This window comes from Psychrobacillus vulpis, from assembly GCF_006861825.1.
In the GTDB taxonomy this organism is placed as follows: domain Bacteria; phylum Bacillota; class Bacilli; order Bacillales_A; family Planococcaceae; genus Psychrobacillus; species Psychrobacillus vulpis.
In genome coordinates this window covers 1-57,671 of the sequence record NZ_VDGI01000001.1, presented here as the reverse complement: position 1 = coordinate 57,671, position 57,671 = coordinate 1, and the positions used below count along the sequence as shown (strand labels likewise).

Genomic DNA, 57,671 nt, shown 5'->3' with positions numbered 1-57,671 from the left:
GGTAGTTTTTTTGCATGTAATTTAGTTAGAAGGTATTAAAGAATCTATCGTAAACTCGTTTGTTTCAAGTGTAAATTCCTCTAAAGTATCTAAGTCGACTTCATAACCCATACCAGGAGTAGTAGGGACTTGAATATGTCCTTCCTCATTCATCGTTATCTCTGGTTTAATAATATCTTTTACCCAGTAACGAGTAGAAGGGGCAGTATCTCCAGGAATAGTAAAGTTCGAAAGGGAAGTGATGGCTACATTATGCGCTCTTCCTATTCCGGATTCTAACATGCCTCCACACCACACAGGTATATTATTTTGAAGGCAAAGGTTATGAATTTTAATAGATTCTGAAATACCACCTACACGACCAATTTTAATGTTAATAATTTTACAGCTACCGAGCTCAATTGCTTTTCGTGCATCTTCTACAGAATGAATACTTTCATCCAAACATATAGGAGTTTTGATGGCATTTTGTAAAACAGCATGATCTACAATATCATCATGTGCTAAAGGTTGTTCAATCATGATTAAGTTCAAATCATCCATTTCTTTGAATAATTCTATATCATCTAATGTGTAAGCCGAGTTAGCATCTGCCATTACTGGGATATCACCAAATTTTTCACGCACACTTCGTAAATATTCTATGTCTTTTCCAGGCATAATTTTAATCTTAATTTTTTTAAAGCCTTGTTTTAATGACTCTTCTACTTTATTTAGAAGATCTTCTTTCGTTTCTTGAATTCCAATACTTACGCCAACAGTGATTTCTGATTTTTGACCGCCTATAACTTCTGCTAGTGACTTGTTTTGTGTTTTTGCATAAAGGTCCCAAAGTGCACCCTCAATTGCCGATTTAGCCATATTATTTCTGCGGATACGACTGAATAGCTTATTTACATCATCAGGATGTTGAACATCTTTTCCTAAGATAAGTGGTAACAGGAATTCTTTTATAATAGAAAAAGCAGTTGAAACTGTTTCTTCACTGTAATAAGGATTGGAGCTAACAACACATTCACCGTATCCAACATGATCTCCGCTGTATATTTCAGTGATAAGAAATAACCGTTCTTGCAGTGTTCCGAAACTAGTTTGGAAAGGGAATTTTAGATCCATTTTCATTTTTCGAATAACCACTTTTTCAATTAGCATTTAATTACCTCCAAGTTTTTAATAAAGATGGCAAGCCACTTTGTGTTCTAAGTCTAGCGTTTTCATTATTGGTTCATCTTGTTTACAGACATCCATTGCAAAAGGGCATCTTGTGTGGAATACACAACCACTAGGTGGATTTACTGGAGACGGTATTTCGCCAATTAGTTTAATCTTTTCTCTTTTTACAAATGGATTGGGCACAGGTATTGCAGATAGTAGTGCTTTCGTATAAGGGTGTAAAGGATTAGTATATAACTCATCAGTAGGAGATTCCTCTACCAATTTTCCAAGATACATAACTCCAATTCGATCAGAAATATGACGTACAACACCGAGGTCATGAGAAATAAACAAATAGGTTAAATTAAACTCTTGTTGAATATCTTCTAATAAATTTAGCACTTGTGATTGGATAGATACATCTAGTGCTGATACTGGTTCATCGCATATGATGATGCTCGGATTTATGATTAATGCTCTTGCTAGTCCAATACGTTGTCTTTGACCACCTGAAAACTCATGAGGAAAACGGTAATAATGCTCTCTTTGAAAACCAACTTTATTTAAAATGTTCATTACTTGTTCTGTTCGTTCTTTTTTGTTTCCCATTTTATGAATTTTTAGTGTTTCTTCTAGTATAGTTCCAACGCGTTTTCGGGGGTTTAATGATGAATAAGGGTCTTGGAAAACCATTTGTAATTCTCGTCGAATATTTCTTAAATCGTTTCCTTTTAACTTGTTGATATTTTGTCCATCATAAATTACTTCCCCTTCAGTAGGTTCGAGTAGTCTTAAAATTGTACGTCCAGTTGTACTTTTTCCACAGCCAGACTCACCAACTAGCCCGTAAGTTTCACCTTTAATAAGACTGAAAGAGACATCATTTACTGCTTTCACTTGTGAAACCGTATTATTTAAAGATCCAGTAATAGGAAAATATTTTTTAAGATTTTTCACTTCTAAAATGACATCATTAGATGCTTCTGTTTTAGGAGTTGACTGTTTGAGACTCATTTCTAATACCATTCAACCCACCCCTTTTTTCTTGAATATCTTTGAAATGCCAACAACGTACTTTTAGGTCATTTTCATAAGACTCTAATTGAGGCATCTTGTCTCTACATAATTCGGTTGCAAACTCACAACGAGGTGCAAAACGACAGCCTTTTGGGATTTGTGTTAAAGTTGGCACTTTACCTTCTATAACATATAGCTTTTCATCTCGAGGTCCTTCAATATGTGGGATAGATTTTAAAAGCCCTTGGGTATATGGATGAAGAGGGGAGGAAAAAATAGACTCCACAGAAGCTTCTTCAATTACTTGACCCAAATACATAACTACAACTTTTGTACAAACTTCAGCAACAACACCTAAATCATGTGTAATCATAATGGTACCCATATTAAATTCATCTTTTAGCTCATTAATTAAATCTAATATTTGAGATTGAGTTGTCACGTCTAGTGCAGTTGTAGGTTCGTCTGCGATTAACAATTTTGGTTTACATGAAAGAGCCATTGCAATCATGACACGCTGTCTCATCCCCCCGGAAAGTTCATGTGGATATTCATTCACTCTTTTTTCAGGGAGTGGAATACCCGTTAACTTAAGCATTTCAACAGCTTTTACTTCGGCTTCTTTCTTCGTTAAATTTTGATGAAGTAGTAATGCTTCAACTATTTGATTACCAACTGTATAAACTGGATTTAAGGAACTCATTGGGTCTTGGAAAATCATAGAAATATCATTGCCACGAAGTTTTTGTAATTCGCTATAACTAAACTTTAGAATGTCTTTTTCTTCAAAAAGAATATTACCTTCGTAATGTGTATGTTTTTCATTTAAGAGGCGAAGAATAGACTCTGCAGTTACACTTTTACCACAACCGGATTCTCCTACAACTCCTACAGTTTCCCCTTGCTTGACAGAAAAAGACACATCATCAACAGCTGTGACAGTCCCATTCTCCGTATCAAAATGGACCTTTAAATTTTTTACTTCTAAAAGTAATTCGGACATTGTATCACCACGCAGTTTCTTATTTTTTTGCCTTATTATTATGTGGGTCTAATAAATCCCTAAGTCCGTCACCAAATAGATTGAGCCCAAAAACGGTAAGCATAATTGCGATACCAGGGAAAAGAGTCATCCACCAAGCATTAAATATTACAGTTTTTCCATCATATAATAAGTTCCCCCAGCTTGGATCAGGCGCTGGAATCCCAGCTCCTAAGAAACTTAATGCAGCTTCAATGATAATTGAATCAGCAAAAATAAAAGTTGCTTGGACAATTAGAGGAGATAAAACGTTTGGTGCAATGTTTAACCAAATAATTCGAGAGGAGCTCGCCCCTTGTGCTCGTAAAGCCTCCACATAAGTTTGTTCCTTTACTACTAATACAGCAGAACGAACTGTTCTAGCTACAGAAGGAGTGAAAACAATGGTAAGTGCAATTATTACGTTTTCTAATCTTGGTCCAAGTGAAGCCATAATTGCAATTGCTAATAAAATTGCTGGAAAAGCCATTAGACCATCTGAAATTCGCATCAATACTCCGTCTAATTTTTTAAAATATGCGGAGTAAAGACCAATAATCATTCCTAAGATAGAGGTAATAATAGCAACTGCAAAGCCAATCATAAGTGAAACCCTTGCACCGTGTACTACCCTACTAAATAAATCTCTACCATAGTTGTCTGTTCCAAAGAAATGCTCTCCACCTGGTGCTTTAAGTCTTTTCATTGCATCTAATTCATATGGCGTAAAAGAAGTAAAGAAAGGAGCAATAATCGCTAGTAAAATAATGACGATCATTATGATTGAGCCAGATAGTGCAAGTTTATTCGAAAGAAATCGTTTCACTAAAAGATTTCTATGCTTCTTTTTCATGTCACTCTTCAAAACATTAAGCTGTTCTTCAGTCATTACGTTTTGCACTTTTTGTCAACTCCTTTCTATTTTCTACCCAATCGAACACGTGGATCGATAACGCCGTATAGTAAGTCGATGACCAAATTTATCAGTACATAACTCACAGCTATTAACATAACGGAACCTTGTATGACAGCGAAGTCACGTCGTTCAACGGAGTTAATGATTAGTTGTCCAATACCTGGAATGTTAAAAACTGTTTCAACAACAGCAGCACCTGCAACAAGTGTCCCAAATGTTTGTCCAATAATTGTAAGAATAGGAATAAAAGCATTTCTTAATGTATGTTTAATTACAATAATAGTTTCTTTTACACCTTTTGAACGTGCGGTTTTAATATAGTTTGCATTTAATACATCTAGCATGGAAGAACGTGTCATTCTTGCGATAAGTGCGGCTTGCATGGAGCCAAGTGCAATTGCAGGAAGGATTAAGTATTTGATATGGTTGACTAGTCCAGCATCAATTGGCTTATATCCAGCAACAGGTAGCCATTTTAGTTCAACACCAATCAATAAAATTAAGAATAAACCTAGTAGAAAACTTGGAACTGAAATACCTAGTAAAGAGATTCCCATAAAAGTTTGGTCCAAGATGGACCCTCGAAACTTTGCAGCAAGAACGCCGAGAGGTATAGCAACTACAATTGCGAGAACTTGAGCCATGATCGCTAGGGAAAGAGTAGGTCCCAAATGTTCAAAAAAAGCTTGTGAAACTGGCTGTTTCATAAAAATGGAAGTACCGAAATCTCCTTGAAGTACATTACCAAACCAAGATATAAATTGTTCGATTGGCGGTTTGTTTAAGCCGAGCTCTTCTCTGAGCTCGGCAACCTCCTCAGGGGATGCTTCGGGTCCTAAAATTACAGCAGCAGGATCACCCGGTGTTATATGCATTAATAGAAACACAACCACAGCTACTACTAGTAAAACTGGGATTAAAGATAATAGACGCTTTAAAATATAGCCTTTCAAGTGATCATCTCCCCGATGATTTATTTCTCATTTTACTTCTTATCAACATTCCATAGGATAATTCCTTGTAAGAAATCCATTCCTTCCACATTAGAACGTAGAGTTGTAATCGTTGTTTTGTTACCAAATTTAATCATTGGTAAATATTCATAGAATTCTTCTTGTAAAGCATCAAAATACTGTTTTGCTTCCTCTTGAGAAGCTGCAGTGTTAATTTTGTTTAATAAATCATCGATAATGGGATCGTTAGTCCAACCTGGCCACTCATTAGAAGAGGCTAGGAATACATACTTATTAGGAATTGGCTCTGTAGGGAAACCAGTTACAAAAATATCGTAAGCAGTTTCATCTGCTCGTTTTTGTAATACAGTAGCCCAATCGTAAATATCTAGCTTTACTTTCATGCCAATACTTTCTAGTTGTTGTTGTACTACTACTGCCGCATTATAGTGATCTTCGTAATCTCGAGTTGAAAGAATTACAATTTCTTCCCCGTTATATCCAGCTTCCTTAAGTAACTCTTTTGCTTTCTCAGGGTCATTTTGATTGTATTGATCTTTACCTGCTTCGCTGTACCATTCCGTTTGTTCTTTGATCATTAATCCATGCTCTAATTCATAAAAGTCTGGACTTGTAAAAGCTGCTGTTAAAATTGCTTCTTCATTTAACGCTGCATTTACAGCTTGACGTGCAACGACATTATCGAATAAACCAGCTTTCTTATTAAATACAACTCCATTAAATCCGTTATGGTCTATGGAATTTTTTACATCACTATTGGACGCAAGTTGCTCTGCATTATCAAAAGAGATTGCATTTGCAATGTCATATTCGCCAGATTGAATACCTGCTAATCTTGTAGATGCATCTGTTACAAATTGAAAGTAAATATCATCAATGAACGCTTCTTTTTTGCCTCCGAGACCACTTGCTGGCTCATCGATTGCTTGATAATCATCGAATTTTGCTAAATGTACATATTGATCAGCTTTCCATTCAACAAGTTTATAAGGACCAGTACCAATAAACTCTGTTAATCCTTCTGCAGTCGCTGATTCAATAGTAGATTTCGGTGCAATGACAGCTGCTTGTCCAGGATCGGCAAGCATATGCAACACAGTAAATTGTGGTTCTTTCATTTCTAGTATTACAGTCTCTTCATCTACTTTAGAAAAAGTAGCATCGGCAAAAGATGTTTTACCTAGTGAAGTTGTTTCAGCCCAACGTGTCATAGAAGCTACAACATCGTCAGCCGTCATAACATCCCCATTATGGAATTTAATATCTTTACGTAATTTGAAAGTAATTGTTTTACCATCTTCACTTTGCTCATATGATTCTGCAAGTAGTGGAGTAATTTCGAAGTTCTTATTTAATGTTAATAATGATTCATACACGTTTCTCATTACATCGCGTGTAGCAACTGCAGTTGTGATAAGTGGATCTAGAGTTGGAGGCTGAGCATTATAGGCTATTTGTAATTCTTTCTTTTCATCAGAATTACTTCCTTCAGAATCTCCATCAGAAGAACATGCCGCTAAAGCTAATACAAGTACAAGTATTAAAGCAAAAAAACTAAATTTATTCTTTTTCATAAATTTCCCCCCATTTTTAAATAATAAAAAGCATAAACTTCATAAAAATTATTTTTGAAGGAAATACTTTAATTTAATTTAACACCCAATTCTAATAATTTCAATAGATTTGAAAATTAAAATTATTATTCATTAAGTTCATAGTTTAATCTCGAAATGATTTCCATTTAGTATGTGTAGAGTGATTTATGAGATGAATGAACTAAAGGATTTCCAACTAATTTGTAGAATTAGGAAGTAGGGGGAGATTCATTTGGAAAAAAAGTCACTTATTGAACCAATTTTATATGCCATTTTTGTTTTAGTTGGCCTGTTTTTCTTAACATTAGTTGTTTTAGCAATAGTGTATATAGCGGGAAAGATACATTTTGTAGGCTTAATTATTACATTAGTAGTTGTTTTATATGTATTTTATGTATTGGGCCTCTTCCATTTTTTCAAAACGAAGAGGCGTAAAGTTGTTTTTGGAAGTATTGCAGGAGCAGCTATTATTGTCAGTTCCATCTATCCAATTTATCATGTATATACGAATTGGATTCCGACAGTGGATGCAGAAGTGAATGTATATGAATATATGCCTTTTTCAGACTCTCTCAAAATTGCAACTTTAGACTATGATTCTACTTGGAAGCCGACAGGGGATTTGCCAAGATTGGACGGAGCAACAGCACTTTATCCACTTTATTCTGCATTTGTGCAAGCGACTTATCCTGAAAGAGAATATAATCCTTATCAAAGTGAAGTTATGGTCAATACAACGCCAGATGCGTATAGCAATCTAATTTTTGGAAAAGTTGATATGATTTTTGCTGCAGCTCCCTCCGAATCGCAACTGAAAACAGCAAAGCAATATGGGGTAGAGCTGAAAATGACACCGATTGGCCGAGAAGCATTCGTCTTTTTCGTCAATCAAAAAAATGCCATCGATGGATTGACGATAGAACAAATTAAAGATATTTACTCTGGCAAAGTGAGGAATTGGAAAGAGGTCGGCGGTGCCAATGAAGAAATACGAGCATTTCAGCGACCAGCAGATAGTGGAAGTCAGTCAGCGTTGGAGAGACTAATGGAAGATACTCCAATTATGAAAGCAGAAACAGAGGATATTGCCTCCGGCATGGGGGGCATTATTCAGGAAGTATCCCAGTATAAAAACTATAAAAATGCGATTGGCTATACGTTCCGATTTTACTCGACTGAAATGGTACAAAACGACAAAATCAAGTTGCTTGAAATAGATGGAGTAGAACCGACGAAGGGTACGATTCGATCTGGATCCTATCCTATTTCATCCGAGTTTTACATCGTAACAGCTGAAACAGACAATCCAAATGTGGAGAAATTCATTGAATGGATCTTGTCTTATCAAGGACAAGAGTTAGTAGAAAAGACTGGTTATGTACCGCTTGTTGGACAATTTTGAATACATACCAAGGGAAAATATACTTCCCTTGGCATTTTTGTTTTAGATGCACTTAGATTGGACAATCAAATGCAATAGTTGGACAATCAAGCTAGAAAGTTGGACAATCAACACGATTAATTGGACAAGCATACACGAAAGTTGGACAATCTATCCTCACATTTCCATTTTAAAGCAATTCGAGCTCTTCATTTAATTTCTTCATTTGACGTCTAAAGTATAAATAGAAAGATGTCCAAATAATAGCGTAAAATATGAGGAAAGTAGCTATTGCTATGAAAAAGCTAGTCAAATCAAATGGAACCCATCCAATTCCCAAAGCGAATATAAAATATAAAATAATGACTGTCACAAAATGCAGTAATGTCTGTTGTGATAATCGTAAATTTGGATTTTCAAAATAGAGAGCACTTACCGTGAAAAACCAACCGCAAAAAATAGAACCTAGTGAGTTTCTCAAAAACATTTGGCTATCTAGCAGTTCTTTCCCACTAAATAGAACGAATACATTCGTAAAAATGACTGCGATAAAAGCTCCAAAGAAAATACCAATCATACTTCTAAATAAGAAGATTTTCATTCGCTTTTCCTCCTGTTCATCTTCAACGCTTCTTTAATTGTATTAACGTAAGTTCGGGAGACATATTCCTTTGTACCCGACTTGAAATATACACAAAGTGTTCCATTAAACGATGCTTCAAAACGACTCATTTCATGAAGATTTGCAATAACAGATTTCGAGAGACGAATGAACTTATTAGGCGGGAGAATTTCTTCTAACTCATATAATTTCTCTTTCAATTTATACGAACCAGTGGAATTTACAGCGAATACACCTTCAGTTTCCGTATGGAAATAGTGAATGTCACTAGGTTTTAAAATATGTTGCATTTCTCCGCTTTTTCCAACGAGGAATTCTGTTTCTCGTCCCTTTATAAAATCAAGAATCTCCTGAACAGAATTATCTAATTCTGGAGTTTCAATCGTTACTTTTGTCTCTTTAAAATCACAATCTATATTTAATGAAACTTTCAATTCCTAACACCCCTCTCCACTTAAGTGTAAACGTTTCAAAGTCAGGGTGCTATCCTATTTTACGCTTATTTTGGAAGCGGAGGATAATGCCGGAAACTATAACGAGTGCTCCAATATATCCAATGGAAATGAGAGTGCTGGTAGTAAAGGTTAACTGCCCATTCCAAACAGCGATGAATAATATATTCATGTGATACATTGGATTGAGATCTGCAATAACCTGGATGAACTTTGGCATCATACTGATTGGCATTGCAAAGCCACCCGTGAAAATCACGACTTGAAAAATAACTATGGAGAACACTAAAGCACTATTCATATTTTTGAAAAAAGAGTAAATTGCAGAAGCAATGATAAGCAACACTGCATTTAGTAAGATAAAAAAACAATAAGAAGCTATTGTCTGAAGTAACTGGAACTGTAAATCATACATCAACAGTCCAATTAAAGAAATAATAAAATAGCCAAGACTTGTAATGATAACAGAGCGGATGATACTAGAAAGCAAAAGCGTATTTTTTGAAACGGGTGAAAGATGAATTCGTTTCTCTACCCCTGTAGTTCGATGTGTCACTTGATCAAATCCGAAAGCAAAAAATACAACAGTGAATGTAATGAGAAGAATGTAAGACGGTGTATACGTTTGCACGTAACTTAGGTTACCAGCATATGTTTGATCTCCAAACAATTGCCCCATGAAAATGTAGGTTGCTGGTGGCACAAAAATTGTGAACACTAAATAAAATATCTCCCTTGAAAACATTAATAAGTCGTATTTTAACTGTGTAGCTAACATGTTGACTCCCCCTTAAATAGATACTTTCGTAAGATAAAATTCATTAATAGATTTGTAACCTGATGTCAGAATGTTTTCGGTAGTATCGAATATTTCATTTACACCATTATTAATGAGCATAACTTTGTCACAATATAGTTCGATTTCATCCATATTATGAGTCGTTAAAATGACCGTGCCACCAGTTCTTTTATTGTAATCTGTAATGTACGACCAAAGAATATTACGCATATGCGGATCTAGTCCAGTAGTAGGCTCATCCAATATTAATAATTTTGGTTCAGATAAAAACGCAATCGCTAAACTTACAATTTGTTTCCAACCACCGGAAAGCTTATCAAAATATTTTTTGCGATGAGGTTCTAATTTGAAATCCGAAATGATTTGTTTAATATCTATGGTTGATTTGTAGTACCCTTTGAATAACTTCAATAATTCTTCTACTTTTAAATTTTTATAAAATTGAGTAGGTTGCAGAACGACTGAAATCTGTTTTCGAACAGACTCTAACTGACTAGTAGAAAGAGACTTTATATTTTCATCTAATACAACGACCGTTCCAGCGTCATATTGTTTGATGGTCATTAGAATTTCAAGGAATGTTGATTTTCCAGCTCCATTTTTCCCAATGACTCCAATCACCTCACCTTCACGTGCTTGAAAATTCAAGCCTTGTAAAACAATGTTCGTTCCATAAGACTTTTTTAAATTATTAACATTAACAATATTCACAGCCAACCCTCCAGTAATTTTCTTTGTAATCAAAGTGTATGTTGTAAGGACATAGAAGTCTGCTGTTTTTCAGTGACTGGCAGCAATTGAAGGGTAAGTTACCAAAAACTGATGGTCACTTACAAGCACCTTTTGATCAAATTCTGTCCAATAAAAAAGACTGCCCATTATTGGACAGCCTTAAAGTATTAATGATGACATGTTTGAAAATGCTCTGCACTTCGAGCAAATGCATCCTTTTCTATAGTAAATCCAAGATCCTCGATCATCTTCAGATCTTTTTCAGCTTCTTGGCCAGAAGTTGTTAAGTAATCCCCTAGGAAAACAGAATTGGCTGCATATAACGCCATCGGTTGCAAAGAACGCAAGTTTAGTTCGCGTCCTCCTGCTATACGTATCTCTTTCGTTGGTAGCATGAAACGGGAAAGTGCCACAATACGTAAACACCACATAGGCGTTATAGGTGTTTTACCTGCAAAGGCAGTTCCTTCGATTGCATGTAAGAAGTTTATCGGTATAGAGTCTGCATTTAAAGAAGAAAGCGAACGCATCATACTAATAATATTTTCTAATGATTCTCCCATTCCAATAATAACTCCGGAACAAGGAGACATTCCAGCCTGTTTCACTTTCTCGACGGTTCCCACTCGATCATCAAAGGAATGCGTGGATACGATGTTATCATGGAATTCAGATGATGTATTTATATTGTGATTATATCGATCAATACCAGCTTCTTTTAACTCTTCCGCCTGGTTATCAGCAAGAATACCGAGACAGCCGCATAATTTAAGTGGTAATGTTTCTTTGATTTCTCGAGCTGCTGCTTTTACAGTTGCTAATTCATGTCTGCTTGGTCCTCTGCCGCTAGCAACAATACAAAACGTTCCAGCTCCAAGTTCTGCTGCACGTTTTGCACCCTTTACAATCTCATCTTTAGTCATCATTCGATATTTCTCAATTGGTGCATTTGATTCGGATGATTGTGAACAATATCGACAGTTTTCAGGGCATAAACCAGATTTCGTGTTGATAAGCATATTTAATTTGACATCGTTTCCATAGAAATGGTGGCGTATTAAATACGCTGCATCTAATTGAGATAGCGTTTCTTTACTATCGGCCTGCAAAAAATCGAGACATTCCTGATTTGTTAGCTGATGTCCATTCAAAACACTTTCTGCTAATGAGTGCCAATTCATCCTATCACCTCATGTTTAATAGTTGTTTTACCTTGTTCCTTTTCAGGAAATGCTCGAAGCACTTTATACGAAATCATAGCGGAAAGAACTGATAAAGCTATATCCTTCGGAAGAGGTACTAGCATGAATGTCCAAGCCATTTTGTAATTAAAGCCTTCTGGAGCATCGAACCAAAACTGATATGCTAAATACATCCAATTAGTTCCAATTAAATAAACAATGACAGTTCCAATAAAAGAAGCGATTAATAGCCCCTTAAATGATTTACTCTTTTCAGAAATTACTCCTGCAATCCAGGCAACAAAAATGAATGCCAGCAAAAAGCCAAAGGTCGGGCTAAGAACGGAGCTAATACCACCACTAAAACGTGCAAACACTGGAATACCAGCAAGTCCTATGAACAAATAGATCGTCATAGCTAGTGGTCCATATTTTTTCCCGAGCAAAGTACCTGCAAGTAAGCTAACTACTGGTTGAAACGTAATAGGAACTCCAGCTATTACGAAAAATGGGAGCAATGACGTAATATTTGCTCCAATCCCCATTAATGCAGCAAACAAAGATGCCAAAATCATTCCATGCAATCGTGATTTAACCATTTACACACCTCTTTCTTTTATTCGTTTTTAATTATATGTATTTTCATTAAATGTGTAAACCTATTATTATTTTAGGTTAACACAAATGAATGATATTATATAGCAGAAAATTGTAAAGAGTGGGATAATATTGATGGGCATGTAATTACGAAACCATTATCACTCGTTTTCATACTGCAGAAAGTAAAAGGACGTCAAGTTATTGTGAATGATGAAGAATAAAAAGGATAGAAATATGACCGCATGAAATGATTTCTCACCGGATAGAAATACTTATGACCACATAAACAAATTACTGACCGTTATTGTCTAATTAGTTAAAGAAGAGTAATAGAAATGCAGACTCAGTGTACGTGCAGAGTCTGTATTTTTGCGCTTTGTGGATATAGCCCGCTAGTTCTTCCTAGTCATCTAATTTAGTACAGTATATACAAAGGTTTTAAGAGGGATAGGACAACATGGTCGCTTATAATGAGTAGTTTGGAGAAGCGTCCGTTCGACTCCTGCGGGAATAGCGAGGCAGACGAGACCCCGCACTGAGCGTAGCAAAGGAGGAGGCTCGACGCTCGCCCGCGGAAAGCGAACGGTAAGCTTCGGAAAACTTACCAAATGTAAATTAGAAGTGTATGGTGGACTTTTTCAGTAGACTCCTAAAAGGGTGCCACGTACTATTCTTAGGAAATTTATGATTCATGACTTGTGGGATGGAATTTTTAAGAAAGTCTTCGAATATGGTGTACATAACGAAGAGTGGACAAAAATTCCTTTATTGCTGCTCTTACTATAAGGGGGTTGGATGATGACAGTGGTGAACGGGAAGTATATTGAAGTAGATTCTGGTGTAGAATTATTTGTTCAAGATGTAGGGCATGGAGACCCTATTATTTTCATACCTGGCTTTACATTTACAACAGAAGTGTTTATTCATCAAGTCGAACATTTCTCTAAGACAAATCGTGTAATTGTTATTGATCCCAGAAGTCATGGACGTTCAACCATTACCTTACAAGGAAATGATTATGTAACACATGGTACGGACTTGGCGGAGGTTATTGATGCATTGGAGTTAAAGAATGTAACGTTAGCGGGCTGGTCGTTCGGATGCTTAACTATTTGGGAGTATCTTAAACAAGAAGGCTATGATAATGTAAAATCCCTTATTTTTATTGATATGTCACCAAAGGCACTGTCAACTAATCATGAAGAGGATTGGGTGGAAGGTCCGCTTAATGACATAGGAACAATTTATAACACTTATTTACGCAATCCAGCAGGACAAAGGGAATTTATCAAGGCATATACAACGAGTGTTATGGTACAACGTGATGTAACAGAGGATGAGTTGAATTGGCTTGCGGAGCAATCTTTAAAAACACCATATTATATTGCATCGAATTTATTCGCTTCTGGCATGTTCTCTGATTATCGTAATGAAGCGAGGGAAGCGTCTGAATTAGTACCAACGCTGACAATTGTTGCAGATCATTGGGCGGATATAGCAACCCGATTCACTCAAAAAATTTCCCCAAAATCCTCCATAGAAGTACTTGGGGGACACCTAATGTTCTGGGAGCATAGTGAGGAATTTAACGAATTGGTAGAAAAGTTTTTGTCTGGAGAAAACTAAGAAAAAGGTATGGATACAGACTCTATAATTTTGAGTCTGTATTTTTATTTTTAGACTGTTGACATGGAGTATGGAGTGATTCCAAAATAAGGATAAGAAGTTGCATACTTTTAAGGAGGTTTAAATATGAAAAAGCTTTTATTAACAGGATTTGAACCATTTTTATCATTCACCGTAAATCCGACGAAGCGTATAGTAGAAGAACTTAATGGACAGGAAATCGGAGGATATCAGATTTTAGGTAGGGTGCTAACAGTTGATTTTGCATCATCTGGAGCTGAACTTTTATCGTACATAGAAGATACAAAGCCAGATGTTGTGATTTCATTGGGTTTAGCGGGAGGAAGATACAAAATCACACCAGAACGTATAGCGATAAACATAAAAGATGGAGCAGCTGATAACAAGGGGCATACTCCACTTGATGAATTTATTAATATAGACGGAGAAGCAGGCTATTTCTCGACCTTACCTATTCGCCAAATGGTTAACAAACTAATGGAAGCAGGATTACCAGCTGAAATATCTAATACAGCTGGAACGTATCTCTGCAACAACGTTATGTACGAATCTTTACACTACGCAAAAACAAACAATCCGGACATGACTGCTGGATTTATCCACATACCAGCTTCACATGAACTAGCAATTCAGCATGGTAAAATACCTAGCTGGTCGCACAGAGATTTGAAGAAAAGTGTGGAGATTTGTATTGGAGTGTTGAGTGAATGATATGTAAACAAAAGGAGTGGGTAATCCCCGACTCCTTCTTTTTACATATGGTAAGCAATTGAAAATGACCTTACTTCAGACCGGTATATTTTCTTTGTACATATCTTTTACGGCTAAATGCATATCTTTTGTTGAATTCCATTGCGCTTGTTAAATCATCAAAAGTCTCTTTCAAGCCCTTAGGAAATTCCATTTCATACAAGTCGTCAATGCTCTCAACTCTTAGAGATTTTCTCAATATGCGCCTTGAAATAAAAAGGGCTACCATAAAATACTCGAAGAAAACTAGTAGATAACGTATGATATAGAAAAAAGAGAAGGTGACTTATGAAAGCTTATATACTAAAACTATTATTTGAAGACATTAAGCCACTTGTTTGGAGACGTGTAATTTTACCGGCAGATGCGACATTTAACCGTCTGCACGAAACAATTCAGTACGTTACGAATTTTCAAAGTGAAATATCTCCGTATCATTCCTTTGGAGTAGAAATTGATGGCAATTATATTACAAATAATGAATCGATTTTAGAAGAATACAAGGGGAAGAACTATGCGGGTCAAACTGTGAAGCAACCAGCACGCATAAAAATCGATTCCTACCTTGAAAAAAGTGGCGAATTTATATACAACTATGATTTTGGGGACGACTGGCGGATTCGCGTAGTGCTTGAAGACACTGTCGAGGATTATTATTTTGGATATCCAACATTACTAGACGGTGAGGGGATGGCACCACCAGAGGACGTGGGAGGTCCACCTGGATATGAAGAGTTTATAAGGGTGTTCCACGATCCGAAACATCCAGATTATTTAACGACTTATGCCTGGGCAGAGCAACAGTTATATTTGCCGTTAGATATCGCTGAGGTGAATGAACATTTAAAATATGTAAAATATAAAAAGACGGAATGGCGACACATTGATCATGACAATTACTTCGTGTTATCGGATAATTATCGTGGTGCAGATTTCATAGATATTGACGTACTGCTTAACAAAGAACTTATAATTCAATATGTCGAAGCTTGTACTAATCTTTATGGGGTGATTGAGTATCCGAAGTTTCTTGAGATTTATAATTCTCAAAACGAGCCTTCTATTTCTAGTAGGGAGTTACGAGCACTCTTAACGGATCCTCATTATACAAAATTACTTGAGAGTAAACATGTGTTTGTACATAGAGAAGCATTGATCCATGAGACAATTGAATATTTTGAGGACTATGCTGAATTTTTTCAGGAAGTTATTGGAAAACCTTTTTATGTGCCTGCAAAAGAGGAGCTATTACGCTACACGGATGAATTCTACTATGAAAAGACAATCCATCAGGAAAAGCTAGCCAACATGCTTAAGAAAGATTTCTTTGGTGGTAGTACACTCACGGTACAAGAAGAAATAGAGGAGTTAGTTTTCCAATTACAAGTTGTGCATACCCAGTTCCAAGAAGTTGTGCAGGATTTTTTAGGACGTTTTGATGTTAAAGATATGAAGCAACTGACTGAATATGTTGGTGCAATCACAATGATTGCGAATACGACGCGCGTTTGGGAAAATAGAGGCCATACACCTACTGAACTTGCACAAATGGAAAAGCATCATTTGAAACCACTACCAACTGCACCGTTCAATGTAATCGAAGGAGGCAAAGTTGGTCGAAACGATCCTTGCCCATGTGGGAGTGGTAAAAAGTATAAGAAGTGTTGCGGAAAATAATACACTAGAAAGAATAGGTACGCATGTTCAACAGGACATGGGTGCCTGGTTTTATATTACAAAGAAATTGTATTCGGAGGAATATGTATGTATGATCCAACCATTTTTGAGAATTTAAAAGTTGCATTTGAAAATCATGTGTATGATTTAGATAATTTAGACGGCAAGATAAAAATTATGAACCGGGTGGATCGAATGGATTTCTCCATTCTTGCGAGAGAGTTTGCCCTTCAATTTGCATTAGTCGATCAGCAAGATGTTACAGTAGAAATCGTATTAAATGCTTCCTTAGAAGAATTGGCAGGAGAGATACTAGAGATGCCTGAAAAAAATCTAGGCTGCTCCTTGTTATTACGATTTCACAAACATGTTCAAAATGTAAGCCTACAGTGTCAAATGATTGAGTCGGCACTAAATGATATATGGGAAGATGAAATCCAGCTAACGCAAACATTGAGCTTCGTGTATGAACAAGAAGCACAAAATTATCTAGATACAATCGAAGTGAAGTTTATTAACAAAATTAATGAGGATCATATGAGCGACATTACAAATTTTCTCGATCATGTTTTAGAAACGTTAGAAGTATTGAATGGCATATAGAGGTTGTCAATGACGGGTAAAAGAAAATACTACCGGATAGAAAAATCCAACCGTAGAGTAAAATTGTGATCGGATAAAAGAATATACGTCCGTAATTGTGACCAGATAAATAAAAATACGATCGAATAGAAATATTTGTAACCTTATAAAAGAAATTATGACCTAATAAATTTATGCACTTAATCCAAGGGTGACAAAGATAAATAATCCAGGAAAGAAACAGTTAGCAACGTTTCTTTCCTGGATTTTCTCGTGTTTCATGGAGATCAGATAGAATAAATCTATTTTCGAGAAGCATCCAGACCGTTTATTTTCCGTATTCGAATAAGAAAAAGTTAATTATCCTCATCTTCTATTAAATAAATTCCTTCTTCAAATCCGCCACGTTTTTCTTTCTTGGCAATACGGATTTTTTCTAGTTCTTCAAAGGTGGCTTTATGTACGGGAAGAGCTGCATGGAGTAGTTCTAAAATATCGGCTAGTTCCTCTAAAGCATCGTGACGGTTAGTTGTTTCGGTAAATTCTTGTACTTCTTCGAATAGTTTTTTCTTAATTTCAGTTAGATGTTCTGATTTATCTAGTATTCGCGATGAAAAATGAGAACCTGATTTTTCAATTACTTGTGGTATTAAATCACGAACAAGTTTGTTATAGACTGGCATTAAAAAAACCTCCCTATTTTTTAGTGAATTAGTGGAAATATTAGGTACTAAAATAAGCTTTTTAGATGAGATAATCATTTAGAATGGGTTGAACACAGAAACAATTCTGTATATAATAAAATTAGAGATATTCAATGAAAAGACTGGATATTGCAGTATCCAGTCTTACAATTGCAAACCGCAGAAAGAGCGGTCGATCCTAAAACTGAAATAACCGTTTATCCTTCTTGCTGAGGAACGGTTATTTCTTTTTTACTAAGAAAATTATTAATGTCACAACAATTGAAAAGGCTGCTAATAGAACAGTGCTTAGCTGTATTAACAAACTGATGGTTTCGTATGCTGTCATTAGCATCAGCTCCTTAAAAGAAGTGACCAACCGCCACACTGATATGCAATTGTAAGTTTATTATAGCACGAAATAGAACTGGTGTTCTAATTTTGTGATGAATATTAAATAAATTATCCAGGCTAGAAACAATCAATATAAGTTTTTAACCTGGATTTTTATATAGAGAAATGTCCTTAAGAATATTTCGTTTCTAACTTTAAAAATGTAGTTAAACGGAATTATTTTAATTAAATGAATAAAATACTTAATTATTTATTGGATATTGTTACACTTATTTATTAATTTTAATGTTTTATTTATAATTAGTTAAAATATAATTTTGGGAGAGAGTAGAAGATGGATATTATTGATGCGAAGATTTTAGAGGCATTGAAACAAAATGGGAGATCTACTGCTTCTGACATTAGCAAAAAAGTGAATCTTTCTGTTCCAGCTGTATCAGAAAGAATAAAAAAATTAGAAGAGGCAAATATTATAGAGCAATATACAATAAAAGTTAATCGAGGGAAGATGGGTTACAAATTATTAGCTATTGTATTTGTGAATATTGACCATACGACTTATATTCAGCAATTCAGGGAGTCGATTATTCAGTTTACCGAAGTGATAGAATGTCATCATATGGCCGGGGAATATGATTATATGTTAAAAGTTCTAATAGAGGATACTGCTGAATTAGAGACTTTTTTAAATGATAAATTAAAATCGATCCGCGGAGTTCAAACGTCAAACACTTTAATCGTTTTATCTACATTAAAAGAAAAATTAAATAGGTAGGAGACTTGCAGATGATTTGGAAAGGATTTCGATTTGGAATGTTACTGCAAATCGCTGTTGGACCTATTTGTCTATTTATTTTTCAGACTGCGGCAACATCCGGATTTGTTGCAGCTGAGATAGGTGTTTTTGGGGTAGCCATTGTAGATGTTATATTCATACTTGCAGCAATCTTTGGTATAGGAGCTATTCTTAATAAAAATAGAAAAACACAAGAAATGGTACGTTATTTTGGAGCAGTCGTTCTTGTTATTTTTGGTTTAAGTAATATAGTTGGTTTTTTTGAAGTTTCACTTTTACCAAGCTTAAGCTTTCTTTCGCAACAAAGTACAGATACTGTTTTTTGGAAAACGCTCGTATTAACTCTTTCTAATCCGTTGACTATTCTTTTTTGGGCGGGGGTTTTTTCAACTAAAATGGTTGATGAAAATCTTCAGAAAAAGGACATGTACTTCTTTGGATTAGGGGCAATTTTGTCTACACTTCTTTTTCTTACGTGTATTTCCATCTTAGGTAGTTTCCTAACTATTTTTTTAGCTGCATCGGTTTTGAAAGTATTAAATTTAATCGTTGGAATAGTATTGGTAGCGTTTGGACTAAAAACCTTTATGAAATGAAACAAATAGCGAAAGTGTTGAATCCATTAGCGCTACTGTATATAATGATAGTAGAAACATACAATAAAAAAAGAACTGGATACGGGAATATCCAGTTCTACAACTGCAAACCGCAGAAACAGCGGTTGGTCCGGTTGAACGTAGAAATAATCGTCCACACCTTACCGGGGGAGGACGGTTATTTCTTTTTTAAAAAGAAAATGATCAATGTCACTACGATTGAAAAAGCTGCTAAAAAAACAGCACTTAACTGGATTAACAAACTAATCGTTTCGTATGTTGTCATTGGCATCACCTCCTTGAAGGAAGTGACCAACCGCCCACCCTGCTATGCAATTGTAAGTTTAATATAACATAAAAAATATATGTTTATCTTCCTTTATTATACTTTTATTCCACCAAGTATTGCTTTTGTAAATTTTCTGCTTTCCTCTATAAGATCATATCCTTCCTCAAATAACTGCCAATCATAAAGAGTTCCTCGCATACAACGAGTGATCAACATAGTTACCTCATTAGATGTAAGTTCATTTGTAATTTCTCCATTTTTTTGTGCTTTCAAAACGATAGAATTAATTATTTTATATAATTTTCGATCTGTGTTTGTAAAAAAGTTGTTTTCAGTTTGTGTAAGTCCGCTCATATATACTGTCCTCATAAGATCCTTACCTAATTCATCACGTAAATAAATCATTTGTGATTCTATTAAACGAAGTATTTTTTCTTGAAACGATAAACTTATAGGAAGGTTCTCAAAAAAATCTGCGTAAAAATCATCTATTTCTTTAAATTTTTCAAGGAAGACATCATATTTGGAAGGGAAATGAACATAAAAGGATCCTTTTGACATACCACTTTTTTTTACGATTTCATCGACTGTTACACGATCGAAACCCTTTTTACTGAAGAGTTCCAAAGCAGTTTCTTGTATTTTCTTCTTTGTTTCCTTTGCTTGTCTTTGTCTTAGTGTTAATTGTTCCATTTCTATTCCCCTTTAAACACTATATATAAAAGTATAGTGTGCATAGTAATTAACTCACAATGTTTAAACTGAATAAAGGTAATATTCTAAAAATATTGAAAATTAAATTGACATACAAAAAAAGCTAATTTAATATAATGACTATAGTCAATGACTATGGTCATTTTGATGATGCTATCGAGATTTTCCATATAGATTAAAGATACATCTTCATTTAATTTTATATACAACTTTGGATGACTGTAGTCATTATTTTTATTATACCAAATGTAAGCGCTTTTTTTATTGAGGTAAGTATGTTGAGAAGGAAGTGATTTGGGATGGATATTATCGGCAATAAAACTTTAAAGGATTTGTTAAACGAGAAAGTAAGAATGTATCGGAACAAGACTTTTCTACTTTTTGAAGATAAAGAAGAAAGCAGATTTGAGTTGACGTATGGGCAATTTGCTTCTCAAGTGAACCGCCTAAGTCAAGTATTCCTGAATTTTGGTATTAAGAAAGGTACCCATGTAACATTACATCTACCAAATAATATGGAATTCATCATTTCTTGGTTTGCTTTAGCTAATATCGGTGCAATTATGGTGCCGACCAATGTATTATCTACATCTGATGAAATGGAGTATGTATTAAATCACTCGGAATCCTTGTTACTTATTACAGAAGAAGAATACCTAGAAAAGTTTACTAGAATTCGAGATCAGTTACCTTATCTACAACGAATTTTACTGGCAAGATACGATGGGGAAGAATACAAGGACCTAAACTTAAGTAGACTCATTGCGGCTGCCAATGAGGAGGAACCTAATATTCCATTAGATTCAGAAGATGTCGCAGCGATGCTATATACTTCCGGAACAACTTCTAAACCAAAAGGGGTACTGATTACGCATGCCAACTATATCTTTACTGGAGAAGTAATGTCGAAATCTATTCGACTAGGGCCAGATGATCGACAGTTTTTAGTGCTACCGTTATTTCATGGGAACGCTCAATATTACTCAACAATGTCAGCGTTAGATGTAGGCGCAAGTGTTGCACTTACGGAACGATTTAGTGCTTCACGTTATTTTAAACAAGCTAAAAGACTCGGTGCTACGGTCGGATCTTTATTTGCAGCACCAATTCGTATGATTCTTGCGCAAAACTATGATTCAGATGATAAAAATCATTCGATACGGATTATTTGGTTTGCTCAAATGGTTTCTGAGCATCAGTTAGTGGAATTCGAAGAGAAATTTGAAGTTTCTTTATTGCAAATGTATGGAATGACCGAAACAATAGGAGTTCCTTTGATGAATCCTCTAGATGGTATTCGAAAAAATGTAAGCATTGGAAAGCCGACTATCGGTTATGAAGTGAAAGTTGTTGATTCAAATGGTGATGAAGTACAGGATGGTCAAACAGGACAAATTATTGTTAAAGGGGTTCCAGGACGCTCGTTAATGAAAGGGTATTTTAAAAATCCAGAAGCTACAGCAGAAGCACTCCAAAATGGATGGTTGCATACGGGAGATAATGCAAAAATTGGAGAAGACGGATACTTCTATTTCGTCGATCGCATGAAAGATATGATTAAGCGATCGGGAGAAAATGTTGCGGCAAATGAGGTAGAGAGCGTTATTTCTAGCCATCCAAGTGTATATGAATCAGCAGTTATTGGGATTCCAGATGAGATGCGGGATGAAGCTATTAAAGCGTTTGTTATTTTACATGAGGGTCAACAAATATCAGAGGAAGAGTTAATCACGTTCTGTCGTGAGCGTTTGGCAAAGTTTAAAGTTCCAGACAGCATAGAGTTTACAAAAGAGTTTCCGCGAACATCAGTTGGAAAGATTCAAAAACATATTCTTAAGAAAGAAGCATCAATAATAAATTTATAGCTTTAATTTACTGAATTTTCATTTTAATTCAAACAGAAAAACATTTAAAAGGAGGAATAGTAATGAAGAAAAATCGGGTACTTTTTGCCAGTTTAGCGGGTTCTGTAATTGAATGGTATGACTTTTATTTGTATGGAACAGCAACAGCTTTAGTTTTCTCTACACTTTTTTTTCCAAATAATGATCCAACGGTTTCGGTTTTAATTGCTTTTGCAACATTTGGAGCAGGATATGCTGCAAGACCATTAGGAAGTATTATTTTTGGGCATATGGGAGATAAAATAGGACGCAAGGCAACCTTAATGCTAACGCTCATTGGAATGGGAGGAAGTTCCTTCTTAATCGGTTTATTACCGACGTATGCGCAAATTGGTATTTGGGCGCCAGCGATTCTTGTTATACTACGTCTTCTTCAAGGGATTGCCCTTGGTGGTGAGTGGGGTGGAGCAGTTTTATTGGCAACAGAAAATGCACCAAAAGGAGTTCGAGGCTTTTATGGGTCAGTTCCACAATTAGGAGTTCCTCTTGGGTTAGTTGCAGGTACGTTTAGCTTTACATTGATTAGTTCATTAACTACGAATGCACAGTTTTTAGCTTGGGGTTGGAGACTGCCATTTTTGTTTAGTGCAGTGCTAATTGTGCTCGCACTTTGGATTCGAAATGGTATCGAAGAAACTCCGGCATTCCAACAGCAGAAAGATAGTGGAGAAATTGTGAAGGTTCCAATTTTAGAAACGTTCAGAACAAATTGGAGAAGTGTATTACAGGTCATTGGATTAAAGCTAGGAGATGGGTTCTTTAATGTATTCCTAATGTCTTATGTACTTGTGTTTGCAACTACTTATTTAGGCTATACAAGAGATACCGCTTTGCTTGCGCTAACGATAAGTTGTGCGACGATGATTTTAACTATTCCTATTATGGGATATATTTCAGATTATATTGGTAGAAAAGCAATTTATATAGGTGGATTAGTGCTGATGTTTTTACTATCTATTCCTTATTTCATAATGGCAGGACAAAGCGTAAGCATGTTCTTTATTATGCAAGTAGCCCTTTTAGGTGTTATTTGGGCAGCTATTTTCTCCACGCAAGGGACGTTCTTCTCTGAGCTATTCCCAGCAAATATTCGTTACACTGGTTTATCGGTCGGTTATCAAATTGCGGCAGCGATTGTTGGTTTTGGTCCACTTCTATGGACTGCAATGGCGGTATCTTATGGACCATCACCATGGATATTTGGTGGATTTATGATGGCAGGTCTCGCAATTTCTCTAGTAATTGCATTATTTACGGCGGATACTAGAAAAGTAACACAATACGAAGAAATCGAAGGATTAGAAAAGGAACAAAAACCTTCTAATCCCTTAGTAGATTCATTAACGTTAAATGCTAGTATTAAGAAGTAAAAAATAATACTTTTAGAGAAGAGGCCATTTTCCAAGACAACTTTTGTGTTGTTTTGGAAGGTGGCTTTTTATTTGTTTATGCGGGAAGAAGTAATAATTTATTACTCAATTATAAGTCTACTTACTACGTAAAGATCTTCGCACAAAACATTGTTTGAGCTTGTTTAGAAGCGAGCGCATCTGTTCTTAAATTCCTTTTTATTCGCAACTAAATCACTTTTTAAAATAAGAATGTTTGTTTTTGAAAGTTTTGGGCAAGACTTAGTCAAACTAAAAAGTGATTTACAGATTACTTGTAAAGGAGGAATTTAAGGTTGAAAGTTAAAACCTTTTTGTTCGTTATACTTTTAGCATTGTCAACGAATTCAGTAGCGTATGCTTCTAATATGTTATCTTCAACCATGGAAGGGGAAGATTTATCTAATCCACCAAATTATTTAGAAGATTTAGAGCGTACATTAGAACACTCGAAGGAAAGTGATATACTCTTCCAGTACGCTTTAGATATGGGATTAGTCACCTATCCACCTCTGGAGCTTCCAACAGAGCCCGAAACGTATACGGTTGTCGAGGGAGATAACTTGTATCGGATAGCGCTTAAGCACGATATATCATTAGATAATCTTATGATGTGGAATAATCTTACGGGCTCTTTAATTCACCCGGATGATGTTTTGATAGTAAGCGGAAATGAAGAAGGATCCCAATCGATTGATTCTGAGCAAGACACGATGGTGGCTGTATCCTCTCCAATCAGTGCTCCTCCACCAGTAGAGGATTCGAAGGAAATGCTTGTTACAGCCACGGCATATACAGCATATTGTGAAGGCTGTTCAGGGACAACTGCTTACGGAATTGACTTACGTTCCAATCCAAATCAGAAAGTAATCGCAGTAGATCCGAGGATAATTCCTCTTGGGACGAAGGTTTGGGTCGAAGGTTATGGAGAGGCAATTGCTGGTGATACTGGAGGAGCTATTAAAGGACATAAAATCGATGTATTCATTCCGTCTTACAATAACGCGATGGAATGGGGAGTAAAGAAAGTTAAAATAAGAGTGCTCAATTAATAAGAAATGCCTGTGCAACAAACGATTATAAAACGTTTGTTGCACAGGCATTTCAATTTTTATACATGATTCTTGAGAAGAAGTCCATTATGATACGTAATGGAAAGTCAAAATCATAAATAGAGAGAAATAACAAATGATCTCTTCCATTCAACGGAAGAGATCATTTTACTATCTGTATTAAATTTCAATTGGCTTTTTAGCTCGAATATCTCCTAAGAAAAATTTCCCGTAAGGTATAAGTTTTTGAATGATAATCGAAGTAATTATCGGGATAATTAAACCTAATGTCGTAAATCCGATTAAACCGTATTGGAAAAAATCATTTAAAATGATATCTGTGAAAATATGCAAGTACATAATAGAAATCGAATGTTTTTCGATTTTTGCTAACCAATGTAATGGTAGAATTTTCGTTAGTCTCTGGAAAATTCCTAGGATCATTATAATAAAAGCAATCGGAACTATTAAATCTAGCAAAAGATGATCATATCGCAAAAATTTCATACTCAAATGATAATCAATGATTCCTACATTGTCTGCGACTGCGAAGCTAATTGCAACGACCATTGCACCAAGGAGACATGGTAGAGTAATATTCATCCAGATCCTTTTTGCATAATAACCGAGAGCAAAATAGACGATAGCCATTAACACAACATCTAAATTCCAAAGCATTGGAATCGTTTGGGAAGCTTCATCCGGGGCACCACTAATTACGTGCATTGCAAAAATACTTTCCAGATGAGCGACAAGATAGAATGTTACAAGTAGACTGATTTGTTTTAGACGACTTAAATATTTTGTCATCCAAATGAATAGTAAATAAGTGAAAAATAGTGTAGTTACAAACCAAAAGACTCCATATGCACCACGAGCAAAGCGCCCTGCAATAACTAGTTTCCACAAGTCTTGTAAATACCAAGATAGATCGAAGTTTCCTAATGCTAATTCCATACTATAACGAACAGCTGTAATGACAAAAAGGAAAAATAAATAGGGAATCATTAGCTGTATAAATCTTTTTTTAATCGTTTTGTTTGAGTGCTCATTCTCTGCTAATTCTTTAAAGAATAATCCACTTAATAAGAAAAAAGCTGGCATGTGAAACCAGTAAATGTATTTAATGAATGGGAAATCTAATTCACCAGGGTAATGACCTATGACAACAAGAATCATCAAAAATCCTTTTGTTACATCTACCCAGGCTAATCGTTTTTGAGACATAATACTTCCTCCAAAAGTTTTGTTCTATATGTTTGTTTATCCAGTATACGGTGAATATAAACTTAAAGTGTATTTCAATTACATTACAATAATTTAGTTAGGAGAAAAGTAATGATAAAAGTAGTTTGTTTCGGTGATAGTATTACAGCACGTAAAGAGGGGCATCCTTCCCCTATTTTGACATATAAGCTCTCCTCTAAAATGCAAGACTATCAATTTGTGAATGCAGGTGTTTCCGGAAGTACAACTGAACAAGCAATGCAACGGTTTAAAAAAGATGTACTAGAGAGAAAACCAGATATAGTGACCATACTATTCGGAGCAAATGATTCTGCGAAACATAAATTAGTTAATCTAGAATCGTTTAAGCAAAATATTTTTGAGTTTACAAAACAGGTTGGACCTAAGAAAACTATTCTAATTACTCCAGCTCCTGTTGATGAAATACTTCAACCGAACAGATCTAACAAACTTCTGAAGCAATATGCACAAGTTGTGGAAGAAGTAGCAGATGAAACTGGTAGTCATCTCATTGACTTTTTTACAATTCTATTTTCCAAGCCGAATTATAAAGAACTTTTAAAGGGAGAAAAAGACGATGGTCTTCACTTTGGTGAAGCGGGATATGACATACTTTCGGAATTGATCGCTCATAAACTAGAAGAGATGAGAGTTGACAACAAGAACACTAGTTTATTTCAAAGGCTGCTAAATAAATTCAATAAATAAGAGCTTCTTTTAAATTCCAACGTTTCCAAAGCGGTATTATATCCTTGAGTTATGGAAAGAATAGTAAAGAATATTTTTAAAAAGGAGTGTATGGAATGTTACAGTTGCAAACAGACCTTGAAGGGAAAATGGCCTATTTTGGTGATTTGAAAAACCGCATTAAAAGTTTAGGCTATAGTATCGGTGGAAATTGGGATTATCATAAAGGAAGCTTTGATTCAGTACTTTGGCGTAAAGAGGGGGAAACTATTTACTTGAGGCTTCCCTTTGAAGTATTAGAGGGAGATCTAGATCATCATGAAGCTTATATCAAGTTTCAAACTCCATATGTAATTAAGCACGTAGTTAACGTAGGCTTAGATAAAGATGAAAACTCATTGTTAAGTACATCAGGGTTTAATCAATTTCAAGATCCTATTGATAAAGACGGTCAAATTGTTGATAAAAGCAGATGGGAATTAGCCGGTGAAAAAGCTGTAGAACAAATAGTTCATTTAGTACATTAATTTCTTTAACGATTTTCATTATTAAAGTGCCTTTAAGGAATTACCAAAAAAATAGTGCTAAACCTTGTTCTCTTCTAACGGGTATCTAAAAAGGACAAGGCATTTACAATTCGTGTTCTTGCTTCTTCGACACAAAAGATAGAAGAGTTTTTAGCAATATGTACATCTTTTATTCGACAAGAATGGTTTTCTAAGAACCTTTGTCATTAAGAAAAATATAAAAAAAAGACTAAGAATGGGAGAATTCTAACTCCTTTTTCATTAGTCTTTTTTTCATCATTTTTTATCATAAATACAGGATACTTACATTCCGCATTGTATTTCTTTATAATAGAACTCAAATAGTGAACTCGAAAGGAATTTACGATTGATGAAGTATGAACGTATTATTAACTCGGAGCAGGAGACAGAACAGCTTGCTCAACAACTTGCTTCACTCCTTAAGCCTAATGATGTACTGACGTTAGAAGGAGATCTAGGTGCAGGGAAGACGACGTTTACAAAAAGTGTAGCGAAAGGTCTTGGGATAACACGAAATGTGAATAGCCCAACGTTTACAATATTGAAGCAATACGAAGGTCGTGTCCCTTTGAATCATTTAGATGTATATCGCTTGGCGGATAGTGATGAGGACTTAGGGTGGGACGAGTTATTTTATGGAGATGCAGTGAGCATTATTGAGTGGGCTCATTTAATAGAAGAAGATTTACCACCGGAGAAATTGGCAATACAGATTCATCGACTAGAAGAGGATAAGCGAAAGTTTACGTTTGAGCCTTTTGGGAAACGATATGAACAATTATGCGAGGAGCTTTTTGAATGATTTGGTTAGGAATAGATACATCACACACGCCGCTTGCGGTATCCATTGTAAAGGATGATCAAGTGCTTGCAGAGTACAAATCATCACTTAAAATTACACATTCAATTGGCGCCATGCCTGCGATCGAAGAGTTATTGAAAAAAGCGGAAATAGAGCCGCATGAGATTGATGCAATTGCTGTCGCAAAAGGGCCAGGGTCCTATACTGGTGTGCGAATTGGTGTGACGATTGGAAAAACACTTGCTTGGACACTGAATATTCCTATCGTTTCTGTCTCAAGCTTGCAAGTGTTAGCAGGCAATGCACCATACTTTCCAGGTATCGTTTGTTCGATTATGGATGCACGTCGAAGTAATGTGTTTGCAGGTGTTTATGAAAATGGACAAGTAGTGAAAGAATCTCATATGTCACTTGTAGATCTTTTGAAAATGCTAGATGAGTCAGGAAATCCGGTTTTATTTGTTGGAATGGATGTAAAGATTCATTGGGAACAAATAAAAGAAGTACTTAGAGACAAAGTCCATCAAGCAAATGCAGCCTTCTCTTTACCGAGCGCAGCGGTTTTAATAGAATTAGCGAAAGAGCAAAAAGCAACGGAAGCTCATACAACTGTTCCAAAATATTTACGTGTGACGGAAGCGGAAGCAAATTGGATGAAAGAGCAAAAGAAAAATGGACATGAATGAAATAATAAATTACCGAAAAATGACGCTCGACGATATTGATCAAGTACTATTAATAGAAAGAGAAGCGTTCACGGCTCCTTGGACTAGAGAAGCATTTGAGCATGAAATGACGACGAATTTATATTCCTACTATATTGTAGCCGAAACGGAAGCAAAAGAAATTGTTGGTTATTGTGGAATGTGGGTTGTCATGGATGAAAGTCATATTACGAACGTTGCAGTCGCAAAACGTATGCGTGGGCATAAGATTGGCGAAGGATTAATGCGTGAAGCAATTCGTGTTGTGTTAGACCAGGATGTTGTGTTAATGACACTTGAAGTGCGAGTAACAAATGATGTCGCAAAAAATTTATATTATAAACTTGGTTTTCAAGACGGTGGAATACGAAAAAATTATTATACAGATACGCAGGAGGATGCTCTTGTGATGTGGGTGGAATTTAAATGAAAAAAGATCAATATATATTAGGAATAGAAACAAGCTGTGATGAAACGGCAGCCTCCATCGTGAAAAATGGCCACGAGATCATTTCCAATGTCGTCTCATCTCAAATCGAAAGCCACAAACGATTTGGTGGAGTTGTGCCTGAGGTCGCTTCGAGACATCATGTGGAACAAATAACAATTGTTATCGAAGAAGCATTAAATCAAGCAAATATGACTCCTAAAGATTTGGATGCAGTAGCTGTAACAGAAGGGCCGGGATTAGTAGGAGCTCTATTAATAGGAATAAATGCGGCGAAAGCTTTTGCATTTGCAAATGGTCTGCCTTTAGTAGGAGTCCATCATATTGCAGGTCATATTTATGCGAATGCACTTGTGCAACCGATGGAATTTCCGCTTCTTGCATTAGTAGTATCAGGCGGACATACGGAACTAGTGTTAATGAAAGAGGACGGTCAGTTTGAGTTAATCGGAGAAACACGTGATGACGCAGCAGGTGAAGCTTACGATAAAGTAGCAAGAGTGCTGAATCTCCCTTATCCAGGAGGTCCACATATTGATCGTCTCGCGAATGAAAGTGACGGAGCAGTACCTTTTCCGAGAGCTTGGCTTGAAGAGGGATCATATGATTTCAGCTTTAGTGGCTTGAAATCTGCTGTTATCAATTATCAGCATAATGCAGAGCAACGCGGTGAAGAAATCAATCCCAACCACCTAGCTGCAGGTTTTCAACAAAGTGTAATAGAAGTGCTAACAACAAAAACGTTAAGAGCGGCACGTGAGTTTAATGTGAAACAAGTTATTGCGGCAGGCGGAGTAGCTGCCAATAAAGGACTAAGAAAAGTATTGGAAGAAACATTCGAAAAAGAGAACATTCCCTTTTATGTCCCACCAATTTCATTGTGCACGGATAATGCAGCGATGATAGCTGCTGCAGGAAACTCCAAGTTTTCGGCAGGAAAAACGGGTGATATGTCGATGAATGGAAGACCAGGACTAGAACTTAATAGTTGGAATTAAACGCAATCCCCTTTTCTTCGACAAAGAAATGGGGATTTTTTTAACAGGTATAGTTCAAATTGTCAATAGGGAACATTCGTACTTATGCACATTTTGGGGATAAGATGTGTATAAGTTGTGTGATTTCAATATATAGTGTCTCTTTTATTCACCTTCATGTGGAAAAAAAACTTTTTAATCTGTTGATAATGTGCATAAGTCTGTTGATAGTTTGATATTACTTGATTTTTCTTGTGTACAAATTTGTGGAAAAAAATTTTGCGAAAATATGTACTTGACCTACATATATGGACAAGATTCGACAATGACCTGTAGTAAAAGGTCTTAGAATCGAATGGCATAAAAAAAACAGTGCAAACCGATGATTTGCACTGCCAATCTCATGTAGCTAACTCTTCCAATTGCTCTTGTAGTTCGAGCCATTGATTTGACAGCTCGTCTTGTTTTTCTTTCAATCCCTCCAACTCAAGCTGCAATTGTTGTACTGCTTCGTGATCTTGGAAAATCTCTGGATTGCAAAGCTTCTCTTCTATCACAATAATTTCAGCATCTACTGTTGGAATTTGTGTTTCGAGATCTTCAAGTTGTCGTCGTAGTTGACGCTCTTTCTTTTTAGCTTCTTTATCAATTAAAGAAGTATTAGTCTTTACAACAACTGTTTTTTCGACGACAGCATTTTCTTGGGCAAGTTCTTCTAGTTCTTCTTTCTTTTCTAAGTAGTAATCGTAATCACCTAGGAAAAGGGAAGCATCGTTCGTTGATAACTCAATCACTTTCGTTGCAATTCTGTTAATGAAATAACGGTCATGAGATACGAAAAGGATAGTTCCAGGGAAATCGAGTAATGCGTTTTCGAGTACTTCCTTACTATCTAAGTCTAAATGGTTAGTCGGCTCATCTAATATAAGAGTGTTCGCTTTTAATAGCATTAATTTAGCTAGGGCAAGTCTCGCTTTTTCTCCACCAGATAATGTAGAAACCGATTTTTGTACATCATCCCCACTAAATAGGAATCTTCCCAATACTGTTCGGACATCTTTTTCATTCATAAGTGGCCATTCATCCCACAATTCTTGGAGAACGGTTTTATTACCAGTGAGTGCAGCTTGTTCTTGGTCATAGTATCCAAACTGGACGTTTGTTCCGTATTGAATTTTGCCCCCAGCATCGGCTATTTGCTTCATAATTGTTTTAAGGAGGGTGGATTTACCGACCCCATTTGGTCCTACTAGTGCAATTCGGTCTTGTTTATACACTGAAAAAGAGATATTCGACGAGACAGTTTTGTTCGGATATCCAACAGATACCTCTTCTAAACGTAATACGTCATTTCCACTCGGGCGGTCGATTGTGAACCCAAAAGAAGCCGACTTTTCATCGCCATCTGGTGCACCCATCCAGTCTGTCTTTTCAATGATTTTACGTCTAGACTGCGCCATTTTTGTAGTAGAAGCACGTGCTAAATTTCGGTTAACAAAGTCTTCTAATTTTGCTTTTTCTTCTTGTTGTTTTTCATATATTTTTTTATCTCGCTCATAGTTCTTTGCTTTTTGATCTAAGTATGCACTATAATTTCCGACATACCTCGAAACATTATGGCGAGAAACTTCATATACAAAGTTCACGACTTGATCTAAAAAGTATCGATCATGGGAAACGATTAAAATCGCTCCGTTATAATTTTTTAAGTAGTTTTCTAAAAAGTTTAGTGTAGCGATGTCTAAATGGTTAGTCGGCTCATCGAGAATAAGCAAATCTGGTTTACTTAGTAACATCTTCGCCAATGCAAGTCTTGTTTTTTGCCCACCTGATAACGCCTGTACAGGTTTATCATAATCTTCTGGGAAGAACTGCATCCCGTGTAGGATAGAACGAATGTCAGATTCGTATCGATAGCCACCAGCTTCATTAAAAGCTAGTTGTAACTCGTCGTAGGCAGCTGTTACTCGAGCATATGCCTCTGTGTCCTCATAAACAGAGGGGTCTGCCATTTGGGACTCTAATAATCGAAGTTCTTTTTCAGAGTCAATGAGATGACTAAATATCGACTTCATTTCCTCCCAAATAGAAAGTTTTGAGTCGAGTCCGGCATGTTGCTCTAAATACCCTAATTTAATATTTTTGGGTATGATAATATCGCCGGTATCATATGACATTTCTCCAGCAATTATTTTAAGTAAAGTAGACTTTCCAGCGCCATTTCTTCCAACGAGTGCTACTCGATCTCGGTCTTGAACTTCTAGCTTTACATTTGTTAATATATCTTCACCATTAAAGGATTTTGTTAGTTGATTGACTTGTAAAACAATCACGATATTTCGCACCTCAATTCTATCTTAAGTGTAATAGATAGGGCTTACGGTTGCAACGCTAGAGCTTTACAAGGACCTCAATGTCTAGTAATATAAAATCGATTTGTTCCAATGAAATAGGAGGGTTTAGATGAAACCTGAACCACAAAGAATTCCTCAAGCTACAACGAAAAGATTACCGTTATATTATAGATTTTTACAAAGTTTTCATAATGCTGGACATAAAAGAGTTTCTTCACAGGAATTAAGTGATGCGATGAAGATAGATTCTGCCACAATAAGAAGAGATTTTTCTCACTTTGGGGCACTTGGCAAAAAAGGGTACGGCTATGATGTTGCCATTTTGTTAGAATTTTTTCGGAAAACATTGGATCAGGATGAAGCGGCAAATGTGGCATTAATTGGTGTCGGAAGTTTGGGTACTGCTTTTCTCAAATACAACTTTCAAAAAAACCACAACACAAAAATTGTCGTTGCGTTTGATACAAAAGCTCCTGTAGAAGGAATGATGAAAAGTGATATACCAGTTTTTCATCCAAGTGTGATGGAAACGAAACTGGCGGAGTTTGGAATCGAACTAGTGATTTGTACTGTTCCAAGTCGTTCTGCACAAGAAGTAGCTGATCGATTGGCTGAAACTTCTATTAAAGGTATATTGAACTTCACTCCAGTAAGACTGACAGTCCCAGATACGATACGTGTACATACGATTGATTTGTCGGTCGAAGTACAAACACTAATTTACCTTATAAGAAACGAGCATACAGAAGAATAACAAACGTAAAGCCTTCCCCGATTTCTATCGGAGGAAGGCTTTTGTTTTTGTGAATTGAACTAAGCATAATGTGGTTAGAGAGTTGTTGTACGAGCATGAGGTGGTATTATCTGAACATAAGGGAGTGTTATCCGAGCGTAAGACCAGTCCAACCGAGCATAACCACTACTTATGCGAGCATAAACTAAGGGGTATCCGGTCGAAGAAATGTAGTCCGAGCATGAGTGAGTGTTATCCGAGCATAACCCCAAGCCATGCGAGCATAAACCCAAGCTATGCGAGCATAACTAAGCGTAATCTGGGCAAAGAGATGTCGTGCGAGCATAAGGAGGCGCTATCCGAATATAAGACCAGTCCATCCGAGCATAACCTTAAGCTATGCGAGCATAACTAAGGGGTATCCGGTCGAAGAAATGTAGTTCGAACATAAGGAAGTGTTATCCGAGCGAAAGACCAGTCCATCCGAGCATAACCAAGGTGTATCTGGTCGAAGAAATGTAGTTCGAGCATAAGTGAGTGTTATCCGAGCATAAGACCAGTCCATCCGAGCATAACCTTAAGCCATGCGAGCATAACTAAGATGTATCCGGTCAAGGAAATGTCGTGCGAGCATAAGTGAGTGTTATCCGAGCATAACTAAGGGGGATCCGGTCGAAGAAATGTCGTACGAGCATACGTGAGTGTTATCCGAGCATAAGACCAGTCCATCCGAGCATAACCTCTCGATATGCGAGCATAACTAAGATGTATCCGGTGAAAGAAATGTCGTTCGAGCATAAGGAAACGTTATCCGAACATAATAGCAGTCTATCCGAGCATAACCCCAAGCCATGCGAGCATAACTAAGGGGGATCCGGTCGAAGAAATGTCGAACGAGCATAAGGAAGTGTTATCCGAGCATAACCTCAAGCTATGCGAACATAACTAAGGGGTATCCGGCCAAAGAAATGTCGAACGAGCATAAGGAAACTCTATCCGAACATAAGAGCAGTCTATCCGAGCATAACCTCAAGCCATGCGAGCATAACTAAGATGTATCCGATCAAAGAAATGTCGAACGAGCGTAAGACCAGTCTATCCGAGCATAACCTCAAGCTATGCGAACATAACTAAGGGGCATCCGGCCAAAGAAATGTCGAACGAGCATAACCTAACCCCATCCGAGCATAACCACAACCCATCCGAGCATAACCAAGCGTTATCTGGTCAATGAATTCTCCTAACCTATTAAAAAAGCAGATCAGATGAGTATCTGACCTGCTTTTTTTATGGCATTTGGGAGTATGTTTTGAGAAACTCTTGTATTGCTTCTCCGTAGAACTGGAATAGAACGACAAACCCATTTAATAGCATATGGGAAATTATCGAAGCCAGTATTCGCTTTGTCTTGTAATAAATAAATGCGAATATAAACCCAGATACCGCATATAGTAGTATGTGCGTGAAGTCGAAGTGTATGATTGCGAATACAATTGCACTGACCGCAGCAGCAACAACAAAGTTCGTTTTTGGTAATAAAGAACCGAAAATAATTCGGCGGAAAATAAGTTCTTCTAATATAGGAGCGAAAATGACAATCGAGAATATTGCTAATGGAACGGAATGGGCAATCTCGATAAACTGTGCAGTATTTTCTGACCCTGGTTCAATGCCAAGTGCAAGCTCAATATATGCTGCAATACCTTGCCCGAAGAAAACTAGTAGAAATCCGAGAAATCCCCATCCAATTGTTTGCCAAATTGGTGACATCTTTCCTTTCATTGGACGCAAAAAAGAATTATCTCTTCTAATTAATAGTAGTGTAATAAGTGTAGCAATTCCAAAGCTTAAGAATACCCACCAGCCAGAAGCAACTAGTCTAGGATTCTCCACATCCATAGAAACGAATAATTTTAGAAGTAGTGGGGCAAAAATAGCGCCTGAAAGCTGCATGATGCAATAGACAATTAATATATACAAGCCTGTTTTTTGATGTTTCATATCATTTGATTCCTCTCTTGATAACATTCTATTTCATTGTAAAGGAAATTTGGAAATAAACAAAAAGATATCTTTCAACGATTGCCGAAAGCGAACAACAAAAGCGTTCCACAACAGTCTGAAAAAAGATAATCTTCTCGCTTGCATTCTGTTGTGTGATTATTTATTATTAGAAGTGTGTTAGCACTCAAAGAGACAGAGTGCTAATAATATTAAATTTTACTATTTTAGGGAGGTAGTTTCACTTGTTAAGACCATTAGGTGATCGTATCGTAATCGAATTAATCGAAGCTGAGGAAAAAACAGCATCTGGCATCGTACTTCCGGACTCTGCTAAAGAGAAGCCACAAGAAGGTAAAGTTGTTGCTGCAGGTACTGGACGAGTACTTGAAAACGGTGCTCGCGTTGAATTAGACGTGAAAGAAGGAGACCGTATCATCTTCTCTAAATATGCAGGAACAGAAGTAAAATATGAAGGTAATGAATATTTAATATTACGCGAAAGCGATGTTCTAGCTGTAATCGGCTAATATAACGGATAATAATTAGGAGGTAAAAAAACATGGCAAAAGAAATTAAGTTCAGTGAAGACGCTCGTAGTGCAATGCTACGTGGGGTAGATAAACTTGCAAATGCTGTAAAAGTAACACTTGGACCAAAAGGTCGCAACGTTGTACTTGAAAAAAAATTCGGTTCACCACTTATTACGAATGACGGTGTAACGATTGCAAAAGATATCGAACTAGAAGATGCATTCGAGAACATGGGTGCAAAATTAGTTGCTGAAGTTGCATCTAAAACAAATGATATCGCTGGTGATGGTACGACTACTGCTACTGTTTTAGCGCAATCTATGATCCGTGAAGGGTTAAAAAACGTAACAGCTGGTGCAAACCCAGTAGGTATCCGTAAAGGTATCGACCTTGCTGTTGCAGCTGCAATTACAGAACTAAAAGCAATCTCTAAAGAAATCGAAGGAAAAGAGTCAATCTCTCAAGTTGCTGCTATTTCTTCAGGAGATGCTGAAGTTGGTGAATTAATCGCAGAAGCTATGGAGCGCGTTGGTAACGACGGCGTTATCACAATCGAAGAGTCTAAAGGATTCACAACAGAGCTTGATGTTGTAGAAGGTATGCAATTTGATCGTGGATATGCTTCAGCTTACATGGCGACAAATACAGATAAAATGGAAGCAGTACTTGATAATCCATACATTTTAATTACAGATAAAAAGATTTCTAGCATCCAAGAAATTCTTCCAGTGCTGGAGCAAGTTGTACAACAAGGAAAACCACTTTTACTTATCTCGGAAGACGTAGAAGGGGAAGCATTAGCTACTCTAGTTGTAAACAAACTTCGCGGAACATTCAATGCTGTAGCTGTTAAAGCTCCAGGATTCGGAGACCGTCGTAAAGCAATGCTTGAAGATATTGCTATCTTAACAGGTGCAGAAGTAATTACAGAAGATTTAGGTTTAGACTTAAAATCTACGAATATTACACAACTTGGACGCGCTTCAAAAGTTGTTGTAACTAAAGAAAACACAACAATCGTTGAAGGTAACGGAGATTCAGCTCGAATCGCTAGCCGTGTAGCACAAATCCGTACGCAACTAGAAGAAACAACTTCTGAATTCGATAAAGAAAAACTACAAGAACGCCTTGCTAAACTTGCTGGTGGTGTAGCGGTAGTGAAAGTCGGAGCAGCAACAGAAACAGAACTTAAAGAACGTAAACTTCGCATCGAAGACGCTCTTAACGCAACGCGTGCAGCTGTTGAAGAAGGTATCGTATCTGGTGGTGGTACTGCACTAGTAAACGTATACAACAAAGTAGCTGAAGTTGCTGAGACAAAAGAAGGCGACGTAGCAACAGGTCTTAAAATTGTACTTCGTGCACTTGAAGAACCAGTTCGTCAAATCGCAAACAACGCTGGTCTTGAAGGCTCAATCGTAGTAGACCGCCTAAAACGCGAAGAAATCGGTATCGGTTTCAACGCTGCAACAGGCGAATGGGTAAACATGATGGAAGCTGGAATCGTTGACCCAACGAAAGTAACTCGTTCAGCACTTCAAAACGCTGCATCTGTAGCTGCATTATTCTTAACTACAGAAGCAGTAGTAGCAGATATCCCAGAAGCAGCTCCTGCAATGGGTATGCCTGATATGGGCGGCATGGGCGGTATGATGTAAAAAGAATATGAAAGCCTTTATTATTAAGGGCTTTTCTGTTCGAATTACATCGCTTGACCATTTTTTGACCACTTGATGGTGTAAAAAAATGCATATGATTCATTTTAGAGAAGGTCTTTCATCAGTTTGCTAAACTGTTGGGAGGCCTTTTTTTCCATGTTTTTTGTCATATGTGCATAAATGTGCATAGTGGTATTCATAGTTTTCTAAATAATATTAAAACTTTTGAACGAAATGTAGCATCGCTGCGTCTAATGAAGTAAGGAGGCGAAATGGATGGAATTTGAAATCGTTCAGCGTGCTATTCGTGGGGATCAACGAGCGATACTTTCACTCATTGAAATGGATGAAGATATTTTATATCGCATGGCCTTTACATACATGAAAAATGAGCAAGACGCTTTAGACGTGATGCAGGAGCTTATTTACAAGGCACTTAAAAAAATGCATACCGTTCAACAGCACGAATATGCCAGAACATGGCTCGTGCGCGTTTTAATCAATTGTTGTAAAGACCATTTACGAAAACGCCAACCAACCGTTCCAATTGAGGAACACCACCTATTTGAATGGGTCATCTATTCTGATATGGAGCGATTATTGGAACATTTATCCTTGTCGGAGCAGCAACTCGTCTATATGAAATATTTTCAGCAACTAAAAAACAAAGAAATTGCCGAGCTAAATCAAATTCCTGAGGGTACTGTAAAGTCTAAGCTTCATCACATACTAAAGAAGCTAAGAAACTTCGCTGGAGAAAAGGAGGACTGGCTATGAGTAAACTACCGATTGACGTCCCAAAGGAGAAACTTCAACAAGTTCGAATGGATACGTTTCGTAAAGTTCAGCGAGAAAAAGGAACAAAGAAGCGCATTGTTTCGGTTGCAGTAGTCTCTTTGTTTTGCTTTAGCCTTTTATTTTCAATTCGCGTTTCTCCTACGATTGCTAGCTTTGTCGCAAAAATACCTGGCTTTGAAATACTTAGACCAGCGATTACAATCGATAAAGGGCTACAAGATATTGTAGACAATGAATACTATGAGGAGATCAATGAGATGCGGTCTAAAAATGGCCTATCGCTTACATTGAAAGGCGTGATTGCAGATCAATCGGGATTTGTACTTGACTATGACGTCGATGCCTCATTTGATATTTCGAAATTATACTTGGAGGAAGTTCAATTGTTCCAAGGGGACGATGAAATGAAATGTGGCTGTACATTTGTCGCGAATGCAGATAATCAAACACACATATCTTCTTTAGTAGAATATAATTTTTCAGAGCCGATAGCTTATACTTCGAAGGATTTTAAAGCTGTTTTTCATTTTAATGATAAAGATAAGGGGAACATTGAAATTGCGATACCGTTTACACTACAAAATGAAATCGCAAAGGAAAAAATTATTACTGCGAATCGTACTGTAAATGTCGATGGTCAGAAATTTACAATTACACAAATTCGCCGCTCTCCATTAAAAGTGGCACTCGATATTGAAGTTGACGAAGAAAATACAATGCAAATTTTATCGCTTGATGATATTGCAGTCGTGACGGAAAGTGGTGAGCGAAGAGATAGGATTAAACAAGGCATTTTAGCAGACGGAGATATTCGTGACGGCAAATATACGCTATATTTGCAAAGTAATTATTTCGATGATCCAGAGTCATACACGATTATAATTGGAGCTGTTCAAGCCGTTCCAAAGGGTGAAGATTTTATCGAAGTTGATTTTGGTACAAAAGAAGTACTCACGAAGCCCGACTATTTTGATTGGGACATTTCTGTAACGCAGCAAAGTGTATCAGTTGCTGTGAATAAATGGGATAATCAAGGTAGACTTTTAATGTTGTATGATGCTGTTAAAGAAGATGGTAAGACGTTAGAATTTACGGGTAGCACGGTTTCACGAGATGAGCAGTACGTATTGGAGACGACGCAATTTGAAGATTATGATGGTAAAGCAAAAATATATTTGAACTATTACTTCAATCCTATTGGAGAAAATATTGAATTGAAGATTCCATTGCAATAAAGTGCAGATGTTCAAAAAGGAGAGCCTTTTTGAACATCTGTTTTTAATATTTTCGACTTGCGATAAACACAGGTGAAAAATCTGTATCAAAGTCAATCAAAGTCCATAGAAATTTCCACTTTCCCAGGTCTTGGCATTCCTCTTAGCGAGTTCTGCATTCTGATTAACTTCAGTATTTGCCATTTCTTTGAAACTTTTTCTTTTGAAGTAGTCATAGCATATTCCTAATATCACGAACAAACTGATCGGTATAAAGAAATACAGCCAAATCATGTAAACACCCTCCTTTTAAAGCGTTTATTAAATTAGTGTAATTTATTTCTGAAAATACAGAACATTTTATGTTTAATTATACGTTAAGAAAGAAGAATGGTTTCATTAATATTACAATCCGCCATGTTTTTTAAGAAAGACGATTTCCTCTAGAATCGCCAACTCTCAATTATTTAAGTTGCTTCTTGTCAAATTTACCTAGAGGTGTGTAAGGTAAATTATTTACGAAGACAATATCTTTTGGTAATTGAAATCTAGCTACTTTAGGTCGTAACCATTCAACAAGTTCCTCTTTTGTAAGATTTTCATTATATCGAGGTTGAACAAATGCTTTCAAGGTCTGTCCATATTGATCATCACTAGTTTCTATAATGGCTACATCGTTTACAAGTGGATGTTTAATTAATACATGTTCGACTTCAATTGGGTAAATATTTTCACCAGCTGAAATGACCATATCATCCGTTCTTCCGCTTAAAAAATAATATCCGTTATGATCTCTGTATCCTAGATCCCCAGTTTTTATCCAGTGGCTTTTACTGTTCCTCATTGACCATTTATTTTTAATATAAAATTGGCCAATCCTACCATTCCCAACTTCTTTATTGTTGTCCAATATTTTTAATTGAACACCTTTTATCACTCTACCAATCGTGTTGACTGAGTATTTCAAGTCCTGGGGAGTAGCTATAATATTCAAACCTGCTTCTGAAGTACCGTACAGATTGTACAATACATCTCCTAATTCTCCGAAAACTTCCTCTACTAGTTTTGGGTTAAGCTTAGCGCCTCCTGAAGCTATGCAAACAAGCGATCTTAAATCTACCACACTAGTTTCTAACATTTTTTTTATCATTAACGGCACTACAGTTATAATTTCAACATTATGTTTACGAATAAGACAACATGCTTTTTTAGCATTAAATCCATCATGAATAACTACTTTTTTTCCTAATGCAATAAATGAAAACAATATAGCTATACCATAGCCGTGGTAGAGGGGAGTTGCTATATAAGCCGTGTTATGACTTAATAGATTTAATCTACTCAGTAATGTTGAAAATGGATTTAAAAAATTTAAGATAGAGGGCTTATGCGTTACTTCTTTAGATTTTCCTGTAGTGCCTCCAGTTAGGAGGACAATCTGACTCATGGAAGACCTAGGGATTTTGTAGTTTTTATTCATTTTTTTATGGATTAAATTATTTATGGATGGCAAGCTAGGATGATAACTCAAGATGTTCGCTTCATTATACTTTGATTTTTCAATATAAGACCTTAACTCCATATCATAGATAATTAGGTCAAAATTATGCTTATCTACTAGTAGATTAAATTGCGAATTGCTCATTTTTGTATTGAGTAAATAAAGTCGTGCTCCTAAGCGAGAAGCAGCAAAAATAGATTTAACTAAAGAAGCGTGGTTATTACACAAAAAAGCTACTTTTTGCCCTTCTTTTACTTGATAGTTTTCTTTGAAAATAATAGAGAGTTTTTCACATTGTAATAATAATTGTTTATAACTTATTGTTTCATTCTCGTCTACTATCGCAATTTTATTGCTATATGTCTTTTCCGCCATAGTTAATAAAAGCATTAAATTTACCCCACTTTTATAAATGGAAGAAATAAACCAGTACAATCCTAAAGGAGAAAGTAACTTGATTTTGTATAAAACTTGTATTAGTTTAACTATTGTCAATTCCGTTCCTCCTTTTTATAATACGAGGAATAAACACCTCCCATGTACACCTTAAAAATATCGATGCTAACTGACCAAAAAATAACCACCATGGTCTATACTTTCTCTTTTTTGTATACATTGATTTACCAATAATTTTTGCAACTTGCTTCGGACACATTGCGGGCATTTTTTTATATGCAACAGTTGGCTGAATCATAGGTGTTTTTACTAACGGGAGATATATTGAAGTTGTTGATATCCCCATTGCATTTAATTCAGGAGCCGCTGAACGAAACCAAGTGTCAAACGCAGACTTTGATGCTTGATAGGCAGTCCAGTATGGAATTGGTATTAACAAAGCGTTTATTGTAGAGATATTAATAACCTGACCTTTGTTTTTTTCTAATAAAGGAATAACGGACAACAGTAATTGAACAGGTGCAAAGTAATTGATGGCCATAGTGCGAGTAAAATCGTGATAACGGTCTAATGAATGGTTAATAGAACGATTAATGGATATCCCCGCGTTGCTGACTACTAAATCTATGCCAGCAGGTAGTTCATGAATAAACGACAATAATTGTTCCATTTCTTCCTTATTTCTTAAATCTGCCCGGAAAACACTTACTTTAGCAGTTCCCTTTTCGATTTTCCTCTTCATTGTTAGAAGCTTTTCCTCTCTTCTAGCAACTAAAATTAGATGAGCATCTATATCTGCTAATAGATATGCTAGCTCCTCTCCTATCCCAGAACTTGCTCCAGTAATAAGGATGGTCTTACTATGTAGTTCTAACTTAAGCTTCTTTTTATTAAGATTAGTAGAAAAAAATAATATATTTTCCAATAAGTTATACTTATGCATCCTAGCAAATCCTTTGCTTGTTTATTTATATTAGGAGTGCTTTTTAAAAGTAGAATATTACAAATGTTCACATAGAATAAAGTTGTTTAATCTTAATACTCTAAACACGCATAACACCGTTCGGAAACGACGGTGTTCAAGAAATAATTGTTTAATTTTCTTCATCTAATATTCATTTTCCTCAAAACAAACAATAATAAAGTCATTTAAGAACTAAGTGTTCTTCCAAAATCTCGCCCTAGTGAGGAAGAATGACTCATTTAATTGTTACATTAATAATCCCTATACTGTAGAAATTATTCAGTTTTCCCTATCATAGCTTCAAGATCCTTTTGAATGATTCTAAAATGATGCGCTTCATGTATAGCTAAAAGTTGAATCGCTTGAATAAGATTAGGAAAGTTTGCTACAGGGTCCAAAAAAATGATATGACCTGCGATATCTTCTTCAATATTATCTACTATTTTCGATACTTTTAAAGTTTCATTGATTAGAAGCTGATTCAATTGTGTAAAGTCCATACTATTATAAATTTTATTGGATGGATTCAAAATAAATGGTGCATTCATAGTTTTTCCATGTTTTTCTTTATACTCCTTATAAATATCATTAATACTATGCTCAAATGATTTATTTCTCATCATTTGAGCATAAAATTTTGTACATGGAATGGTAATGATAGCTGCAACTCGTAGCATTTTTGTAATTAAAAATAAGTGATAAATGGACTCTCCAATAGACCATTTATTCTCTTCAGGTCTTTCCCATAATTTTGTCATCGATAATGATTTGAGTGTAGGAAAAAGACTTTCTCTTTGTTTTTCTAGTGTTGTAAAATGTTTTTTTATACTTTCAGATTTCATAGTAAACCTCCTTTTTCTAGGTCTATTTGGTTATTTAGTCTTCATTTATTGGTGATTTATTAATATAATTTATTGCAATTATTTTCAATAATTTACACAATGCTTATTCCAGAAAATGACCCTTAATGGAATAACATGACTTACATTTTTAAACAGCTTTATTATCACTTAACAACAAATTATCGCTCTAATAAGTATATCATTTAAAAATAATAATCCAATAAGTGGAAAGTATTTTGAATCAATACTCCTTCTCCTTTAAGGTCAATAGCATCCTCTAGATACCATTTAATTAATATAGACATGCACAATCTACTTTTTCCTGCGATAGCTTATAGTATTCAGTGAAAAACATACGGAGAGAAAAGGTAACGGCTCCTTTTCTAGAAGAATAATTATAGTGGAGGCTTGTAGATGCAAATTTTTTACACAGTCCGTCCAGGGGATACGCTGTATCAGATTGCAAAGCGATGGGAATTACCGGTGGAGTCCGTCATTGCTGCAAACAATTTGGAAGCACCTTACACGATTTATGTAGGTCAGCAGCTTTCCGTTCCTCCTGGAGTTGATGTCATACGAGTAAGGCCAGGCGATACCGTTTTTGAAATTGCTCAATTTTTTGGTGTTCCACAATCCGTTATCATCGAAGCAAATCAACTTTTTCCTCCATTTATCATTCAAAGTGGTCAACTTTTGAAAGTTCCTCCAGGTAATCCTTATTACGTTGTTCAACCTGGGGATACACTATTTCAAATCGCTAGTCGTTATAACGTAATAACAAATGAGCAAAGTAAACCTGAGCTGATTAGAGAAGTGAACAACCTTCCGTCCAATACTATATTCCCTGGTATGAGGTTACTCATACCTTATGCTCTTCCTGGCGGGCGAGGTTTAATTGCCTATGTATCCAGCGTAGGAGGAATCTATGATTTATCGTTATATAACCCTACGAATGGGGATAATAGAAAAATTACAAATGGTTTAGGAGAATCTTTTTCGATTCCTTTTTGGTCACCTGACAGTAATAAAATAGCCTTTGTAGGAAAAAGTGAAATTCTATATGTACTACATTTAATGGAAGGTACCATTACACGTATTGACCAATTTAGCGAAGGTTTAGGCATATATATTAGTTGGTCACAGGACAGTCAACAAATAGCTTATACGAAACAGAATGATATCATTCTGTACAATCTCAACACACATCAAGTCAAGAAAATAAACCAACCCGGTTCTACGGATGTCCAATGGTTTCCGAGCGGAGCAGAATTACTTTTCCAAGCACCCGATGCGTCAGGAATAAGTCAGCTTTACCGTATACGAACCGATGGAACTAATAAAAAACAAATCACTCGTAACGATGGCGGACTGCTTAATAATGTTCGCCTCTCCCCAGATGGATCGTATGCTCTTTATACAACTCCAGGTGCTAGTATCTCCATTATTTTTACGTTAGAAATTTCTACTGGAAGGACATTTGAAGTGAGGGGGGGACCGCTTGCGAAAAACTATTTTCCAGTATGGTCACCTAATTCATCGACAATTGCTTACAGTGCCACTGCTTTTGAAGACGTCGGATATTTTTCACTAATAAGAATTACGGAAAGAACAGGAGAGAACGATTTAACAAAAGCCATTTCGAATTGCTTTGCTACTCCTGCTACATGGTCCCCAGAAGGTCGGAAAATTGCATATCTTTCGGGTTGTTATAACCAGGGAATGGCTAGTGAGATGTGGTTGATTGACTTAACGCATCCTGTCCCTGTTCGATTATTAGAAGGGTCATTCATTACGTCTTTGCAATGGTCCCCTATGCCAATTCCTCCTAGGAAAAAAACTTATACGAGCCTTGTTTACAAAGTTCAATTTCAATATCCAGCACATTGGGAAAAAGTAACGAACGAGAGATTTGAAGGACCAGATGGCTTCTTTCAGGTTTCTGCGATTTCATCAGAAGAAACAATTAACGAAGTTTGTCACAATGAAGCATTCCACCAACTATTACCTTACGGTTCCGAACCTCGTATTCATAAAGTACAAATTCAACAACAAGAAGCATGTATTATCTTTCCGTCAGATGATCAACCATCAGAAATGAGGGAGCAATCTGCTCTGATTGTAAAGTATCCAAAACTGATTCAAATAGAGGGAATAACCTATAATTACTTTATTTTGTGGGTAGACCAAGATCATATGAATAAAATTAGTTCTACCATCATTTTTCTATAAATATATTTCACTAAGACTCAAGGCTTAGATTTAAACACCACTTAGGTCCATTTGAATGACTTGCTAATTGGCTATACTAATAAGTAAGAGGTATTGTTTAGAAGGGGAAGGACATATGGTTGATTATACAAAGGAAGTAGAGCAAGAACTTTACTTTTGGAAGCAAAAAATGACAAAGAGATCCGGTCTCATAGGTCGTACATCCAAAACTGTTCAGACGAAGATTAACGGTCTTATTCCAGAAAAATTTCATCAAGTAATGACAGAGAGTATCAAAAACATGGTGAAGGCAACGCTTGTAGGCTCTAACATTACAACAAAAAAACGGTTATCATTAGAACTTAGTCTCTATGAGAGAGACGAACAATTAAAGGAAAAACTTTCTACCTTTAGAAAAACGGCTGTTATAGAAGGCGCTGGAACGGGTGCAGGAGGTATACTACTCGGACTAGTTGATTTTCCATTACTATTATCTATTAAAATGAAATTTCTTTTTGAGGCAGCTGCTATTTATGGGTTCGATACGAATGATTATGAAGAACGACTCTTCCTTCTGCATATTTTCCTATTAGCCTTTTCAAGCGAGGAAAAAAGAAAAAATACATTATTTATCATTGAAAACTGGGAACAACAAAAACATGTAATTGCTGATATGGACTGGAGAGACTTTCAACAGGAATATCGGGATTATATTGATTTGGTAAAAATGTTTCAATTAATACCTGGCATCGGAGCAGTTGTTGGGGCGTTTGCCAATTATAATCTACTCGACCAGCTCGGGGAAACAGTAATGAATTCCTATCGGTTACGTTTATTAAAGCCGATTTAAATTATTCCAAAGACATTTTACTCAATTGACTCTATTTAAAAATAATGCTATATTGAAAATATTCTTATAAAAGGTGTGGTGAAGTATGTCGGTTGTAGGTATAAACTAATTTAGTTTAATAAGGCTTTTAATATCTGGTATTATACCTGTTTATTAAGTGCGCCTTGTTTCACAGTGTTTACTCAACATTGTGAATACCTACCTAAAGACTGCTTCCTTTTCCATATAATCGTTTAACATAATTATGTGTTATGACGAAGAGCATGGCGGGATTTGTCCTGCCATGCTCTTTTTCTTTCATACCCTATATTTGTTGACGATAAAAATGACTTGTGACGACCACAAGGCTGATGCCCGCAGGAGCTTTCTATCCATTTTTCGGTTTAAACCGTAAATATGGAAAGGTAGGAGAGATTCTTGCGGGCATTTTTCTATTGAAAGACCAGTTTACGCGTCTGTCACTTTTCTGATTATTAAAGGAGGACTACACATGAATAAAATGACATATGAAAAATTACAATATAACGAACTAAAGGAAATGGTGAAATCCCACTGTGTAAGTAGTTTAGGAAAGGAATTACTGGATAAGCTTCAACCAAGCACAAATAGTAAAGTTGTAAAAAATAGATTAAACGAGACGACAGAGGCACGAAAGTTATTAGATGCAGAAAGCGCTCTTCCATTAAAGGGGATTTCTAATATTAATCATCAGATGGAAAAGCTTGAAAAAGGGATGATTCTTGGTCCGTCTGAGTTAGTAGCCATTTCGGACTTTTTAAGAGGCTGTCGAGTTATAAAGAAATTTATGTTAGATAAAGAGTTTTTTGCACCTGTATTACATTCTTATGCTTATTCCATGATGGAGTTTCAAAGCATTGAAGAGAATATTAACTACTCCATTAGAGGAAATAGAGTGGATTCGGAAGCTAGTAAAGAACTAAAGCGAATTCGAAATCACATTGCGAAGACAGAAGAAAAAATAGAAGAACGGTTAAATAAGTTTCTGAAGAGTAGTGCGAACAAAGAGTATATTCAAGAATTTTTCATTAGTAAAAAAGATGATCGGTTTACGATACCTATTAAAGCATCTTATAAAAATCAAGTAGCTGGAACGATTATTGAAGTCTCCTCTAAAGGGTCTACTGTATTTATAGAACCAGCTACTATATCCAAATTAAATGCAGAATTAGCAGTTCTTAAGACGGAGGAAGCGATGGAAGAGTATCAAATTTTGGCAACTCTTTCAGGAAGTATTTTAGAGGAAGTAAGACAAATCAACATCAATATTGAATTGATAGGGCAATATGACATGATTTTTGCAAAAGCGAAGTTTAGTAAAAGCATGGATGGAATGGAGCCAAAGTTAAATAATCATGGGTACATTAAGCTGCAGAATTGTAAGCATCCGCTTTTGTCAGGAAACATTGTACCTTTAGACTTTGAAATTGGGAAGGACTATCGAAGTTTAATTATTACAGGACCAAATGCAGGTGGTAAAACAGTCGTATTGAAAACAATAGGAATACTAACATTAGCAGTAATGTCAGGTTTTCATATTGCAGCAGCTAAAGGTACGGAAATAGCAGTTTTCGATCACCTATTTGTTGATATTGGGGACAATCAAAGCATTGAAAACTCACTCAGTACTTTTTCATCTCATATGAAAAATATTTCAGAAATTATGAGTGCTTCAACGAATAGTACATTACTACTTTTTGACGAAATCGGAAGTGGTACAGAACCAAACGAAGGGGCTGCACTTGCGATTGCGATACTCGAAGAATTTTATCAAATGGGCTGTATTACAGTTGCCACCACTCACTACGGGGAGATTAAACGTTACTCGGAAATTCATAGCGACTTCATGAATGCTGCTATGCAATTCAACAGTGAAGCTTTAGAGCCTATGTATAGGCTTTTAATTGGTAAATCAGGGGACAGTAATGCGCTTTGGATTTCTAGAAAAATGAATTTGCGTGAAAAGGTGCTACTAAAAGCACAGCACTATATAGAAAATAAAAATTATGATTTAGAGCGTGTCAAAGAAAATAAAGTAAGAAAAACAATCTTGACTCCTATTCAAGAAGAAGCAACTTATGAATTTGAAGTAGGAGACAGAGTAAAGTTAATTGAACAAAATGATTCTGGAATTGTATATGAGAAAAAGGACAATTTCAATAACGTGTTAGTGTTCTATAAAAATGAAATAATCAAAGTAAACGCGAAAAGATTGGAAATTGAAGTAAAAGCAGCCGAGTTATATCCTGAAGGTTACGACTTAAATGCTCTGTTTGTTAGTTATGCAGAACGAAAATTCCAACATGATATGGAAAGAGGCTCAAAGAAAGCATTAAAGAAAGTTTCAAAAGAAATAAAGAATAGGCTTAGTGAATAATATGGTAGAAAGCTGTACGAAAAAATAGTAACCACTTTAGGGGTAATCGACAGTTTGAAGGGTAGAATAATTAGTGATCTTTTATTCGAAAAAATGTAAGGAGGGAATAGGAATGGAAGAGAAAATGGGTGGCATTGAAGTTGGAGAAATCCTTACTGTAATGGATGAAGAGGATAGGGAGCAAGAAATGGAAGTAATCGGTCTGTTAACAATTGAAGATAAGGAATATGCTGCTGTTGCATTTGCGGATGATGCGCAAGAAGAAACAGTGGAAGAGGTAGATATATACTTTTTCCGAATTGAAGATGGTGAGGAGTTAGCAGAAATAGATACTGACGCAGAATTTGAGAAAGTATCTGCGGCATTTTTAGAAGCACAAGAAGGCATGGAAGAAGAATAAATGATGGAAAGGAGAGGGGAATATCTCTTCTCCTTTTTATAGATGCTTTTATCGCGGTAAGACTAGTTATAATCCATCACGGCATTCGGATTTGCCTTGAAATTGATTATGTTTTATTATCTCACTTATCGTTTCTTCTATTTCATCTATGTAATGTTTGAATAAAGGATGATTCCCTGATTCGCTAAAGTTCTGTTGATCTATAGAATTTAGCAAAGCAATTATTCCTTGGAATTTTAAATCATCATAATTTGGAACTTCAGATTCTCCCTCAATTTCCCCTTTTACTACTAGCTGACCATTGTCATTCTCCATCTGAAATGTAAATTTTATCGTATGTTCAAGTTTCATTTATTATCACCCCTAACTTGATCAATCCCTTTACATACTATATCCGAAAATAGGGGTTTTAATCTCAAAGTATTTTTGGCACATGGGATAAAATAACAAAAGACTTTAAAGAGTATATCTAAGTCATTTTGAACAATATTATAACTATTGAAAATCAAAAGGAGGTGGCTTCAATGGATGCACAACGAGCACAAGAAGTTTCTATTTCGCCAGTTATGATCAATGTAACCTATAATGGAGAAAATATTTACATCGAGCATGTGGATCGTCAAAGTGGAACAGCTACAATCCATTTCCTTAAAGAACCAAATGAGAAACAAAGCGTTTCTATAACAAGCTTAGTTGAACAGTAATTTAGACATGTATTTCCCTTAAAGAAACCACCACTTTTTAACTGCACACCAATTGTTAAACACAAACAATTAGTGTGCAGTTTTCTAGTGATACGATATTGAAATGATTCTATTATTGCAAGTAGAAAATTTTAATATTGTCATTTTGAGAGGTACTACTTATTTTTACTTTGCTAAAAAACCAATAATAGTAGATAATCAAATGTAAGTTAAAATAGGAACTATGCAAAAATAGTGTGAGGAGGAAATTAGAATGGAAGAAAATAAAGGTAAAATCCAAGTTGGCGACATTTTTATGGTGCTAGATGAAAACGAACAGGAGCAAGAAATGGAAGTTCTTGGTTTGCTAACAGTGGAAGAAGCTGACTACGTGGCAGTTAGCTTTGTCGAGGATATTCAAGAAGATTCTACAGAGGATATTGATATATTCTTTTTAAGAGTGGAAGAAGACGAAGAATTATCCATGATTGAGAGTGAAGAGGAATTTGTGAAAGTATCTTCAGCTTTCCAAGTAGCTGAAGAACAATAAATGGTCAAGAAAGAGGGAGAAATTTCTTCCTCTTTTTTTTTTGCAATCGTACATAATAACACTTTAAGAAGAGGGCAATGCAAACAGTTAGAAAAAATAGGAATGTTCCTATACTTGCTAACATAATATTTATAGATTTGCTTACTACCACCAAGAAAGGAAGATAATAACATTGATCTATGATTTGATCAAATGTAAATCAATTGGCTAATGGGCTAACTAAATACCTATACATAGGAATTTATTGATAGCTTCATAAATTGTGCATAAAATTTAAAAAACTTACGTTTGTAATTTACAAAATATGGTGTACGATGTATATGTTACTAAAAAAAGGGGGATTATTTAAATGAGATTAAAGAAATTTGGTATTATATTAACATCTTCTGCTTTAACCTTTGGAATGTTTTCGTCTATTGCAAGTGCTTCAACTTCTATGAATGAACAGCCTAAACAAGTACAATTCGCTTCTACAGAAAAAGTAATATCTAAAACCGAATTAATTAAAAAGTTCCAAGAATTGTTCCCAAAGAAGTTTGACTTTTTATCGAGTAGTGACTTTCATATGAATAGTGGCAACTTTTTTCAAGAGAATGATCAATTACGATACGATTTATCCTTTACTAAAGTAATTAATGGGAAAAGAGTATATGGAAATGTTTCGTTTGTTGGAGAAGAGTTAGAAATGGAGCAATTTTACTACCAACCACCAGTTGAAAAAGATGCTCTATTTCCTGCAAAGGTCTCAAAAGAAGAGGCTAGGAAAATTGCGGATGATTTTGTAAAGGAATTTTTGGGTGGAGAGGAATATCAGCTTGAGACAGACCCTGAAATCTTTTTTCCAAGTCAAATATTAACAGAGCCGATTCGTTACTCTTTTTCATTTACTAGTACTAAAAACCAAGTCTCCATATCGGATCAAACAATAGGAGTATCAGTATTAGGTAATGGTGAAATTGTCAATCTTTACAGAAACCCTATCGAGAAGAACGTTTCTACTTTTGATGATGTAAAACAAGTAAAAGATAAAAATGAGATATTAGAGAAAGTGAAAGAAAATCTTTCGGTTGATTTGCAATACCAAGTGAATACTGATTACAGAACGGGTGAGCGTAGCGTTCAGCTCGTTTATCAACCAACAACAAAATTGCGTGGAGTTCAAGCATCCACCGGTAAGTGGCTAACAGCAAACGGTTACTCAGAAGATATTCCTAAGTCGACAAAGATTGAGAAACTTTCAGCTAATCCATTACCACCAAAGCAAAATGGAGTTACTTTGGAACAAGCAAAGAAAATTGCTGAACAATTTCTTAATATAAAATCCGATAAGGTTAAATTAAACATTGAATCGATCAACGAGATAAAAAATTATAACGGACAAGAAGTTATTAGTGTTCAATATATGTATCAATATGCAAGTGGTGGTTCTGGAACACATCTAGAAATAAATAAAAAAACGGGTGAGATTGTTCAGTATAGTGATATGAAAACCCATATTTTAGAACAACTTGGAGAGACTCCTAAAAAAGAAAATGCTCTTACTCAGGAAGAAGCTCTAACAAAAGCAGTAGGATATTTAAAAGAGTGGGTTCCATCTTATTTACACAATTATGCTATGCCTTTTGAAGAAGCTTATTTTGAAGAAAGACAAGGCATTTATCAGTTCTCATTCCCACGAATTGTAAATGGTATTGCAGTGATAGGCGATCAAATTAATGTTAGTATTGCTGGTGACGGTTCGTTAAACAGTCTGAATGTTAGTTATCAAGAGGAGGAAAAATGGCCATCTATTGATAAAGTTATTTCAGAGGAAAATGCAAAAGCTATTCTGCAAAAGACATTAAGTCTAAAACTTAATTATATGAAATCAGATACAAGCGAAAACAAACATCACTATGATCTAGTATATTTACCGGTATTTAATGAAGATTCGTTTAGTTTTCTAGATGCCAACACAGGGAAATGGAGTAGCTTGTTCGATGAGAAAAATTCATCTTCCATTTCACATCCTTGGGCACAAGAGGAACTTAACTATCTAATAAAAGCTAAGGTTTTAGACATTAAAGATACTAAGAAATTTAATGGAGATGCGTCTGTTACAAAAGGGGAAGCACTAAAAATTATCATCAATTCTCTGACTTATTTTTATGAAGACAGATATAATTCTGAACAAGAAGACAAGAGCCAAACGTTTAACAATATAGATTCTAAACATCCTTTATATCAAGTGATTGAACGTGCCGTGGAAATGGGCATTATTCAACCAAATAGTAAGGGCTTTGATGTGGATGCTCCTATCAAAAGAGAAGAGCTAGCAGCTTGGTATATTCGAATTCTAGGACTTGAGCAAGCAGCTAAACATAGTAGTATTTATAAACTGGATTTTGCAGATGCAAATAAAATTCAAAATGAATACATTGGTTATGTTGCTTTAGTTAACTCTATGGGACTGCTAGAGGCTGATAAAAAGCACTTTAACCCTGATCGAGAAGTGACATATGCAGAGTTAGCCGTTTCAACAATTCGACTTGCTCATGAAATATCTGAAAAAGGAAACGAACTACGCTATTAAAATATAGACAAAATGTAATTTATCGGTTAAACCCCCTCCATCGGTTGAGAAATTCAAACGGTGGATGGGGTTTTGCTTGTCCAATAGATTTCCGGCATGACGGTAATTGTGGAGAGTTTTTCAACTCTTTCATTTACCTCATGCCTTTTTATGTTCTGTACTTTATGATTGCGCAATATATATGAGTTATACGAATTTTTTATCTTCCAACAAATGATGGATACAAAGGAGCAAAAACATGCTAACAAAATTCTTTAATAAACGTAAATTACAAATTTATGCACCTGTCACTGGAGAAATACTTACACTAGACCAGGTTCCCGATCCAGTTTTTAGTCAAAAAATGATGGGAGAAGGAATTGCGATAATGCCTAAGAACGGTAATATTCATGCTCCTATAGAAGGTACAATTACTCTAATTTCAGAAACCAAACATGCAATTGGGCTTCTATCAAATGATGGTACAGAGGTTCTCATTCATATTGGTTTGGAAACAGTTTCCCTAAAAGGACAAGGCTTTACAGTTACTGTTAAAACAGGAGATCGAGTTTCTATTGGGCAATTACTAATCGAAGTAGATTGGGAATATATTCGTGATCATGCCAAAAGTATTATCACACCCATCGTAATTACAAATAGTGCAGAAAAAAAAGTTCAACATGAAGGTACAAAAGAATGCCTAATGGGAGAAACCGTGATAATGGTTACTTCATCAAAATAAATTACTGTTAACGAGCCGTATTAAGTTGAAATGCCTGTAGAAGAAGCATCCTATATCGCATTTCATTTCTATACGATGAAACTAAAGGGAGGAGGTTCACATCAAACTGTTCGAAAAGGAGCAATCATTTTGGAGAGGCTTCAAATGCTCTAGGAATTAATTTAGCTACATGCACTCCGTACTGAATGTTTATTAAAGGAATTGCTATTATTTTATATTTATTTAATTGATTACTAGAAAACTATGAATTGGAGTTGAGTAACAATGATGAAATATCTTCAAAAGCTCGGTCGTTCTTTAATGCTACCTGTAGCTGTTTTACCAGCAGCGGCAATTTTGATGGGTATTGGATATTGGATTGACCACGATGGTTGGGGTTCAGGAAATGTGTTAGCTGCTTTCTTAATAAAAGGCGGGGCTTCGATTATAGACAATATCCCAATTTTATTTGCAGTTGGGGTTGCTCTAGGAATGTCTAAAGCTAAAGATGGTTCTGCAGCAATAAGTGGGTTGGTTGCATTTTTAGTAGTCACGACCTTGTTATCATCAGGTTCGGTAGCTATGTATCAAGGGATAGATGTAGCAAATGTTGACCCCGCTTTCGGTAAAATAGGGAATGCCTTTATCGGAATACTTTCAGGGATTGTAGCATCCATTATGTACAATCGATTTAGTCAGACGAAACTACCGGATTTCTTAGCATTCTTTAGCGGAAAACGACTCGTTCCAATTATGTCCGCTGTTTCAATGCTTGTAGTTTCAGGTGTGTTATTCATCATATGGCCTATTTTCTTTGGTTGGTTAGTTTCTTTTGGAGAAGCAATAAGTGGGTTAGGTTCGGTTGGAGCTGGTTTGTACGGATTCTTTAACCGTTTGCTAATTCCAACTGGTTTGCACCATGCTTTAAATAACATATTCTGGTTTGACACCATAGGGATTAATGATATCGGAAAGTTTTTGGATGGATCTGGTGTCAAAGGAGTCACTGGTATGTATCAGGCTGGTTTCTTTCCAATCATGATGTTTGGATTACCAGCAGCTGCTCTTGCAATGTATCATACTGCTAAAACAAATAGAAAAAAACAAATTGCAGCATTAATGTTAGCCGCTGGATTTGCTTCGTTTTTTACAGGTGTGACAGAGCCTATTGAATTTGTATTTATGTTTTTAGCGCCAGCTCTTTATGTAGTGCATGCCGTATTAACTGGTCTATCTTTGTTCATTGCCGCAACGTTTCAATGGACTGCTGGATTTGGTTTTAGTGCAGGGTTTATAGACTTTTCCTTAAGCTTAGCAAATCCACTCGCGAACCAACCTTATATGTTACTCGTACAAGGTTTAGTATTTGGACTCATTTACTACTTCTTATTTAGATACTTAATCGTGAAATTCGATTTGAAAACACCAGGTAGAGGTGACGATGAAGATTATGAAGATCAGGGCGGAGAAACAAGCACTACAGCAGGCAACAAATTCACTGCTATGGCATCTGAAATTTACGAAGGTTTAGGTGGAGACGATAACGTAGTTTCTGTTGATTTCTGTGCAACTCGTCTACGTGTGGAAGTAAAAAATATGGATTCAGTAGACCAAAAGAAGATCAAGGATACTGGTGTTCCTGGTATTAATGTTGTAGGACCACAAAGTATTCAAGTAATCGTTGGAACAAATGTACAATTTGTAGCAGATGAAATTGAAAAAATGCGCAAATAACATTAATTAGTTTTATATACCAGATTGAAAAAGCTGTTTAACAAGGATTATTCCTTCATTAAACAGCTTTTTATATAACTATTGGAGGTTGAATAATGGAAAAAACATTTAAAATTACTACTTTAGAAGGTGTACATGCCAGACCTTCTGCATTAATAGTTGCTGCTGTAACACCATTTACATCAAATGTAGAGCTTATTTATAACGGTAAATCTGCAAACTTAAAATCTATTATGGCAGTAATGACTCAATCTATTCCTACAGGATCAGTTATAACTATTTCAGCTGAAGGTGCAGATGCAGAAGCATTAATGAGTAAGGTGACTAATGTAATTATTTCTCATGGGATTGGTGAAGAATGTTAGAAATTAATGGAATCGCTGTTTCTAATGGCATCGCAATAGCAAATGCTTATTGCTTAGTTGAGCCTACTTTGTCTTTTGAAAAAGTTGAAATTAGTGAGATAGATGCTGAAATAGAAAGATTAAAAGATGCAGTTGCAAAAACAAAGTTGGAGCTAGAAGTAATACATGAGTCAGCAATGCTCAAGTTTGGAGAAGAGAAAGCAGGAATCTTTTCTGCACATTTGCTATTACTAGAAGATCCTGAAATGTTTTCAGCAATTGTAGGGAAGATAAAACAACAAGTTAATGCAGAATTTGCTTTAGATGAAGTATCTACGATGTATATTAACCTGTTTGAGTCGATGGAAAGTGATTATATGAAGGAACGAGCTGCAGATATTCGAGATGTTGCCAAAAGATTACTAGCTCATTTATTACATATAGAGCTTCCAGATTACAGTCGATTATCAACAGAAGTTATTATTGTTGCGGAGGATTTAACGCCTTCTATGACAGCGCAATTAGATAAACAATATGTGAAAGGAATTGTCACAAATATTGGCGGAAGAACATCTCACTCGGCTATTTTGGCACGTTCAATGGAAATTCCAGCCGTCGTAGGTACAAAAACAGCAACGAAGAATATCAAGCATGGTACATCGGTTATTGTTGATGGAAAGAGCGGAAAGGTTATTGTTGATGCAACAGAAGAAGTGAAGGAATTTTATCTAACTGCACAAAAGGATTTTGAACAGGAAGGTCAGTTACTCCATCCGTATATTTCGCTTCCAAGTGTTAGTGCAGACGGTCATCACGTTAAAATTGTTGGTAATATTGGTACACCAGAAGATATTGAAGCTATTGTTACAAACGGTGGGGATGGGGTCGGTTTATTTCGTACAGAATTTTTATATATGGATCGACAAGAACTACCTAATGAGGAAGAGCAATTTACTGCTTATAAAAAAGTTCTTGAGAAAATGGAAGGCAAACCTACTGTCATTCGTACATTAGATATAGGTGGAGATAAAGAGCTGCCTTATTTAAACCTAGCAAATGAAATGAACCCGTTTTTAGGTTATCGAGCAATTCGATTATGCTTGGACCAACAACATATTTTTCGTAATCAGTTACGTTCGTTATTAAGAGCAAGTGTGTATGGTAATTTAAAGATTATGTTTCCCATGATTGCAACGCTGGATGAATTTAGGGAAGCAAAGAAGTTACTGTTGGAAGAACAACAAAAACTTATAGATAATGGGATTCCTGTTTCTGAAAAAATGGAAATAGGAATGATGGTTGAAACTCCTTCTGCAGCAATCATTGCAGATTTGTTTGCAAAGGAAGCAGATTTCTTATCTATTGGAACAAACGATTTAATCCAATATACATTCGCAGCAGACCGTATGAATGAAAGAGTTTCTTATTTGTATCAGCCTTACCATCCTGCCATTTTAAGACTTGTTAAAATGGTGATAGATGCAGCACATTGTAATGGTAAATGGGTAGGGATGTGTGGGGAGATGGCTGGAGATGAGGTAGCCATTCCAATACTTTTAGCATTAGGGCTAGATGAATTTTCTATGAGTGCATCATCCATTTTAAGTGCACGTTCTCGAATTGCACGATTATCTAAGGAAAAATTAATGCCTCATATGGAGTCTATATTAAGCTTAACAACGGCAAAAGAAGTTGAGGAATATGTTAAAAATATTCTTATTTAACTAGGGTTAGTAGAAAAGAGTGTATTTCATTCATAGAAGGCACTGAAATACTACCTATAATTCGGAGTTGCCAGATGAGGTTGTTAAATATTCCAATAGATAAGAAAATCGTTGAAACGGCTCCCTTTCCGGAGGCCACTGAAAAAGTCCATATAGTTTCACTTTTAATGAAGTTCCCCCGTAGTTTTCCGAAGCTTACCGCTCGCTTTCCACGGGCGAAGAATTT

55 protein-coding genes are annotated in these 57,671 nt (G+C 35.9%); 32 read left to right on the top strand and 23 right to left on the bottom strand.

Translation table 11 applies throughout. The features are described 5' to 3' along the window. Positions 1-21: 21 nt before the first annotated feature. From menC to FG384_RS00240, 6 genes are read right to left on the bottom strand one after another with little or no spacing between them, the layout of a single operon-like run. Entirely contained in the window at positions 22-1,152 is a 1,131-nt protein-coding gene (menC, locus tag FG384_RS00265) for an o-succinylbenzoate synthase (RefSeq protein WP_142640564.1), read from the bottom strand. Between the two features lie 18 nt (positions 1,153-1,170). Continuing rightward, positions 1,171-2,181 carry an ABC transporter ATP-binding protein gene (locus FG384_RS00260; RefSeq protein ID WP_142640563.1) on the bottom strand — a complete coding sequence of 337 codons (1,011 nt, stop codon included), beginning with the start codon at positions 2,179-2,181 and terminating at the stop codon, positions 1,171-1,173. After that, entirely contained in the window at positions 2,144-3,175 is a 1,032-nt protein-coding gene (locus FG384_RS00255; RefSeq protein ID WP_142640562.1) for an ABC transporter ATP-binding protein, read from the bottom strand. The genes FG384_RS00260 and FG384_RS00255 overlap by 38 nt, the downstream gene beginning before the upstream one ends. Before the next feature lie 19 nt (positions 3,176-3,194). Then, on the bottom strand, positions 3,195-4,082 hold the full coding sequence (locus tag FG384_RS00250; RefSeq protein WP_142640967.1) for an ABC transporter permease: 888 nt from the start codon (positions 4,080-4,082) through the stop codon (positions 3,195-3,197). Between the two features lie 29 nt (positions 4,083-4,111). Then, entirely contained in the window at positions 4,112-5,062 is a 951-nt protein-coding gene (locus FG384_RS00245) for an ABC transporter permease (protein WP_142640561.1), read from the bottom strand. 32 nt (positions 5,063-5,094) lie between these two features. Continuing rightward, positions 5,095-6,657, bottom strand: a complete 1,563-nt coding sequence (locus FG384_RS00240) for an ABC transporter substrate-binding protein (RefSeq protein ID WP_142640560.1) — start codon at positions 6,655-6,657, stop codon at positions 5,095-5,097. Between the two features lie 253 nt (positions 6,658-6,910). Here FG384_RS00240 and FG384_RS00235 point away from each other — a divergent pair, with 253 nt between their 5' ends. After that, a complete protein-coding gene (locus tag FG384_RS00235) occupies positions 6,911-8,080 on the top strand; it encodes a PstS family phosphate ABC transporter substrate-binding protein (protein ID WP_142640559.1) in 1,170 nt (389 codons plus the stop codon). Between the two features lie 169 nt (positions 8,081-8,249). Here the strand turns inward: FG384_RS00235 and FG384_RS00230 are convergent, their stop codons facing one another. The 6 genes from FG384_RS00230 to FG384_RS00205 all read right to left on the bottom strand — a co-directional run bounded on the left by FG384_RS00230 (position 8,250) and on the right by FG384_RS00205 (position 12,444). After that, on the bottom strand, positions 8,250-8,660 hold the full coding sequence (locus tag FG384_RS00230) for a DUF3021 domain-containing protein (protein WP_142640558.1): 411 nt from the start codon (positions 8,658-8,660) through the stop codon (positions 8,250-8,252). Beyond that, positions 8,657-9,115: a LytTR family DNA-binding domain-containing protein gene (locus FG384_RS00225; protein ID WP_142640557.1), complete on the bottom strand. Its 459-nt coding sequence runs from the start codon at positions 9,113-9,115 to the stop codon at positions 8,657-8,659. The genes FG384_RS00230 and FG384_RS00225 overlap by 4 nt, the downstream gene beginning before the upstream one ends. 49 nt (positions 9,116-9,164) lie before the next feature. Further along, entirely contained in the window at positions 9,165-9,911 is a 747-nt protein-coding gene (locus FG384_RS00220; RefSeq protein ID WP_142640556.1) for an ABC transporter permease, read from the bottom strand. Between the two features lie 12 nt (positions 9,912-9,923). Next, positions 9,924-10,643 carry an ABC transporter ATP-binding protein gene (locus tag FG384_RS00215; RefSeq protein ID WP_240793302.1) on the bottom strand — a complete coding sequence of 240 codons (720 nt, stop codon included), beginning with the start codon at positions 10,641-10,643 and terminating at the stop codon, positions 9,924-9,926. Between the two features lie 188 nt (positions 10,644-10,831). Beyond that, positions 10,832-11,845, bottom strand: coding sequence for a biotin synthase BioB (bioB, locus tag FG384_RS00210; protein WP_142640554.1), 1,014 nt, complete (start codon positions 11,843-11,845; stop codon positions 10,832-10,834). Further along, positions 11,842-12,444 (bottom strand): biotin transporter BioY, encoded by a 603-nt coding sequence (locus tag FG384_RS00205; protein WP_240793301.1) that lies wholly within the window; start codon positions 12,442-12,444, stop codon positions 11,842-11,844. Before FG384_RS00205 ends, bioB begins: the two co-directional genes overlap by 4 nt. A 799-nt stretch (positions 12,445-13,243) precedes the next feature. On the opposite strand from FG384_RS00205, the gene FG384_RS00200 reads away from it, so the two are divergent. The 4 genes from FG384_RS00200 (at position 13,244) to FG384_RS00185 (ending at position 17,122) form a co-directional block, all read left to right on the top strand. Beyond that, positions 13,244-14,071: an alpha/beta fold hydrolase gene (locus FG384_RS00200; RefSeq protein WP_142640553.1), complete on the top strand. Its 828-nt coding sequence runs from the start codon at positions 13,244-13,246 to the stop codon at positions 14,069-14,071. 126 nt (positions 14,072-14,197) lie between these two features. Further along, positions 14,198-14,803 (top strand): pyroglutamyl-peptidase I, encoded by a 606-nt coding sequence (gene pcp, locus FG384_RS00195; RefSeq protein WP_142640552.1) that lies wholly within the window; start codon positions 14,198-14,200, stop codon positions 14,801-14,803. A 327-nt stretch (positions 14,804-15,130) separates the two neighbouring features. After that, positions 15,131-16,519: a plasmid pRiA4b ORF-3 family protein gene (locus tag FG384_RS00190; RefSeq protein WP_142640965.1), complete on the top strand. Its 1,389-nt coding sequence runs from the start codon at positions 15,131-15,133 to the stop codon at positions 16,517-16,519. 87 nt (positions 16,520-16,606) lie between these two features. Continuing rightward, positions 16,607-17,122 carry a hypothetical protein gene (locus FG384_RS00185; protein ID WP_142640551.1) on the top strand — a complete coding sequence of 172 codons (516 nt, stop codon included), beginning with the start codon at positions 16,607-16,609 and terminating at the stop codon, positions 17,120-17,122. 335 nt (positions 17,123-17,457) lie between these two features. Here the strand turns inward: FG384_RS00185 and FG384_RS00180 are convergent, their stop codons facing one another. After that, a complete protein-coding gene (locus FG384_RS00180) occupies positions 17,458-17,784 on the bottom strand; it encodes a nucleoside triphosphate pyrophosphohydrolase (protein ID WP_142640550.1) in 327 nt (108 codons plus the stop codon). A gap of 241 nt (positions 17,785-18,025) precedes the next feature. Continuing rightward, on the bottom strand, positions 18,026-18,133 hold the full coding sequence (locus FG384_RS20085) for a putative holin-like toxin (RefSeq protein ID WP_240793300.1): 108 nt from the start codon (positions 18,131-18,133) through the stop codon (positions 18,026-18,028). A 339-nt stretch (positions 18,134-18,472) separates the two neighbouring features. Between FG384_RS20085 and FG384_RS00175 the strand changes: the two genes are divergently transcribed. After that, a complete protein-coding gene (locus FG384_RS00175) occupies positions 18,473-18,913 on the top strand; it encodes an Lrp/AsnC family transcriptional regulator (protein WP_142640549.1) in 441 nt (146 codons plus the stop codon). Positions 18,914-18,924: 11 nt separating this feature from the next. Continuing rightward, positions 18,925-19,530 (top strand): LysE/ArgO family amino acid transporter, encoded by a 606-nt coding sequence (locus FG384_RS00170; protein ID WP_142640548.1) that lies wholly within the window; start codon positions 18,925-18,927, stop codon positions 19,528-19,530. Between the two features lie 382 nt (positions 19,531-19,912). On the opposite strand, the gene FG384_RS00165 is transcribed toward FG384_RS00170, so the two are convergent. Then, positions 19,913-20,512 (bottom strand): TetR/AcrR family transcriptional regulator, encoded by a 600-nt coding sequence (locus tag FG384_RS00165; protein WP_142640547.1) that lies wholly within the window; start codon positions 20,510-20,512, stop codon positions 19,913-19,915. Between the two features lie 320 nt (positions 20,513-20,832). Here FG384_RS00165 and FG384_RS00160 point away from each other — a divergent pair, with 320 nt between their 5' ends. The 3 genes from FG384_RS00160 to FG384_RS20270 all read left to right on the top strand — a co-directional run bounded on the left by FG384_RS00160 (position 20,833) and on the right by FG384_RS20270 (position 24,877). Beyond that, complete coding sequence (locus FG384_RS00160) at positions 20,833-22,398, top strand: AMP-binding protein (RefSeq protein WP_142640546.1); 1,566 nt, start codon at positions 20,833-20,835, stop codon at positions 22,396-22,398. Between the two features lie 62 nt (positions 22,399-22,460). Then, complete coding sequence (locus tag FG384_RS00155) at positions 22,461-23,807, top strand: MFS transporter (protein WP_142640545.1); 1,347 nt, start codon at positions 22,461-22,463, stop codon at positions 23,805-23,807. A gap of 314 nt (positions 23,808-24,121) precedes the next feature. Further along, positions 24,122-24,877: a LysM peptidoglycan-binding and 3D domain-containing protein gene (locus tag FG384_RS20270; RefSeq protein WP_276612724.1), complete on the top strand. Its 756-nt coding sequence runs from the start codon at positions 24,122-24,124 to the stop codon at positions 24,875-24,877. 180 nt (positions 24,878-25,057) lie between these two features. Here FG384_RS20270 and FG384_RS00145 read toward each other — a convergent pair whose 3' ends face one another. Then, positions 25,058-26,104, bottom strand: a complete 1,047-nt coding sequence (locus FG384_RS00145) for an acyltransferase family protein (protein ID WP_142640544.1) — start codon at positions 26,102-26,104, stop codon at positions 25,058-25,060. A 111-nt stretch (positions 26,105-26,215) separates the two neighbouring features. On the opposite strand from FG384_RS00145, the gene FG384_RS00140 reads away from it, so the two are divergent. From FG384_RS00140 to tsaD, 6 genes are all read left to right on the top strand, one after another. Further along, the gene (locus FG384_RS00140) at positions 26,216-26,833 is read left to right on the top strand and encodes a GDSL-type esterase/lipase family protein (protein WP_142640543.1); all 618 of its coding nucleotides are present in this window, start codon (positions 26,216-26,218) and stop codon (positions 26,831-26,833) included. 95 nt (positions 26,834-26,928) lie between these two features. Next, complete coding sequence (locus FG384_RS00135; protein ID WP_142640542.1) at positions 26,929-27,339, top strand: YugN family protein; 411 nt, start codon at positions 26,929-26,931, stop codon at positions 27,337-27,339. A 370-nt stretch (positions 27,340-27,709) separates the two neighbouring features. Further along, positions 27,710-28,162 (top strand): tRNA (adenosine(37)-N6)-threonylcarbamoyltransferase complex ATPase subunit type 1 TsaE, encoded by a 453-nt coding sequence (gene tsaE / locus FG384_RS00130; protein ID WP_142640541.1) that lies wholly within the window; start codon positions 27,710-27,712, stop codon positions 28,160-28,162. After that, a complete protein-coding gene (tsaB, locus tag FG384_RS00125; protein WP_142640540.1) occupies positions 28,159-28,848 on the top strand; it encodes a tRNA (adenosine(37)-N6)-threonylcarbamoyltransferase complex dimerization subunit type 1 TsaB in 690 nt (229 codons plus the stop codon). The genes tsaE and tsaB overlap by 4 nt, the downstream gene beginning before the upstream one ends. Beyond that, entirely contained in the window at positions 28,841-29,296 is a 456-nt protein-coding gene (rimI, locus tag FG384_RS00120; protein ID WP_205961718.1) for a ribosomal protein S18-alanine N-acetyltransferase, read from the top strand. Before tsaB ends, rimI begins: the two co-directional genes overlap by 8 nt. Continuing rightward, on the top strand, positions 29,293-30,312 hold the full coding sequence (gene tsaD, locus FG384_RS00115) for a tRNA (adenosine(37)-N6)-threonylcarbamoyltransferase complex transferase subunit TsaD (RefSeq protein ID WP_142640539.1): 1,020 nt from the start codon (positions 29,293-29,295) through the stop codon (positions 30,310-30,312). The genes rimI and tsaD overlap by 4 nt, the downstream gene beginning before the upstream one ends. 380 nt (positions 30,313-30,692) lie before the next feature. Here tsaD and FG384_RS00110 read toward each other — a convergent pair whose 3' ends face one another. Then, on the bottom strand, positions 30,693-32,624 hold the full coding sequence (locus FG384_RS00110; protein ID WP_142640538.1) for an ABC-F family ATP-binding cassette domain-containing protein: 1,932 nt from the start codon (positions 32,622-32,624) through the stop codon (positions 30,693-30,695). Positions 32,625-32,754: 130 nt separating this feature from the next. Between FG384_RS00110 and FG384_RS00105 the strand changes: the two genes are divergently transcribed. Beyond that, positions 32,755-33,399 carry a redox-sensing transcriptional repressor Rex gene (locus tag FG384_RS00105; RefSeq protein ID WP_142640537.1) on the top strand — a complete coding sequence of 215 codons (645 nt, stop codon included), beginning with the start codon at positions 32,755-32,757 and terminating at the stop codon, positions 33,397-33,399. Between the two features lie 1,266 nt (positions 33,400-34,665). Here the strand turns inward: FG384_RS00105 and FG384_RS00100 are convergent. After that, positions 34,666-35,379, bottom strand: coding sequence for a CPBP family intramembrane glutamic endopeptidase (locus tag FG384_RS00100; RefSeq protein ID WP_142640536.1), 714 nt, complete (start codon positions 35,377-35,379; stop codon positions 34,666-34,668). Between the two features lie 245 nt (positions 35,380-35,624). Here FG384_RS00100 and groES point away from each other — a divergent pair, with 245 nt between their 5' ends. The 4 genes from groES to FG384_RS00080 all read left to right on the top strand — a co-directional run bounded on the left by groES (position 35,625) and on the right by FG384_RS00080 (position 39,603). Then, positions 35,625-35,909: a co-chaperone GroES gene (gene groES, locus FG384_RS00095; protein WP_142640535.1), complete on the top strand. Its 285-nt coding sequence runs from the start codon at positions 35,625-35,627 to the stop codon at positions 35,907-35,909. A gap of 32 nt (positions 35,910-35,941) precedes the next feature. Continuing rightward, complete coding sequence (groL, locus tag FG384_RS00090; protein ID WP_142640534.1) at positions 35,942-37,570, top strand: chaperonin GroEL; 1,629 nt, start codon at positions 35,942-35,944, stop codon at positions 37,568-37,570. Positions 37,571-37,846: 276 nt separating this feature from the next. Next, complete coding sequence (locus FG384_RS00085) at positions 37,847-38,347, top strand: sigma-70 family RNA polymerase sigma factor (RefSeq protein WP_142640533.1); 501 nt, start codon at positions 37,847-37,849, stop codon at positions 38,345-38,347. Next, positions 38,344-39,603: a DUF4179 domain-containing protein gene (locus FG384_RS00080; protein ID WP_142640532.1), complete on the top strand. Its 1,260-nt coding sequence runs from the start codon at positions 38,344-38,346 to the stop codon at positions 39,601-39,603. Before FG384_RS00085 ends, FG384_RS00080 begins: the two co-directional genes overlap by 4 nt. A 442-nt stretch (positions 39,604-40,045) precedes the next feature. Here the strand turns inward: FG384_RS00080 and FG384_RS00075 are convergent, their stop codons facing one another. The 3 genes from FG384_RS00075 to FG384_RS00065 all read right to left on the bottom strand — a co-directional run bounded on the left by FG384_RS00075 (position 40,046) and on the right by FG384_RS00065 (position 43,285). Continuing rightward, entirely contained in the window at positions 40,046-41,578 is a 1,533-nt protein-coding gene (locus FG384_RS00075) for an AMP-binding protein (protein ID WP_205961717.1), read from the bottom strand. Beyond that, on the bottom strand, positions 41,565-42,422 hold the full coding sequence (locus FG384_RS00070; RefSeq protein WP_142640531.1) for an SDR family NAD(P)-dependent oxidoreductase: 858 nt from the start codon (positions 42,420-42,422) through the stop codon (positions 41,565-41,567). Before FG384_RS00070 ends, FG384_RS00075 begins: the two co-directional genes overlap by 14 nt. A gap of 296 nt (positions 42,423-42,718) precedes the next feature. Next, the gene (locus FG384_RS00065) at positions 42,719-43,285 is read right to left on the bottom strand and encodes a DinB family protein (RefSeq protein WP_142640530.1); all 567 of its coding nucleotides are present in this window, start codon (positions 43,283-43,285) and stop codon (positions 42,719-42,721) included. 414 nt (positions 43,286-43,699) lie between these two features. Between FG384_RS00065 and FG384_RS00060 the strand changes: the two genes are divergently transcribed. From FG384_RS00060 to FG384_RS00045, 4 genes are all read left to right on the top strand, one after another. Further along, positions 43,700-45,514: a LysM peptidoglycan-binding domain-containing protein gene (locus FG384_RS00060; RefSeq protein WP_142640529.1), complete on the top strand. Its 1,815-nt coding sequence runs from the start codon at positions 43,700-43,702 to the stop codon at positions 45,512-45,514. Between the two features lie 115 nt (positions 45,515-45,629). Beyond that, positions 45,630-46,343, top strand: coding sequence for an EcsC family protein (locus FG384_RS00055; protein ID WP_142640528.1), 714 nt, complete (start codon positions 45,630-45,632; stop codon positions 46,341-46,343). 490 nt (positions 46,344-46,833) lie between these two features. Beyond that, on the top strand, positions 46,834-48,738 hold the full coding sequence (locus FG384_RS00050) for an endonuclease MutS2 (RefSeq protein WP_142640527.1): 1,905 nt from the start codon (positions 46,834-46,836) through the stop codon (positions 48,736-48,738). Positions 48,739-48,850: 112 nt separating this feature from the next. Then, a complete protein-coding gene (locus tag FG384_RS00045) occupies positions 48,851-49,138 on the top strand; it encodes a DUF1292 domain-containing protein (protein ID WP_338101305.1) in 288 nt (95 codons plus the stop codon). 66 nt (positions 49,139-49,204) lie between these two features. Here FG384_RS00045 and FG384_RS00040 read toward each other — a convergent pair whose 3' ends face one another. Then, positions 49,205-49,489: a hypothetical protein gene (locus FG384_RS00040; protein ID WP_142640526.1), complete on the bottom strand. Its 285-nt coding sequence runs from the start codon at positions 49,487-49,489 to the stop codon at positions 49,205-49,207. Positions 49,490-49,662: 173 nt separating this feature from the next. Here FG384_RS00040 and FG384_RS00035 point away from each other — a divergent pair, with 173 nt between their 5' ends. From FG384_RS00035 to ptsP, 7 genes are all read left to right on the top strand, one after another. Then, entirely contained in the window at positions 49,663-49,842 is a 180-nt protein-coding gene (locus tag FG384_RS00035) for a small acid-soluble spore protein H (protein WP_142640525.1), read from the top strand. Between the two features lie 253 nt (positions 49,843-50,095). Continuing rightward, positions 50,096-50,371 carry a DUF1292 domain-containing protein gene (locus FG384_RS00030; RefSeq protein WP_142640524.1) on the top strand — a complete coding sequence of 92 codons (276 nt, stop codon included), beginning with the start codon at positions 50,096-50,098 and terminating at the stop codon, positions 50,369-50,371. A gap of 349 nt (positions 50,372-50,720) precedes the next feature. After that, a complete protein-coding gene (locus FG384_RS00025) occupies positions 50,721-52,943 on the top strand; it encodes an S-layer homology domain-containing protein (RefSeq protein WP_142640523.1) in 2,223 nt (740 codons plus the stop codon). A 238-nt stretch (positions 52,944-53,181) separates the two neighbouring features. Continuing rightward, a complete protein-coding gene (locus tag FG384_RS00020) occupies positions 53,182-53,664 on the top strand; it encodes a PTS sugar transporter subunit IIA (protein WP_142640522.1) in 483 nt (160 codons plus the stop codon). A gap of 264 nt (positions 53,665-53,928) precedes the next feature. Further along, positions 53,929-55,377, top strand: a complete 1,449-nt coding sequence (gene nagE / locus FG384_RS00015; protein WP_142640521.1) for an N-acetylglucosamine-specific PTS transporter subunit IIBC — start codon at positions 53,929-53,931, stop codon at positions 55,375-55,377. A 95-nt stretch (positions 55,378-55,472) separates the two neighbouring features. Beyond that, positions 55,473-55,742, top strand: a complete 270-nt coding sequence (locus tag FG384_RS00010; RefSeq protein WP_142640520.1) for an HPr family phosphocarrier protein — start codon at positions 55,473-55,475, stop codon at positions 55,740-55,742. Next, positions 55,736-57,445, top strand: coding sequence for a phosphoenolpyruvate--protein phosphotransferase (ptsP, locus tag FG384_RS00005; RefSeq protein ID WP_142640519.1), 1,710 nt, complete (start codon positions 55,736-55,738; stop codon positions 57,443-57,445). Before FG384_RS00010 ends, ptsP begins: the two co-directional genes overlap by 7 nt. Here ptsP and FG384_RS19960 read toward each other — a convergent pair. Further along, positions 57,438-57,671 (bottom strand): hypothetical protein (locus FG384_RS19960; protein ID WP_205961716.1); only part of this gene is annotated, 234 nt, incomplete at its 5' end. The two genes, ptsP and FG384_RS19960, sit on opposite strands and share 8 nt — an antisense overlap.

Excerpts from the sequence above, each read along its gene's own strand:
- menC (WP_142640564.1), bottom strand. The coding sequence starts at position 1,152 with ATGCTAATTGAAAAAGTGGTTATTCGAAAAATGAAAATGGATCTAAAA.
- FG384_RS00260 (WP_142640563.1), bottom strand. The coding sequence starts at position 2,181 with ATGGTATTAGAAATGAGTCTCAAACAGTCAACTCCTAAAACAGAAGCA.
- FG384_RS00255 (WP_142640562.1), bottom strand. The coding sequence starts at position 3,175 with ATGTCCGAATTACTTTTAGAAGTAAAAAATTTAAAGGTCCATTTTGAT.
- FG384_RS00250 (WP_142640967.1), bottom strand. The coding sequence starts at position 4,082 with ATGACTGAAGAACAGCTTAATGTTTTGAAGAGTGACATGAAAAAGAAG.
- FG384_RS00240 (WP_142640560.1), bottom strand. The coding sequence starts at position 6,657 with ATGAAAAAGAATAAATTTAGTTTTTTTGCTTTAATACTTGTACTTGTA.
- FG384_RS00230 (WP_142640558.1), bottom strand. The coding sequence starts at position 8,660 with ATGAAAATCTTCTTATTTAGAAGTATGATTGGTATTTTCTTTGGAGCT.
- FG384_RS00220 (WP_142640556.1), bottom strand. The coding sequence starts at position 9,911 with ATGTTAGCTACACAGTTAAAATACGACTTATTAATGTTTTCAAGGGAG.
- bioB (WP_142640554.1), bottom strand. The coding sequence starts at position 11,845 with ATGAATTGGCACTCATTAGCAGAAAGTGTTTTGAATGGACATCAGCTA.
- FG384_RS00205 (WP_240793301.1), bottom strand. The coding sequence starts at position 12,444 with ATGGTTAAATCACGATTGCATGGAATGATTTTGGCATCTTTGTTTGCT.
- FG384_RS00200 (WP_142640553.1), top strand. The coding sequence starts at position 13,244 with ATGACAGTGGTGAACGGGAAGTATATTGAAGTAGATTCTGGTGTAGAA.
- pcp (WP_142640552.1), top strand. The coding sequence starts at position 14,198 with ATGAAAAAGCTTTTATTAACAGGATTTGAACCATTTTTATCATTCACC.
- FG384_RS00190 (WP_142640965.1), top strand. The coding sequence starts at position 15,131 with ATGAAAGCTTATATACTAAAACTATTATTTGAAGACATTAAGCCACTT.
- FG384_RS00185 (WP_142640551.1), top strand. The coding sequence starts at position 16,607 with ATGTATGATCCAACCATTTTTGAGAATTTAAAAGTTGCATTTGAAAAT.
- FG384_RS00180 (WP_142640550.1), bottom strand. The coding sequence starts at position 17,784 with ATGCCAGTCTATAACAAACTTGTTCGTGATTTAATACCACAAGTAATT.
- FG384_RS20085 (WP_240793300.1), bottom strand. The coding sequence starts at position 18,133 with ATGACAGCATACGAAACCATCAGTTTGTTAATACAGCTAAGCACTGTT.
- FG384_RS00175 (WP_142640549.1), top strand. The coding sequence starts at position 18,473 with ATGGATATTATTGATGCGAAGATTTTAGAGGCATTGAAACAAAATGGG.
- FG384_RS00170 (WP_142640548.1), top strand. The coding sequence starts at position 18,925 with ATGATTTGGAAAGGATTTCGATTTGGAATGTTACTGCAAATCGCTGTT.
- FG384_RS00165 (WP_142640547.1), bottom strand. The coding sequence starts at position 20,512 with ATGGAACAATTAACACTAAGACAAAGACAAGCAAAGGAAACAAAGAAG.
- FG384_RS00160 (WP_142640546.1), top strand. The coding sequence starts at position 20,833 with ATGGATATTATCGGCAATAAAACTTTAAAGGATTTGTTAAACGAGAAA.
- FG384_RS00155 (WP_142640545.1), top strand. The coding sequence starts at position 22,461 with ATGAAGAAAAATCGGGTACTTTTTGCCAGTTTAGCGGGTTCTGTAATT.
- FG384_RS00145 (WP_142640544.1), bottom strand. The coding sequence starts at position 26,104 with ATGTCTCAAAAACGATTAGCCTGGGTAGATGTAACAAAAGGATTTTTG.
- FG384_RS00140 (WP_142640543.1), top strand. The coding sequence starts at position 26,216 with ATGATAAAAGTAGTTTGTTTCGGTGATAGTATTACAGCACGTAAAGAG.
- FG384_RS00135 (WP_142640542.1), top strand. The coding sequence starts at position 26,929 with ATGTTACAGTTGCAAACAGACCTTGAAGGGAAAATGGCCTATTTTGGT.
- tsaE (WP_142640541.1), top strand. The coding sequence starts at position 27,710 with ATGAAGTATGAACGTATTATTAACTCGGAGCAGGAGACAGAACAGCTT.
- tsaB (WP_142640540.1), top strand. The coding sequence starts at position 28,159 with ATGATTTGGTTAGGAATAGATACATCACACACGCCGCTTGCGGTATCC.
- rimI (WP_205961718.1), top strand. The coding sequence starts at position 28,841 with ATGAATGAAATAATAAATTACCGAAAAATGACGCTCGACGATATTGAT.
- tsaD (WP_142640539.1), top strand. The coding sequence starts at position 29,293 with ATGAAAAAAGATCAATATATATTAGGAATAGAAACAAGCTGTGATGAA.
- FG384_RS00105 (WP_142640537.1), top strand. The coding sequence starts at position 32,755 with ATGAAACCTGAACCACAAAGAATTCCTCAAGCTACAACGAAAAGATTA.
- FG384_RS00100 (WP_142640536.1), bottom strand. The coding sequence starts at position 35,379 with ATGAAACATCAAAAAACAGGCTTGTATATATTAATTGTCTATTGCATC.
- groL (WP_142640534.1), top strand. The coding sequence starts at position 35,942 with ATGGCAAAAGAAATTAAGTTCAGTGAAGACGCTCGTAGTGCAATGCTA.
- FG384_RS00085 (WP_142640533.1), top strand. The coding sequence starts at position 37,847 with ATGGAATTTGAAATCGTTCAGCGTGCTATTCGTGGGGATCAACGAGCG.
- FG384_RS00080 (WP_142640532.1), top strand. The coding sequence starts at position 38,344 with ATGAGTAAACTACCGATTGACGTCCCAAAGGAGAAACTTCAACAAGTT.
- FG384_RS00070 (WP_142640531.1), bottom strand. The coding sequence starts at position 42,422 with ATGCATAAGTATAACTTATTGGAAAATATATTATTTTTTTCTACTAAT.
- FG384_RS00065 (WP_142640530.1), bottom strand. The coding sequence starts at position 43,285 with ATGAAATCTGAAAGTATAAAAAAACATTTTACAACACTAGAAAAACAA.
- FG384_RS00060 (WP_142640529.1), top strand. The coding sequence starts at position 43,700 with ATGCAAATTTTTTACACAGTCCGTCCAGGGGATACGCTGTATCAGATT.
- FG384_RS00055 (WP_142640528.1), top strand. The coding sequence starts at position 45,630 with ATGGTTGATTATACAAAGGAAGTAGAGCAAGAACTTTACTTTTGGAAG.
- FG384_RS00050 (WP_142640527.1), top strand. The coding sequence starts at position 46,834 with ATGAATAAAATGACATATGAAAAATTACAATATAACGAACTAAAGGAA.
- FG384_RS00045 (WP_338101305.1), top strand. The coding sequence starts at position 48,851 with ATGGAAGAGAAAATGGGTGGCATTGAAGTTGGAGAAATCCTTACTGTA.
- FG384_RS00040 (WP_142640526.1), bottom strand. The coding sequence starts at position 49,489 with ATGAAACTTGAACATACGATAAAATTTACATTTCAGATGGAGAATGAC.
- FG384_RS00035 (WP_142640525.1), top strand. The coding sequence starts at position 49,663 with ATGGATGCACAACGAGCACAAGAAGTTTCTATTTCGCCAGTTATGATC.
- FG384_RS00030 (WP_142640524.1), top strand. The coding sequence starts at position 50,096 with ATGGAAGAAAATAAAGGTAAAATCCAAGTTGGCGACATTTTTATGGTG.
- FG384_RS00025 (WP_142640523.1), top strand. The coding sequence starts at position 50,721 with ATGAGATTAAAGAAATTTGGTATTATATTAACATCTTCTGCTTTAACC.
- FG384_RS00020 (WP_142640522.1), top strand. The coding sequence starts at position 53,182 with ATGCTAACAAAATTCTTTAATAAACGTAAATTACAAATTTATGCACCT.
- nagE (WP_142640521.1), top strand. The coding sequence starts at position 53,929 with ATGATGAAATATCTTCAAAAGCTCGGTCGTTCTTTAATGCTACCTGTA.
- FG384_RS00010 (WP_142640520.1), top strand. The coding sequence starts at position 55,473 with ATGGAAAAAACATTTAAAATTACTACTTTAGAAGGTGTACATGCCAGA.
- ptsP (WP_142640519.1), top strand. The coding sequence starts at position 55,736 with ATGTTAGAAATTAATGGAATCGCTGTTTCTAATGGCATCGCAATAGCA.